The organism is Tanticharoenia sakaeratensis NBRC 103193 (assembly GCF_000963885.1).
In the GTDB taxonomy this organism is placed as follows: Bacteria; Pseudomonadota; Alphaproteobacteria; order Acetobacterales; family Acetobacteraceae; genus Tanticharoenia; species Tanticharoenia sakaeratensis.
In genome coordinates this window covers 1-55838 of sequence record NZ_BALE01000009.1, presented here as the reverse complement: position 1 = coordinate 55838, position 55838 = coordinate 1, and the positions used below count along the sequence as shown (strand labels likewise).

At 64.7% G+C, this 55838-nt stretch carries 57 protein-coding genes (1 of these 57 running past the window's edge); 22 read left to right on the top strand and 35 right to left on the bottom strand.

The genetic code is table 11. The features are described from left to right. The 3 genes in view from B8446_RS02920 to B8446_RS02910 are tightly spaced (each overlapping or abutting the next) and all read right to left on the bottom strand, a layout consistent with a single transcriptional unit that may run on beyond the window. Window positions 1-711, bottom strand: the 5' portion of a protein-coding gene (locus B8446_RS02920; protein WP_048847056.1) for a hypothetical protein. The gene continues 267 nt to the left of window position 1, outside the view; only the first 711 of its 978 coding nucleotides appear in the window; its start codon is at window positions 709-711; its stop codon lies off the left edge, out of view. Then, complete coding sequence (locus B8446_RS02915; protein ID WP_048847054.1) at window positions 708-1610, bottom strand: ABC transporter ATP-binding protein; 903 nt, start codon at window positions 1608-1610, stop codon at window positions 708-710. The genes B8446_RS02920 and B8446_RS02915 overlap by 4 nt, the downstream gene beginning before the upstream one ends. Beyond that, entirely contained in the window at window positions 1607-1969 is a 363-nt protein-coding gene (locus B8446_RS02910) for a GntR family transcriptional regulator (RefSeq protein ID WP_048847052.1), read from the bottom strand. The genes B8446_RS02915 and B8446_RS02910 overlap by 4 nt, the downstream gene beginning before the upstream one ends. 728 nt (window positions 1970-2697) lie before the next feature. On the opposite strand from B8446_RS02910, the gene B8446_RS02905 reads away from it, so the two are divergent. Continuing rightward, window positions 2698-2952, top strand: coding sequence for a putative hemolysin (locus B8446_RS02905; RefSeq protein ID WP_084712020.1), 255 nt, complete (start codon window positions 2698-2700; stop codon window positions 2950-2952). 134 nt (window positions 2953-3086) lie between these two features. Here the strand turns inward: B8446_RS02905 and aroC are convergent, their stop codons facing one another. Both aroC and fabI read right to left on the bottom strand, forming a co-directional pair. After that, window positions 3087-4184, bottom strand: coding sequence for a chorismate synthase (gene aroC / locus B8446_RS02900; RefSeq protein WP_048847050.1), 1098 nt, complete (start codon window positions 4182-4184; stop codon window positions 3087-3089). Between the two features lie 19 nt (window positions 4185-4203). Beyond that, window positions 4204-5046 (bottom strand): enoyl-ACP reductase FabI, encoded by an 843-nt coding sequence (fabI, locus tag B8446_RS02895; RefSeq protein WP_048847358.1) that lies wholly within the window; start codon window positions 5044-5046, stop codon window positions 4204-4206. Between the two features lie 191 nt (window positions 5047-5237). On the opposite strand from fabI, the gene pdxH reads away from it, so the two are divergent. The 6 genes from pdxH to B8446_RS02865 all read left to right on the top strand — a co-directional run bounded on the left by pdxH (window position 5238) and on the right by B8446_RS02865 (window position 11413). After that, window positions 5238-5849, top strand: coding sequence for a pyridoxamine 5'-phosphate oxidase (gene pdxH, locus B8446_RS02890; protein WP_048847047.1), 612 nt, complete (start codon window positions 5238-5240; stop codon window positions 5847-5849). A gap of 71 nt (window positions 5850-5920) precedes the next feature. Next, a complete protein-coding gene (locus tag B8446_RS02885) occupies window positions 5921-6799 on the top strand; it encodes a universal stress protein (protein ID WP_048847356.1) in 879 nt (292 codons plus the stop codon). A 55-nt stretch (window positions 6800-6854) separates the two neighbouring features. Continuing rightward, on the top strand, window positions 6855-8849 hold the full coding sequence (locus B8446_RS02880; protein WP_053053658.1) for a glycosyltransferase N-terminal domain-containing protein: 1995 nt from the start codon (window positions 6855-6857) through the stop codon (window positions 8847-8849). Further along, the gene (gene lpxK, locus B8446_RS02875) at window positions 8846-9823 is read left to right on the top strand and encodes a tetraacyldisaccharide 4'-kinase (RefSeq protein ID WP_053053656.1); all 978 of its coding nucleotides are present in this window, start codon (window positions 8846-8848) and stop codon (window positions 9821-9823) included. Before B8446_RS02880 ends, lpxK begins: the two co-directional genes overlap by 4 nt. Next, window positions 9820-10743: a lysophospholipid acyltransferase family protein gene (locus B8446_RS02870; protein ID WP_048847045.1), complete on the top strand. Its 924-nt coding sequence runs from the start codon at window positions 9820-9822 to the stop codon at window positions 10741-10743. Before lpxK ends, B8446_RS02870 begins: the two co-directional genes overlap by 4 nt. 286 nt (window positions 10744-11029) lie before the next feature. Further along, window positions 11030-11413, top strand: coding sequence for a hypothetical protein (locus B8446_RS02865; protein WP_048847043.1), 384 nt, complete (start codon window positions 11030-11032; stop codon window positions 11411-11413). 34 nt (window positions 11414-11447) lie between these two features. Here B8446_RS02865 and B8446_RS02860 read toward each other — a convergent pair whose 3' ends face one another. Beyond that, the gene (locus tag B8446_RS02860) at window positions 11448-12698 is read right to left on the bottom strand and encodes a penicillin-binding protein activator (protein ID WP_048847350.1); all 1251 of its coding nucleotides are present in this window, start codon (window positions 12696-12698) and stop codon (window positions 11448-11450) included. A gap of 164 nt (window positions 12699-12862) precedes the next feature. Between B8446_RS02860 and rsmI the strand changes: the two genes are divergently transcribed. Continuing rightward, on the top strand, window positions 12863-13720 hold the full coding sequence (rsmI, locus tag B8446_RS02855; RefSeq protein ID WP_048847041.1) for a 16S rRNA (cytidine(1402)-2'-O)-methyltransferase: 858 nt from the start codon (window positions 12863-12865) through the stop codon (window positions 13718-13720). A 6-nt stretch (window positions 13721-13726) separates the two neighbouring features. Here rsmI and B8446_RS02850 read toward each other — a convergent pair whose 3' ends face one another. The 4 genes from B8446_RS02850 to B8446_RS02835 are packed head-to-tail and all read right to left on the bottom strand — an operon-like array spanning window position 13727 to window position 17518. Beyond that, window positions 13727-14350: a LolA family protein gene (locus B8446_RS02850; RefSeq protein ID WP_048847039.1), complete on the bottom strand. Its 624-nt coding sequence runs from the start codon at window positions 14348-14350 to the stop codon at window positions 13727-13729. Window positions 14351-14363: 13 nt separating this feature from the next. After that, complete coding sequence (gene mbfA, locus B8446_RS02845) at window positions 14364-15320, bottom strand: iron exporter MbfA (protein WP_048847037.1); 957 nt, start codon at window positions 15318-15320, stop codon at window positions 14364-14366. A 1-nt stretch (window position 15321) separates the two neighbouring features. Then, window positions 15322-16713, bottom strand: a complete 1392-nt coding sequence (locus B8446_RS02840; protein WP_048847035.1) for a glutamate--cysteine ligase — start codon at window positions 16711-16713, stop codon at window positions 15322-15324. Further along, a complete protein-coding gene (locus tag B8446_RS02835; RefSeq protein ID WP_241767603.1) occupies window positions 16697-17518 on the bottom strand; it encodes a 16S rRNA (uracil(1498)-N(3))-methyltransferase in 822 nt (273 codons plus the stop codon). The genes B8446_RS02840 and B8446_RS02835 overlap by 17 nt, the downstream gene beginning before the upstream one ends. 104 nt (window positions 17519-17622) lie before the next feature. Between B8446_RS02835 and ubiA the strand changes: the two genes are divergently transcribed. Both ubiA and B8446_RS02825 read left to right on the top strand, forming a co-directional pair. Further along, the gene (gene ubiA / locus B8446_RS02830) at window positions 17623-18555 is read left to right on the top strand and encodes a 4-hydroxybenzoate octaprenyltransferase (RefSeq protein ID WP_048847346.1); all 933 of its coding nucleotides are present in this window, start codon (window positions 17623-17625) and stop codon (window positions 18553-18555) included. Between the two features lies 1 nt (window position 18556). Next, on the top strand, window positions 18557-19198 hold the full coding sequence (locus B8446_RS02825; RefSeq protein WP_048847033.1) for a class I SAM-dependent methyltransferase: 642 nt from the start codon (window positions 18557-18559) through the stop codon (window positions 19196-19198). Here the strand turns inward: B8446_RS02825 and B8446_RS02820 are convergent. The 3 genes from B8446_RS02820 to B8446_RS02810 are packed head-to-tail and all read right to left on the bottom strand — an operon-like array spanning window position 19177 to window position 22755. Continuing rightward, on the bottom strand, window positions 19177-20574 hold the full coding sequence (locus B8446_RS02820; RefSeq protein WP_053053654.1) for an MFS transporter: 1398 nt from the start codon (window positions 20572-20574) through the stop codon (window positions 19177-19179). The genes B8446_RS02825 and B8446_RS02820 overlap by 22 nt on opposite strands. Then, window positions 20574-21314, bottom strand: a complete 741-nt coding sequence (locus tag B8446_RS02815; protein ID WP_048847031.1) for a dienelactone hydrolase family protein — start codon at window positions 21312-21314, stop codon at window positions 20574-20576. The genes B8446_RS02820 and B8446_RS02815 overlap by 1 nt, the downstream gene beginning before the upstream one ends. A gap of 13 nt (window positions 21315-21327) precedes the next feature. After that, on the bottom strand, window positions 21328-22755 hold the full coding sequence (locus B8446_RS02810; protein WP_048847029.1) for a sugar porter family MFS transporter: 1428 nt from the start codon (window positions 22753-22755) through the stop codon (window positions 21328-21330). Window positions 22756-22968: 213 nt separating this feature from the next. Here B8446_RS02810 and B8446_RS02805 point away from each other — a divergent pair, with 213 nt between their 5' ends. From B8446_RS02805 to B8446_RS02790, 4 genes are all read left to right on the top strand, one after another. Then, window positions 22969-24312, top strand: a complete 1344-nt coding sequence (locus B8446_RS02805; RefSeq protein WP_048847027.1) for a GntT/GntP/DsdX family permease — start codon at window positions 22969-22971, stop codon at window positions 24310-24312. 83 nt (window positions 24313-24395) lie between these two features. Then, window positions 24396-24818 carry an alternative ribosome rescue aminoacyl-tRNA hydrolase ArfB gene (gene arfB, locus B8446_RS02800; RefSeq protein WP_048847025.1) on the top strand — a complete coding sequence of 141 codons (423 nt, stop codon included), beginning with the start codon at window positions 24396-24398 and terminating at the stop codon, window positions 24816-24818. 102 nt (window positions 24819-24920) lie between these two features. Beyond that, window positions 24921-25703, top strand: coding sequence for a meso-2,3-butanediol dehydrogenase (locus B8446_RS02795; protein ID WP_048847023.1), 783 nt, complete (start codon window positions 24921-24923; stop codon window positions 25701-25703). 34 nt (window positions 25704-25737) lie between these two features. Further along, window positions 25738-26277 carry an HdeD family acid-resistance protein gene (locus tag B8446_RS02790; protein WP_048847022.1) on the top strand — a complete coding sequence of 180 codons (540 nt, stop codon included), beginning with the start codon at window positions 25738-25740 and terminating at the stop codon, window positions 26275-26277. A gap of 540 nt (window positions 26278-26817) precedes the next feature. Here B8446_RS02790 and der read toward each other — a convergent pair. From der to B8446_RS02770, 4 genes are all read right to left on the bottom strand, one after another. After that, window positions 26818-28188: a ribosome biogenesis GTPase Der gene (gene der / locus B8446_RS02785; RefSeq protein WP_048847019.1), complete on the bottom strand. Its 1371-nt coding sequence runs from the start codon at window positions 28186-28188 to the stop codon at window positions 26818-26820. Continuing rightward, window positions 28185-29561, bottom strand: a complete 1377-nt coding sequence (locus B8446_RS02780) for a PQQ-binding-like beta-propeller repeat protein (protein ID WP_048847343.1) — start codon at window positions 29559-29561, stop codon at window positions 28185-28187. The genes der and B8446_RS02780 overlap by 4 nt, the downstream gene beginning before the upstream one ends. Window position 29562: 1 nt before the next feature. Further along, window positions 29563-30267 carry a hypothetical protein gene (locus B8446_RS02775; protein WP_148505821.1) on the bottom strand — a complete coding sequence of 235 codons (705 nt, stop codon included), beginning with the start codon at window positions 30265-30267 and terminating at the stop codon, window positions 29563-29565. A gap of 114 nt (window positions 30268-30381) precedes the next feature. Further along, the gene (locus tag B8446_RS02770; RefSeq protein ID WP_148505820.1) at window positions 30382-31371 is read right to left on the bottom strand and encodes a hypothetical protein; all 990 of its coding nucleotides are present in this window, start codon (window positions 31369-31371) and stop codon (window positions 30382-30384) included. 28 nt (window positions 31372-31399) lie between these two features. Between B8446_RS02770 and B8446_RS02765 the strand changes: the two genes are divergently transcribed. Beyond that, entirely contained in the window at window positions 31400-31708 is a 309-nt protein-coding gene (locus B8446_RS02765; protein ID WP_048847013.1) for a hypothetical protein, read from the top strand. 19 nt (window positions 31709-31727) lie between these two features. Here B8446_RS02765 and B8446_RS02760 read toward each other — a convergent pair whose 3' ends face one another. The 10 genes from B8446_RS02760 to B8446_RS16205 all read right to left on the bottom strand — a co-directional run bounded on the left by B8446_RS02760 (window position 31728) and on the right by B8446_RS16205 (window position 40882). Next, entirely contained in the window at window positions 31728-32093 is a 366-nt protein-coding gene (locus B8446_RS02760; protein ID WP_241767601.1) for a hypothetical protein, read from the bottom strand. A gap of 45 nt (window positions 32094-32138) precedes the next feature. Beyond that, window positions 32139-33458 (bottom strand): dihydroorotase, encoded by a 1320-nt coding sequence (locus tag B8446_RS02755; RefSeq protein WP_048847009.1) that lies wholly within the window; start codon window positions 33456-33458, stop codon window positions 32139-32141. Between the two features lie 18 nt (window positions 33459-33476). After that, window positions 33477-35240 carry an asparagine synthase (glutamine-hydrolyzing) gene (asnB, locus tag B8446_RS02750; protein ID WP_048847007.1) on the bottom strand — a complete coding sequence of 588 codons (1764 nt, stop codon included), beginning with the start codon at window positions 35238-35240 and terminating at the stop codon, window positions 33477-33479. Continuing rightward, entirely contained in the window at window positions 35241-36302 is a 1062-nt protein-coding gene (locus tag B8446_RS02745) for a glycosyltransferase (protein WP_053053652.1), read from the bottom strand. It abuts the gene before it with no gap. Between the two features lie 40 nt (window positions 36303-36342). Further along, window positions 36343-37233: a glycosyltransferase family 9 protein gene (locus tag B8446_RS02740; protein WP_048847003.1), complete on the bottom strand. Its 891-nt coding sequence runs from the start codon at window positions 37231-37233 to the stop codon at window positions 36343-36345. Between the two features lie 162 nt (window positions 37234-37395). Further along, window positions 37396-38073 carry a DNA polymerase III subunit epsilon gene (dnaQ, locus tag B8446_RS02735; RefSeq protein ID WP_048847001.1) on the bottom strand — a complete coding sequence of 226 codons (678 nt, stop codon included), beginning with the start codon at window positions 38071-38073 and terminating at the stop codon, window positions 37396-37398. Continuing rightward, window positions 38070-38666 (bottom strand): dephospho-CoA kinase, encoded by a 597-nt coding sequence (gene coaE / locus B8446_RS02730; protein WP_048846999.1) that lies wholly within the window; start codon window positions 38664-38666, stop codon window positions 38070-38072. Before coaE ends, dnaQ begins: the two co-directional genes overlap by 4 nt. 7 nt (window positions 38667-38673) lie before the next feature. Next, window positions 38674-39501 carry a shikimate dehydrogenase gene (locus B8446_RS02725; RefSeq protein ID WP_048847341.1) on the bottom strand — a complete coding sequence of 276 codons (828 nt, stop codon included), beginning with the start codon at window positions 39499-39501 and terminating at the stop codon, window positions 38674-38676. Further along, window positions 39501-40277 carry an N-formylglutamate amidohydrolase gene (locus B8446_RS02720; protein WP_048846997.1) on the bottom strand — a complete coding sequence of 259 codons (777 nt, stop codon included), beginning with the start codon at window positions 40275-40277 and terminating at the stop codon, window positions 39501-39503. Before B8446_RS02720 ends, B8446_RS02725 begins: the two co-directional genes overlap by 1 nt. After that, window positions 40274-40882, bottom strand: coding sequence for a TlpA family protein disulfide reductase (locus B8446_RS16205; protein WP_048846994.1), 609 nt, complete (start codon window positions 40880-40882; stop codon window positions 40274-40276). The genes B8446_RS02720 and B8446_RS16205 overlap by 4 nt, the downstream gene beginning before the upstream one ends. A gap of 449 nt (window positions 40883-41331) precedes the next feature. Between B8446_RS16205 and argH the strand changes: the two genes are divergently transcribed. Further along, window positions 41332-42774: an argininosuccinate lyase gene (gene argH, locus B8446_RS02710; RefSeq protein ID WP_048846992.1), complete on the top strand. Its 1443-nt coding sequence runs from the start codon at window positions 41332-41334 to the stop codon at window positions 42772-42774. Next, a complete protein-coding gene (locus B8446_RS16695; protein ID WP_264921733.1) occupies window positions 42771-42905 on the top strand; it encodes a hypothetical protein in 135 nt (44 codons plus the stop codon). Before argH ends, B8446_RS16695 begins: the two co-directional genes overlap by 4 nt. Here the strand turns inward: B8446_RS16695 and gluQRS are convergent. Continuing rightward, window positions 42878-43735, bottom strand: a complete 858-nt coding sequence (gluQRS, locus tag B8446_RS02705) for a tRNA glutamyl-Q(34) synthetase GluQRS (RefSeq protein ID WP_241767600.1) — start codon at window positions 43733-43735, stop codon at window positions 42878-42880. The two genes, B8446_RS16695 and gluQRS, sit on opposite strands and share 28 nt — an antisense overlap. A 131-nt stretch (window positions 43736-43866) precedes the next feature. Between gluQRS and B8446_RS02700 the strand changes: the two genes are divergently transcribed. Continuing rightward, window positions 43867-44430: an HNH endonuclease gene (locus tag B8446_RS02700; protein ID WP_241767599.1), complete on the top strand. Its 564-nt coding sequence runs from the start codon at window positions 43867-43869 to the stop codon at window positions 44428-44430. Between the two features lie 24 nt (window positions 44431-44454). Next, the gene (locus B8446_RS02695; RefSeq protein WP_048846986.1) at window positions 44455-44868 is read left to right on the top strand and encodes a CHRD domain-containing protein; all 414 of its coding nucleotides are present in this window, start codon (window positions 44455-44457) and stop codon (window positions 44866-44868) included. A 192-nt stretch (window positions 44869-45060) separates the two neighbouring features. Here the strand turns inward: B8446_RS02695 and B8446_RS02690 are convergent, their stop codons facing one another. Continuing rightward, on the bottom strand, window positions 45061-45423 hold the full coding sequence (locus tag B8446_RS02690) for an arsenate reductase (protein WP_048846984.1): 363 nt from the start codon (window positions 45421-45423) through the stop codon (window positions 45061-45063). A gap of 85 nt (window positions 45424-45508) precedes the next feature. Here B8446_RS02690 and B8446_RS02685 point away from each other — a divergent pair, with 85 nt between their 5' ends. Next, complete coding sequence (locus B8446_RS02685) at window positions 45509-47107, top strand: carboxylesterase/lipase family protein (RefSeq protein WP_048846982.1); 1599 nt, start codon at window positions 45509-45511, stop codon at window positions 47105-47107. A gap of 69 nt (window positions 47108-47176) precedes the next feature. On the opposite strand, the gene B8446_RS16690 is transcribed toward B8446_RS02685, so the two are convergent. Genes B8446_RS16690 through exbB form a run of 3 tightly spaced genes read right to left on the bottom strand, consistent with a single transcriptional unit; the run spans window position 47177 to window position 49204 of the window. Beyond that, on the bottom strand, window positions 47177-48004 hold the full coding sequence (locus tag B8446_RS16690) for an energy transducer TonB (protein WP_264921734.1): 828 nt from the start codon (window positions 48002-48004) through the stop codon (window positions 47177-47179). After that, the gene (gene exbD, locus B8446_RS02675) at window positions 48001-48435 is read right to left on the bottom strand and encodes a TonB system transport protein ExbD (RefSeq protein ID WP_048846980.1); all 435 of its coding nucleotides are present in this window, start codon (window positions 48433-48435) and stop codon (window positions 48001-48003) included. The genes B8446_RS16690 and exbD overlap by 4 nt, the downstream gene beginning before the upstream one ends. Window positions 48436-48442: 7 nt before the next feature. Next, window positions 48443-49204, bottom strand: coding sequence for a tonB-system energizer ExbB (gene exbB / locus B8446_RS02670; RefSeq protein ID WP_373277124.1), 762 nt, complete (start codon window positions 49202-49204; stop codon window positions 48443-48445). 169 nt (window positions 49205-49373) lie between these two features. Between exbB and B8446_RS02665 the strand changes: the two genes are divergently transcribed. Beyond that, window positions 49374-50057 (top strand): Fe2+-dependent dioxygenase, encoded by a 684-nt coding sequence (locus B8446_RS02665; RefSeq protein WP_048846978.1) that lies wholly within the window; start codon window positions 49374-49376, stop codon window positions 50055-50057. Between the two features lie 15 nt (window positions 50058-50072). On the opposite strand, the gene B8446_RS02660 is transcribed toward B8446_RS02665, so the two are convergent. The 3 genes from B8446_RS02660 to B8446_RS02650 form a co-directional block, all read right to left on the bottom strand. Then, a complete protein-coding gene (locus B8446_RS02660) occupies window positions 50073-50783 on the bottom strand; it encodes a tetratricopeptide repeat protein (RefSeq protein ID WP_048846969.1) in 711 nt (236 codons plus the stop codon). A gap of 21 nt (window positions 50784-50804) precedes the next feature. Next, window positions 50805-53108: a TonB-dependent receptor gene (locus B8446_RS02655; RefSeq protein WP_084712017.1), complete on the bottom strand. Its 2304-nt coding sequence runs from the start codon at window positions 53106-53108 to the stop codon at window positions 50805-50807. A 377-nt stretch (window positions 53109-53485) separates the two neighbouring features. Then, window positions 53486-54388 (bottom strand): LysR family transcriptional regulator, encoded by a 903-nt coding sequence (locus B8446_RS02650; RefSeq protein ID WP_048846967.1) that lies wholly within the window; start codon window positions 54386-54388, stop codon window positions 53486-53488. 152 nt (window positions 54389-54540) lie between these two features. On the opposite strand from B8446_RS02650, the gene B8446_RS02645 reads away from it, so the two are divergent. Then, window positions 54541-55838: MFS transporter (locus B8446_RS02645; protein ID WP_158507514.1), on the top strand; the 1298-nt coding region annotated here is incomplete at its 3' end.

The following is a 55838-nucleotide window of genomic DNA, read 5'->3' as shown; positions in this document are numbered from 1 at the left end:
CCGCTCGATCACCACGGCCGCGAACGGTATTCCAAATCCCCAGAGCGCCGGCGAGCGACGCGACGCGGAGGATACGGCAAGAAACCACCCAAAGATCGGCGCCATCGACAACGAGAAGATCAGTGCGTGATCTACCAGCATCCCCTTGGTCAGCAGCGTGACGAATCCCTGCGCAACCGGCACGTCGAACCAGGACCTGGCGCAGAGCAGGCCGATACCGAGTGCGATCTGGATCAGGATTTCAGCAGCGATGATGACGATCGGCAGAAGCGCCAGGGGTATGAATGCCTTGGCCATCACGGTCATGACATTGGAGACCGGGAGCGATTTCCAGAACAGGATTGTCCGGTCGCGGCGCTCGTTGTGGAGGGTGCCCAGACAATAAACGATGCCCGCAAACGCCGCGCAGATCAGAACGATCGCAATCCCCAAATCCAGTAGGGCATGCAGGATGATCCCGCTGGCGGCGGTCATCTCCCGACGCTCCTCGGCCGTGATCGACAGGTGGAATCCGTGAATGGCGCCCTGAATGGTTGCGAGCAAGAAACCCAGCAGCAGGATCGCGACACCGATCAGCGGCGATGCCGTCAGCCAGCGGTATTCCCAGATTTCGCGCCGAACCGACCACATGAACACGCGCGCCCGCGATATCGTGCGCTCGACAGGGAGCACCGCGCTCACGGCTTCGGCATCGTTCGTGAACGCGCTCATGCTGCTTCTCCTCGTGTCCGGTCGCCCTGCGTCTGGTTGCGCCGAAGCGCGTGATGCCGTCCCAGCAGTACGACGAACAGGTCGGCCACACTCGGCGTCCGCACATCCCCCAGTCCCGCCAAGCCCTCTGGGGCCACGGTATCGAACAGCATGATGCTTCGGCCCATGAGCAGATGCTCATGAACCGGCCCGAGCGACCGCGCCTCCTCGACATGCTCCGGACGCGGCATCAGTTCGACGAAGCGCTCGGCCACAGCGTCTATCGAACAGTCGAGAACGACGCGTCCCTGATCGATGAAGATGAGGTCGGTCAGAATATCCTGGATTTCCTCGACCTGATGCGTCGTGATCAGGATCGTCCGGTCATGGTCGAAGTAATCGTTCAGCAGCGAGATATAGAATTCCTTGCGATACAGGAGGTCGAGCCCCAGCGTCGGCTCGTCCAGCACCAGAAGCTTCGCGTCGATCGCCATGACCAGCGCCAGATGAAGCTGGGCGACCATGCCCTTGGACAACTCCCGCACGCGCGATTTCATCCGGATATCCGTTCGCGCCAGAAATTGTTCCGCTCGACGCCGATCAAAGCGGGGATGCACGCCTCCCACGTAGTCGAGCGTCTGCGAAACCCGCATCCAGCGCGGCAGCACGGCGACATCCGCAATGAAGCAGACCTCGCGCATCAGTGCCTCCCGCTCCCGCCAGGGATCAAGCCCCAGAACACGAAGTTCGCCTTCGAACGGGATGAGACCGAGAATGGCATTCAATGCCGTTGTCTTGCCCGCACCGTTGGGCCCGATCAGACCCACGATCCGACCCTTGCCGACACTCAGGTCGATCCTGTCCAGTGCGACCTTCGCACCGAAGCGCTTGCGGAGGCCTCGCGCCTCAATGACGTTCATGACGGCTCTCCCTTGTCACTGAGCAGATCCTCGGCTGTGAAGCCAAGACGCCGGATAGTCGCGCGGATTTCCGGCCATCGTTCATGGAGAAACACTTCGCGCTCGGTCCGCAGGAGAGCTTCGCGCGCGCCCTCGGCCACGAACATGCCAAGCCCACGGCGCTTTTCGACCAGTCCCTCGTCCGCCAGTTCCTGATACGCCTTGAGAACTGTCAGCGGGTTGATCTGCAATTCGGCTGAAACCTGCCGAACGGACGGCAGCGCCTCTCCCGGGCCCAGTTGTCCTTCGATGATCATCGCAATCACCCTGTCGCGCAGTTGCCGATAGATCGGCTGGTTTTCATTCCAAGATCGCTCCATGCGCCCCTCTCACGAGCCCTGAACGCGTGCTCTGGTGTTATAGGTAACTATATCACCGCATCACAGCAAGAGAATTTGCCGGTCTGCTTCAGGCCCCGCCGCCGGCTCGGCGCGGCAGGATGTGAAACAACCGAGGACGGATGCCCTCGCGAGGACACCGAGGCTTCCTGATCACATGCGTTGATTGGGGTGACGCCACTTGGGATATCGGGTCCAGTCGCTGACAATGTCTCGCCATCCAGCTTTCAGGATTTCGGCTCAGGAAGAGGAAGACGCCCCCTCCGCTGACCCGGATTTATTGCAGGGCAGTTCTTTGGGCATGCTGCGCCAACGGATCGTCGCGACACCACCGCGGTCGGGCGTGATGTGCGGCAGCCTGCGGCCTTCAGCGCTGCTCATCCGTTCGAGGCATTCCGTGGAGCAACATGCGGCTCCATCTGAGTGGGGAGACTCCGCGACTTTGCTTTCGGCAAGTATTTGCGGAAGGCGACCACGACTCCCATCAAAATCAGTCTTGTGACGCATTCAGGACGTTTCGCCAGCGACAAGATATTCCGGCGAGCCAGCAAGGTGATCTCAGACAACAGCTCTCGTGACAAAGCGGATTGAAGGCGGGAATCTGCTTGACGCGTCTGACACTGATCAAAAGACTTCGTGCTTGATTCGCCCGATATCCTGGCCGAACCGGCAAATGGATAGCAGTGTTTTTCACGGCCTGAAGGAAGCAGATGACTGACAAGAGACGGGCCTCAAGCCTGCTGACCGCCCCGTTGATGCTCGCCTGCACAGCACTTGCTGGCTGCGCGACATCGCCGGCTGCCGACAGATCGATCGGAATGCCCAACCCAGCGTCGGTCTACTGCCTCAAGCACGGCGGCACGCTGGAGCTTCGCAACGAACCCGGTGGACAGGTGGGCTACTGTCACTTGCCTGATGGAAGCGTGAAGGAAGAATGGCAATTCTTCCGCTCCTCGCGATCCTGACGGCCGTCACAACACGGCCCTAGGCAAGGCCCTGCTCAGCTTGCAGCGGGTTATCCGCAATGAACGATGCGGAGCTGGAAGAGGCCCGGATACATGCACGTCAACGCCGTTGATCGCCCAGCCGAGAGACAGTCTTAGAACGCGCCGATCTGTCCTCGATGGCGCAGTGCGTGATCCGCGAGCACACAGGCCATCATGGCTTCGGCAACCGGAACGGCCCGGATGCCGACACACGGGTCATGCCGCCCGCGCGTTGCGACCGCCACCGCGTTGCGTGCACGATCGACGGAGGCCACCTCCGTCAGGATCGAACTGGTCGGCTTGATCGCAAAGCGCGCCACGACCGGCTGCCCGGTAGAGATCCCGCCCAGTACGCCGCCTGCGTGATTGGCATCGAACGCGATGCCGCCGGGCGCCATGGGATCGGGTCGCATCGGGTCCGCGTTCTGCTCACCGCGCAGGCCGGCAACCTCGAACCCGTCGCCGATCTCGACACCTTTCACGCCATTGATGCCCATCAGAGCGAATGCCAGATCGGCGTCGAGCTTTCCATAGACCGGCGCGCCCAGCCCGGGGAGCACGCCCTCTGCCCTGACTTCAACGACGGCGCCGATGGATGATCCGGCCTTGCGTATCTCGCCCAGCAGCGTTTCCCACGCTGGCACCGTGCCGGCATCCGGACAGAACAGCGGATTGCGCCCGACCTCATCCCAGTTCCAAGCGGCAGGATCGATTCCGATGTCACCGATGCGCGTCAGGGCCGCACGGATCAGGACGGAATGCGGAAAGAGGGTGTCCAGCACGCGTCGCGCGACCGCGCCGGCCGCCACACGGCAGGCGGTCTCGCGGGCGGAGGAACGGCCGCCGCCGCGATAATCGCGATGACCGTATTTCAGGTCATACGTGACGTCGGCGTGGCCCGGGCGATAACGGGTTGCGATATCGCCATAGTCCTTCGAGCGCTGATCGGTATTCTCGATGAACAGCGATATCGGCGTGCCTGTCGTCATGCCTTCGAACACGCCTGACAGGATCCGCACCTGATCGGCTTCCCGCCGCTGGGTCGTGAACTTCGACTGCCCCGGCCGTCTGCGATCGAGGAACGGCTGGATATCCGCTTCACTCAGAGGAATGCGCGGCGGGCATCCGTCCACGACGCAGCCGATCGCGGGCCCGTGGCTTTCGCCCCAGGTCGTGACACGGAAGAGATGGCCGAAGCTGTTGTCCGACATGGCCCGCGCGCGTTTCGGATCAGTCGCCGGCGCCGGCGACCGCGATGTCAGGCGCGTTCGGGTTCTTCATGCCGACGATGTGGTAACCGCAATCAACGTGATGGGTCTCCCCCGTCACGCCCGAGGACAGGCTCGACAGGAAGTAGAGTCCCGACCCGCCGACGTCGTCCAGCGTCACATTGCGCTCCATCGGCGCATTGAGCTGGTTCCAGCGGAGAATGTAGCGGAAATCCCCGATGCCGTTGGCGGCCAGCGTCATGATCGGACCGGCCGAGATCGCGTTCACGCGGATATTGTCGGGCCCGAGATCGGCCGCCATGTAGCGCACCGATGCCTCCAGCGCCGCCTTGGCGACACCCATGACATTATAATGGGGCATCCAGCGCTCGCCGCCGAGATAGGTCAGCGTGAGCATCGACCCGCCCGGGTTCATCATCGCCGCCGCCCGCTTGGCCACCGCCGTGAAGGAGTAGCAGGAGATGTCCATCGCGGTCAGGAACGCGTCGCGCGGGGTGTCGACGTAACGCCCGCGCAGGAACTGCTTGTCCGCCCAGCCGATCGCATGGACGAGAAAGTCGATCTTGCCCCAGATGCGTTCGATCTCGGCGAAGGTCGCATCGATCGCGGCATCATCGCTGACGTCGCACGGCAGGACGATGTCCGAACCCACGCTTTCCGCAAGCGGACGCACGCGCTTGCCCAGTGCCTCACCCTGATAGGTGAAAGCCAGCTCGGCACCCTGGGCCGCGCAGGCATTGGCGATAGCCCAGGCAATCGAGCGGTCGTTGGCGACGCCCATCACCACGCCGCGCTTGCCGTGCATCAGCGTTCCGGTGGCTGGCGCAAGCGAGGCTTTTGACATGATGGCGGTTCCCGAATGAATGGCAAAAGGGCGCTGAACGCGCATTCGGCCCGGTGGTCGCACAGGCCGCACTGCCGAACAAGCCCTCAAAACCTCTGTGGGCGCCCATGCCCGCGCCATACCCCTGTCACGACCTTGGCTCAGAAAGCTGATATACCCGCGGTCATACCCTTTCGGAGAGACGCGATCCGATGACTGAAAACGCCTTCCCTCCGCTGCTCGACCCGGCAACGGCCCCCTTTCCCACCATTGCGGCGTGGATGAACGAGGCCGCGGAGCACGAGTTGAACGACCCGACGGCGGTGGCGCTCGCAACCGTTGATTCGCGCGGCCGACCGTCGGTCCGCATGGTGCTCGCCAAGGCGGTCGGACCGGACGGTGTCGTGTTCTTCACCAACCTCCAGAGCCGCAAGGGAACGGACCTTCACGGCAACCCGAATGCCGCGCTTCTGTGGCACTGGAAATCGCTGCGTCGGCAGGTGCGGATCGAAGGCCGTGCCCAGAAAGTCACGCCCGCTGAAGCGGACCGGTATTTCGCCAGCCGCCATCCCGAATCGCGGCGCGGCGCCCTGGCCTCGGATCAGTCCCGCCCCATGCCCGACCGCGAAGCCTTCGAGCGCCGCGTCGAGGAGTTGCGCGCACGCTACGGTGATGACGATATCCCCCGCCCCGGCTACTGGTCCGGCTTCCGGATCATGCCCGAAGCCGTGGAACTCTGGCAGGACCGACCGCATCGCCTGCACGACCGCGTGCGGTGGGAGAAGACCGAGGCGGGATGGAACGGAACGAGGCTGTTCCCCTGAGCGTTGGGTTGAACCAGCTTCGCGCCGGCTGTCAGTGATCCCGGCCACAAGTGATCATGGAGGCCAAGTTCATGGACATTCGTAACATTCTGGTTCCGCTCTATGACGGCGGCACCGATTCGGCCCTGACGACGGCGCTTTTGTTCGCCCGGAAGTTCGGTGCCCACATCTCGGCTCTGGTGGCGACAGGCGATGCGCGCGACGTCGCGCCCCTGGCGGGCGAAGGCCTGTCGGGTGCCATGGTCGAGGAGATGATGCAGGCGACGGAAGCGGAAGACCGCAAGCGCGTCCTGCAGATCAAGGCCAAGTTCGACGCCTTTACCCAGAAGCACGACCTTCGCCCGCAGCGGCCTCTGTCGTGGGATCGTTCGCCCGACGATACCGGCCTGAGCGCGAGCTTCGATATCGTCACCGGGTCAGCGCATGATGCCGTGGTCTGGCGCGCCCGCCTGGCCGACATGACGGTCGTGCCGCACATGTCCGAGACGGACAATGCGCGCGCGACCGAGACGCTGCATGCGATCCTTTTCGACAGCGGCCGGCCGCTGATCGTGGCGCCGCCGCGGATCCCCGCCGTCGTGGGCCGCAGGCTCTGCATCGCCTGGAACGGCACGGCCGAGGCATCCGCCGCCCTGCGCTCCACCCTCGCCGTGGCCCAGAGCGCCGATGCGGTCCGCGTTCTGGTCAGTCCGGATTATCACCGCATCGGTCCGGAGGGCGAACGCGTTATCGCCTACCTCAATCTGCACGGCGTTCATGCCGATCTGCACGAATTCCGGTCGATCGACCGCAGCGTGGGCGCGGGCATGCTGGCGGCCGCGCGGGCATTCGAGGCCGACATGCTCTCGTTGGGCGCGTATTCGCATTCGCGCCTGCGCCAGATGATCATCGGGGGCGTCACGCGGCATGTTCTGGAGAAGGCTGATCTGACGGTACTGATGAGCCGCTGATTTCCGCTCGACCGTGTTTTTGCCAAGGCGTTGCCGCCATGCTACCGCGACGCTCATGGATGCAGGCGACATCGGATCTCGCGCCGATACGGAAATTTCGCTGCCACGATCAGGGCCAGATGCGATCGCGGTCTGTGTCATTCGCCTGTATCTGGATTTCGCCCTGCGCACGACGCGCTGGCGGATCGAGGGTCATCCCGACGCCCGCGCTCTTCTGACACGTTCGCCCGCGCAGGCCGACGCGGGCGCCGTGGTGGCGTTCTGGCATCAGATCCTGCCACTGACACCAGCGCTCTGGAGCTGGGCGCGCGCGATCGAGCCCACCCTCTCCCTTCGTGTCCTAATCAGTCGCAATCGCGATGGCCGTCTCATCAGCGACATCGTGGCACCATGGGACATCATCGGCATTGCAGGCTCCACATCCCGGCGCGGCAAGGACAAGGGCGGCGCCCAGGCCCTGCGTCAGGCAACGCGTGCCCTGCAGGCCGGCATGCTGGTCGCCATCACCCCTGACGGGCCCCGTGGCCCCCTTCATCATGCACAACCCGGCACCCTTGCCTTGGCCCGGCTCGGCCATCGGAAAATCGTGCCGGTGGGTGGTGCTGCATCGGGGTGGCGGCTGGGATCGTGGGATCGCATGGTCCTCCCTCGCCCTTTCGGACGCGGCATCTTCGTCTGCGGCCAACCGCTCGATGACGGCTGCGAGCTGGCTGCACTCGAGACGGCCCTGAAGTCGACGAGCGAATCCGCGCTCCATCGTCACCGCGTGGCGACGCGTCGCCTTCAGGATCGGGCATGGGCGGCATTCGGCACCGTGGCGGCGCCGTTTCTGATTGCGCTGGTGCAGCGGCGGATTACCCGCGGGCGGGAAATTCGCAGCAGACGCCGCGAGCGCCTGGGCTTTGCTGCCTTCCCACGTCCTGACGGCCGGTTGATCTGGCTGCACGCCGCAAGCGTGGGCGAAGCCATCTCGCTTCGCCCGCTGCTGGATGCCCTCGTCGCCGCCGATCCCGCACGCACGATTCTGGTCACCACGGCGACCGTCACTGGTGCGGACATCATCGAGAGCCATGCACGCGCCCATGCAGGGTCCATTGTGCATCAGTTCATCCCGTTCGATGTGCCGCGCTGGATCGGCCGCTTTCTCGATCACTGGCGCCCGGCCGCCGCCATCCTTGCGGAGAGCGAAATCTGGCCGGGGCTGCTCGGCGAATGCAGGGCCCGCGGGATTCCGGTCGCGATCGTCAACGGGCGCATGTCCGAACGATCATGGTCACACTGGACACGCCTGGGGCGCATGACCTCGGCGTTCTTTGGCGATCTGGCCTGGGTTGCGGCACGCGGCCCGGAAGATGCCACCAGGTTCCGGGCCTTGGGTGCACGCGAGGTCCTTGAACTGGGGGATCTCAAAAAGGCAGCCCCCCCGCTTGCCGCCGACCCCGACGACCTCGCGGAGCTGCGCACCTTTCTGACAGACCGCCCCCTGTGGTTGTGCGCTGCGACCCATCCGGGCGAGGAAGCGGTCATCCGGAATGCCGCATTGCGCTTGCGGGATCGCTTCCCCGCTCTGCTGACGATCGTCGTGCCCCGTCATCCCCCGCGCGGCGCGGCAGTCTCGGCCATTCTTGATAATGCGCCGCGACGGAGCCTGGGTGAGACACCGTCTGAGGCGGATTTCTTCTGGGTCGCGGATACGCTGGGCGAACTCGGACTGTTCTATCGCCTCTGTCCGGTCGCATTTGTCGGCAACTCTCTGGAGGTCGCGCCTTCAGGCGGCGGACATAACCCCTACGAGCCCGCGAGGTTGGGAAGCGCCGTGATTTCGGGCCTGCGCATAGAAAATTTCAAGGATGCCTTCGCGGCTCTTGGCGATGCCGCCATCCTGACACGGGATGATTCGCTGGCAGACAGCGTGGCAGGATTGCTGGCAGACCCGAGTGCGGCTTCGGCAATGGGCGCCCGGGCACGGGAACGTGCGGGTGGGAATGATGCGACGATCGCATCGCTGGTCTCCAGGGTCGACACCATGACGCGGGAGTACGGCGCATGACCGTGCTCGGGCCGCCGTCGTTCTGGTACTCGCCTGCGGGTATGCGGGCGCGGGCACTCGAGCCCGTTTCCCGGATCACGGCGAAGATTGCACAGCGCAGGCTGAGCCGTGCGCCATTCGTCTGCGGCGTCCCCGTTCTGTGTTGCGGGAACGTCACCGTTGGCGGCACCGGAAAGACGATCGCCGCCCTCGATTTTGCCCGAAGGCTGATCCTGCGCGGTCGCACGCCTCATTTCCTGTCACGCGGATACGGCGGTCGACTGGCCGGACCCATCCGCGTCGATCCGGCGATCCACGATGCCGATGCGGTGGGAGACGAGCCGCTGCTGTTGGCCGCCGTGGCACCGACATGGATTGGCGCCAATCGTGCGGAGACAGCGCGGCGCGCCATCGCAAGTGGCGCCGATTGTCTCGTCATGGATGACGGCCTGCAGAACCATACGCTCGAACAGACATTCCGGCTGATCGTGGTCGATGGTGCCATGGGCTTCGGCAACGGTCGTCTGCTGCCGGCAGGGCCGCTCCGCGAGCCGCTGGACGACGCGCTGCTGCGAGCCGATGCGGCCCTCGTCATCGGCACCGAGCGCAGCCCGATCGTGTGGCCGCCGGGCCTGTGGCGGACGCAAGCCTGGATCGAACCTGACCTGTCGCTGCGCCGGCTGGCCGGCAAGCGCGTGACCGCATTCGCCGGAATAGGCAGGCCTGCGAAATTCTTCTCCTCTCTCATCGAGGCCGGCATCACGCCTGTCCGATGCCTGTCCTTCCCTGATCATCATCGCTATCGCGCCAAGGATGTCAGCCGGCTTCTGGCGCTTGCCGAGCGCGGCGACACGTTCCTTGCGACCACGGAGAAAGATGCTGTGAAACTGCCCGAAGAACTGCGCGACCGCGCGTTCGTCGTGCGTGTCGGCCTGCGCTGGGCCGATCGTCGTGCACCTGAAGCCATCCTGGACCGGTTACTCGCCACATCATGAGCGAATCAGCACCGAAAATCCGTCTTCAGCATCGTATCGAGGCGGGGCTCGCCAGCGGCGTGCTTGCCCTGCTGCGCAAGCTCGGGCCGGCGCGCGCCTCTGATTTCGGGGGGCGCGTGGCGCGTCTCGTCGGGCCTCGCCTTCCGGTGTCACGCATCGCCGCGCGGAACCTGACGCTTGCCATGCCATGGCTCGGCGGGCGCGCGCATCGCCGGATCATCCGGGACATGTGGGAAAACCTCGGCCGCACGGTCGGCGAGTTTCCGCATATCGCAGGTCTGGAGCGCGACACGGCGGCCGGGCCGGGATGGCGACTTCTGGGCGAAGAGATGCTGATCGATCAGGCGGCACGAGGTGGTGCTGCCCTGTTCGTGTCCGGGCATATCGGCAACTGGGAGGTCATGCCGCCGGTCTGCGCGCGCTATGGTCTGGCGTTCGCCCCCTTCTATCGTGCAGCCGACAATCCGCTGGTCGATCGCATGGTGCGCGATCTGCGACGCGAGGCCATGGGAATCGAGACGCCGCTTTTTCCCAAAGGGGCGAAGGGTGCCCGCGAGGCCCTGCTCCACATCGCGCGCGGCGGGCATCTCGGCGTCCTGTCGGATCAGAAAATGAACGACGGGATCGAGGCCCGGCTTTTCGGATATCCGGCGATGACGCCCAGCGCCGCTGCCGCGTTTTCCCTGAAGTATCGCGCGCCGATCGTGCTGGGACATGTGCGTCGCGACGGACCGGCGCGGTTCACCCTGACGGTCGATCGCGTGCTGACGCCGGAGCCGGGCCCTGATCGTAAGGCGGATATCCAGGCTCTGACCCAGACGATCAATGACCGGATGGAAGCCTGGATCCGCGAGGTGCCGGCAAGCTGGCTCTGGATGCACCGACGCTTCCCGAAGGCATTCTATCGCCCGGAAAAATGATGAATCCGCCACGAACGGGAGAAAGTCAGGGCCAGCGCACAAAAATTAGGCATCCATAATACGATTCACTGCCGCAACTATGGCGTTTGCGGAACTGATCATGGTTTTTTTGCCACATTGCCCGCTATTTGTGCGCCGGTTCCGCAATTGCGGAACATTTAAGATTGTGGACCAGGCAACTCGGTGAGTAACTTTTCATCACACGATCGCCCCGCAGTCGCGTGATGTTTCTCACGGCCGCAGCCTTCGCCCGATCCTCGTCCCCGCTTTTTGCAAGGACCCGTTCATGGCCCAGGCGTTTTCTAAACAAGAGTGCCCGTTCGACCGCGTTGAATCCGCTGTCATCAGTAATGTCGTTCCGCTCCGGCAGGACGTACTGCCCCGTCATCGCGAGTATCTCGCGCGCTGGCTGGATGCCGGGCTGCGGATGGGCCTGTGCGACGCGGACATCTACTCCGACAGCCGCCCCGGTTGCGGCGAAGTCGTCAATCACGTGCTGGTCTGGGTGCGCGAAAGCGCGGATCCGGCCTACCTGATTCGTCCCCAGGGCATGCGCTGGGTTCTGATCGACCAGATCCGCGAGAGCGATCTTGGTATCTACTCGAGCTTCGAGGCCGCGCTGAACGCGATCCGCCCCGTGCTTCCGATCCGCGATATCGCGGCCGCCTGAAAGCGGTGCGGCCGCCCGAAGGCGGCCCCGCGCTTCAGGAATGTGCGCTGGCAGGTGCAGGGATCGCGATCTGTGACCCGCCGCCCTTCTGAATTGCGAAAATAGCGAGAGATCGCGCCACATGCCCGTCAGGGGACAGCGCGAAGACGCCGTCCGTTCCGGAGAAGCCCTGCGACTGCGTCAGGCGCGCAGGATCGTACCCGGCATGCGCCATGATGCCCGCGATCGCGGCCGCATCGAATGCCAGATAGGCGACCGGCGTCGGCGTGATCTTGTAGTGCAGGCGGAAAGACCGAAGGAAACCCTGCCGGGCCGCCGGATCGGGCGCGGCATACCAGGCACCGCTCAGAGCCGACAACTTCGTTGCGAAGGCATCCCATAGGGCAGGCCCCATGATCTGTACCTTGTCTCCGGAGACCTGATCGGCCTGAAGCGCGCTGATCGTCTCACCCAGCTGCAGACCCGTATCGGCCAGCAGAAGCGCGTCGAACGGCGGTGGGGCAAGAGGTGCGGCTGGCTGATTGGCGGGCGGCGTCACCGGTGCAGGTGAAGGCGCTGCCGGTTGCCCGGCGCTTGTCGGATCGACAGCCGGATCGACAGGGCTCTGTGACGCCGGCGGCTGTGCCGGCGCTGTGCTGGCCTGTCGGCTGTCGAACGCCGACAGCGTGCGCAGGCTGCCGCGGATCGCATCGGCTGTCGGACCGTGATAAACGACATTCGGCGGCGCAAGCGCTTCATCCGCGCAGGCCTGAACCAGCGCCTGACCCATCGCATGGCCCAGTGCATTGTCCGGAAGGAATGCCGCGAAATGCTGGCGCCCGGCCGCCTTGGCAGCCGACACCATGCGCCTGACCTGCTGTTCCGGCGTCAGTCCCAAAGTCCAGACACCGGCCTGCGCGCGGTTCGTATCGCTGGTAAACGCCAGAACCGGTGTGTTCGCAGCGATTGCGAGCGGAGCGACCTTCGCTGTGTCGGACGCCGTCAGCGGCCCGAGCAGAAGCTTGTCGCCATGGCCAATCGCTTCCCGCGCGGCCGTATCGGCGCCGCCCGGTGCCGCAGTATCATGCGCATCGATCTCGGGCATGCTCGGGCCGCTCGGCAGCGCAAGATGCATCGCATCGAGCATCTCGTGCCCAAGTCCCGCCATCGGGCCGGACAGCGGCAGAAGAGCGCCGACGGATGCTGCCTGAGGCGTTGCAGGCGCTGGCGGAAGGCCGCCGACGCCGCCCGCGGGCGTGTTTTCGGAGCCCCCGCCTGCACAGGCCGCAAGCCCGAGGGCGAGCATGGTTGCCGATAGCAGCTTGCACCGTGCACCCGCGGGCTGTGAAAAGAATGAACCGTTCCGATCCGGAGGTCCGCTTGTCCGGCCATTCATCTCGACCCGATACTCCTGTCTCATCGTCCGGCACCCGCTCGGATGTCGAGGCCGATGCTTCTGTAGCGCAAACCATGGGCTCGCACAGCCCGGGCCTCACACTCGTCGCGACCCCGATCGGCAACCTCGGCGACCTGAGCGATCGGGCTGCGGCGGTTCTCGGCCAGGCCGATCTGATTCTGTGTGAGGATACCCGGGTCACGTCCCGTCTGTTGTCATCGCGCGGCATTGCAACACCCACTCGGGCGTTGCACGACCACAACGAGCAGAACCAGGTTTCGTTTCTGGTCGACAAGCTTCAATCCGGCGCACGCCTGGCGCTCGTCTCGGACGCCGGGACACCGTTGATGTCGGACCCCGGCTACCGGCTGGTGCTCGCCTGCATCGAGGCGCGCGTGCCCGTCAGTGCCGTGCCGGGGCCGAATGCCGCCATCATGGCGCTGACGCTCTCGGGACTTCCTCCGCATCCCTTTCTGTTCGTGGGATTTCCACCACCGCGCGCGCAGGCACGGCAGACCGCGTTCGCCCGGCTTCGGGCCGCCGAACAGGCTGGCCTGCACGCGACGCTGATCTGGCACGAAGCGCCGCACCGCTTATGCGAAACGCTCGAGGATCTGGCCCTGGTGTTCGGGCCGGACCGGCCGACGGCAGTAGCACGCGAACTGACCAAACGGTTCGAGGAGGTCGTGCGCGGGACGGTAAGCGAGGTCTCGGCCCACTTCGCCGAAACGGCTCCGCGCGGAGAAATCACCCTTCTGGTCGGGCCGCCGCCGGCCGACGACAATGGCGCGGCCTCACTGGACGAGCACCTGCGGCAGGCGTTGCGCGATCATTCCGTCAAGGATGCGGCGACCCTGGTTGCCGGGATCGTGCAGCTGCCCCGGCGGACCGTGTATGCGCGCGCGCTGGAACTCGCCCGCGAAGCGGAGTGATCCGCCTCAGTCCTGCTGCTTCGGCAGATCGAACAGGGATGCCGGAAGAGAGGCCGGCGTCCTGATGTCGAACAGGTCGATCTCGGTCTCGCGTCCTTGCGCGTCGTTGGCGACCCAGCCGTGAAGCGACAGCGGGTGGTCGTTCAGAAGCAGCGTCAGGCTTCCCTCGCCCGGCGTTGCCGTGCGCACCAGCGTCATCTGGATCTGGCCGTTCCGATGACTGAAGCCCGTGATGGTCACGGCACCCGACAGAGCGATCGTGGGCGCCAGCAGGAGCCCCAGTGGCGTCCGGTCGAGCGGAATCGTCGTCACCTGCCCGATATCGCGATCCTGATAGACGACCTGCCCCTGATTGGCGACGAGCAGGAGCGGGCTTGGCTTGTCGTAGTCGAACCGCATCCGCCCGGGGCGGGACATGGACGCCATGCCCGTGCTCCGGCGGCCATCGGGCGCGATCTGCTGAAACCGGGCCTGAAGTGTCGTGATCGTGCCGAGCTGATCCTGGATCCGGTCGATCCAGCCGCGATCGACAGGCGTCAGCGGCGCCGGCACGGCCTGCGCATGGGCCGCGCCCGGCATGCCGGACATGGCCGCTGCCAGAAGCGCGAGGACGAGAGAACGTCGAAACATTGGTCTTTTCCTGTCAGGACGCGCCGATGGCGACACCTGCCGCGAATACCAGGGCGCCACCCAGAACGATCTGGACGACGGCACTGCCGAACGGGGTGTCCTGATAGCGCCAGCGGATCCACGAGATCAGCATCAGCTCGAACAGCACCGCGATCATGGCGACCGCGAACGCCACCCGGAAATCGTGAATAAGGAACGGCAGCGTGTGAAGGATGCCACCGCTCGTGGTCATGAGCCCGCAGATGACGCCCCGGAGCAGAGGCGCGCCACGCCCCGAAAGGCGCCCGTCATCCGATAGCGCTTCGGCAAATCCCATCGAGATGCCGGCGCCCACGGATGCCGCAAGCCCGACGAGAAACGCCTCGTGCGGGTTGTGGGAAGCCAGGGCTGCGGCAAACACCGGAGCAAGCGTCGAGACCGAGCCGTCCATGAGGCCCACGAGGCCTGGCTGGACGACCTGCAGGACAAGCCGGCGTCGTGCCGCCTCGTCTTCGGTCTCACGCTTGTCGTCGGGCAGGTTCTCACGGGCGATCCGGTCCGCGGTCTGCGTGTGACGGTCTTCCTCCGCCGCAAGGTCGCCCAGCAGCAATCGTGCTTCGGCATCCGTGCAGCGTCCGGCGGCCTCGCGATAGAATCGGGCCGCGTCCTGTTCCATCTGACGCGCCTGATCGCGAATCGTGTCGATGCTGCGTGACTTGAGCTGCCAGGCCGGACGACGGGCCGGAAATCCGGCGATATCCTGACGACGGACCAGCGGTATGTGACTGCCGAACCGCTTCATGTAGAGGTCGATCAGATGACGCCTGTGGGCATCTTCCTCGGCCGCCATCTCGAAGAAGATCTGCGCGCTGTCGGGGTAGTCGTCCGCGATCAGCTGGCCGAGATCCGCATAGATCCGGCCGTCCTCCTCCTCGTTGGAAATCGCAAGCGCCAGAACCTGCTGCTCGGTCAGATCGACGAGCTTGGGCATGTCAGACGCGTGCTTCCGTAAAGATGGGCGTCACGTCGCCGCTCCAGACCGTGCGATAGCGCTCGAGCCAATGCTCCGCCTGTGTCGGCGCGCCATCCGCGATAGCCTCGAGCGGCGCGAGATACGGACGTTCGCCCAGGCCCCGTGCCAGAAGGCCGTCGGCTGCAATCGAGAGTACCCGGCGGGCGAACGGGCGCAGGCCGCCGGGGAATGCCGCGTTCATGGCATCTGTCGGAACAGCAGCCCGCAGGTCGGCATAGGCCGACCATGGATGCTCGCGCACCAGCTTCTCCGCCGCATGCAGGGCGGCGTCGTCATACAGCAGTCCGACCCAGAGGGCGGACTGCGCCAGCATCATCTCCGGCGAGCCGGCGTCCGCGCCGCGCATCTCGAGAAACTGCTTGAGGCGGACGTCCGGGAAAGCCGTCGTCAGATGATCTTCGAAGTCCCCCAGCGTCGGCTCGAGCCCTTCGAGTACAGGCGCCGGACGACCACCCATCCAGTCGCGGAACGAACATCCGGCGGCATCGATCATCCGGCCGTTGCGCATGACGAAATACATCGGCACGTCGAGCAGCCAGTCGACATAGGCATCGAAGCTGAAATCACCTTCGAAGAACTGCATCGGCATGCCGGAACGCGTATTGTCCGTATCGGTCCAGATCCGCGCGCGGTTCGAGAGGTAGCCGTTGGGCTTTCCGTCAACGAAGGGGGAGTTGGCCAGCAGGGCCGTCGCCAGAGGCTGGAGCGCCAGCGAGACCCGCATCTTGCGCGCCATGTCGGCTTCATCGGCGAAATCGAGATTGACCTGGACCGTGCAGGTCCGCGTCATCATGTCGAGGCCAAGCTTGCCCACGCGCGGCATGTGGCGTCGCATGATGGCGTAGCGGCCTTTCGGCATCCACGGCATCTGGTCGCGCGGAACGAGAGGCTGAAAACCGATCGGCGCGAAACCATAGCCGAGCGCTTCCGCCGGGCCGCGCACGGATTCGAAATGAGCCGCCATCTCGTCGCGCGTCTCATGCAGGGTCCGCAACGGACCGCCGGAAAGTTCGAACTGGCCGGCAGGCTCGAGCGAGATCGAGGATCCCTTCTCCGGCCCCTGTCCCTTGAGCCCGATCAATGCGCCGGCAGGCTCGATCGCGTCGTCCATGATCGGCGACCATGCGGCTTCGTCGCGTCCGATGGCCTGCAACAGCGCCTCGATCCCGTCGGGACGGAACGGCGGCGGCATGAACGCGGTACCGCCATGCCCCGGCAGGCGGAAGCCGAACTTCTCGTGCTCCGTGCCGATCCGCCAGTCCTCCCGCGGTTTACAGCCGCGCGCGAGGATCCCGATCAGTTCCGCCCGCTGGCGGATGGGCGTATCATTCTCTTCACCGGGATTGGACATGGGCGTTCGCGGAAAATCCTGCCTGAAGGCGTGCCAGGTCTGAATGCCCGGACGTGTCCCCCTCCGTGCCAGCCCGCGAGCGTGCTTGCAACAGTCCAAGCGTGACACAGGCCGCCGTATCGGCCCGAAGCACCAGCGGGCCAAGGGATATCGGGCGCACGAAGGCCGCGCGCTCGAGCCGGGCCGCCTCACCGGGTGAGAATCCTCCCTCCGGCCCGATCAGTGCCGCAAAACCCTGCGGCATTGCTGACAGATCCGTCTTCGGATCCGTCATGCGTTCCAAGGCCGCATACAGAGGAACATCCGATGGCCAGCCATCGAGTGCAGCTCCCAGCGTGATCAACGGATCGATCTGCGGGATATCGAGGCGTTCGCATTGTTCCGCGGCCTCGATGCAGATGGCGCGCCAGCGTTCGGGATTGATTCGATGCGTGTTGGTCCGCTCGGTCGTGACGGGTGCAAGCCGGCCCACGCCCAGCTCGGTCGCCATACGGATCACGAGATCGGTTGCATCACGCTTGAGCGGTGAGAAGACGAGTGTCGGACCGCCGGGCGGCGCGGGTTCGCGCAGACGGGACTGCAGATGCACCTGCCCGCGTCCCTTGCGGATGTGCCCGATCCGGCCGAGCCATTCACCGTCACGCGCATTGAAGGGGCGCACTTCGGCCCCTTCGGCAAGGCGAAGCACCACGCCGAGATAATGGGCATGCTCGGGCGACAGCGCGATATCCGCATCCGGCTGCCAGACCGTATCGCCCGGTTCGATGAACAGGCGGGGGCTGTCCTGCGCGATGGTGTCCTCCAATCCGCTATCTGGTCTATAAGAACGACGATGAAAATGAACCACAGCGAAGCGGACCGAAACCCCTCGCGGGGTCCGTGTCGGTGGATGTCCTGCCGGAGCCCGTCATGATCCCTGCGCGCCCGGCCGCCCATACCGATATCAAGTCCACCGGATGGGCCGCGCGCCTGCCCCCCCGCGCGCGCGCCTATGTGCTTCTGGCGCGGCTCGACCGGCCGGTCGGCACCTGGCTGCTTTTTCTGCCGGGGCTCTGGGGGCTCCTGCTGCCGCCGGGGGTATCCGTCTGGTCCCGGCTTCATCTGGCCATCCTGTTTGCGATCGGCTCGCTGGCCATGCGGTCGGCGGGCTGCGTCATCAACGATCTGTGGGATCGCGATATCGACGCGAAGGTCGCCCGCACGGCAGGGCGGCCGCTGGCCTGCGGTGCCCTGAGGCCACGCGACGCGCTCCTGTTTCTGGTCGCATGGCTGCTGATCGCGGTTCTCGTGCTTGCGCAGCTCCGACCGGCAGCCTGGGCTCTGGCGCCGCTCGGGCTCGTGCTGACCGCGCTGTATCCGCTGGCCAAGCGCGTGACGTGGTGGCCGCAGCTGGTGATGGGATTCACGTTCGGATTCGGCGCCCCCATGGGCGTCGTGGCGGCGACGCCGGGCGAGCTTTCGCCCATGATCGAGCCGCTTCTGGCGCTGTATGCCGGCGTGATCCTGTGGCAGCTGGGCTTCGATACGATCTACGGCTTCCAGGACATGGAGGACGATGCGCGGATCGGTGTGAAATCGACTTCGCGGCTGATGGCAGGCCGGGCGCGCATGTTCATCGGCGGTTGTTACGCCGCGGCACTCGTGCTGCTGGCGCTTTCGGCACGCGCGGCCGGGCTCGGATTGTGGTTCTGGCCCCCCTTCGCGCTTGGATGCGCGCTGCTCGGATGGCAGGTCGCGATACTCGATCCAGCCAATGGGCCGCGAGCCCTCAGGCTCTTCAAGGCAAACGTCCCGGCAGGCTGGATACTGGCGCTCGCGTTTGCCTGCGGACGTCTGCTCTGAAATGAACGAAATCGAATTCGTCACGCAGCAGACGGTCGCGGCCCACCCGCCGCTGGTGCCGGAAATCGCCCTGCATCTGGCGACCGAGATTACACCGTTGTGGCAGGCAACCGAGACACATCTGGCACGATCGGGCATCGAACCGCCGTTCTGGGCATTTGCCTGGCCCGGCAGTCAGCTCATCGCCCGGCATGTTCTGGACAATCCGGAGCTGGTTGCCGGACGCCGCGTTCTGGATTTCGCCTCCGGCTCCGGGCTTGCCGGCATCGCCTGCGCCATGGCGGGGGCTGCCTCGGTCCTGTGCAATGATATCGACCCAATGGCAGCCTTTGCCGTCGCCTTGAACGCAGGCCTCAATAACATAGCCGTCGAGACCGAGACCGCGGATCTCGTTGGCCGGGACTGCGCATGGGATCTGATCCTGTGCGGCGATATCTGCTACAACGCTCCGATGGCAGCCCACATCATGCCATGGCTGCAACGCTGCGCCCGAACGGCCGAAGTCTGGATCGCCGACCCGGGACGGGCCTATCGCCCGACGATGGGTCTGGCCGAGATCACGAGCCGGATCGTTCCGACGTCTGAAGAGCTTGAAGACCGCACCACACGCCGGACCACGCTTTATCGCGTGACGCCGGCCTGACGCCGTCTGCCGACGACCAGACGCGACCCGCTCAACAGACACGCAACGAGACCGGACAATGTCGCCAGCGCCAGACAGCGCTCTGGCGCCAGATCGGCGTGGATCGCAAAGACCCCTGCCACCAGAAGCGCGCCCAGCGTCTGGCCGCCGAGACGTGCGACCGACAGCAGACCGCTGGCCCCGCCTTCCCGGCCGCGCGGTGCGAGGATCATCATCATGCGATTGTTCGGCGGCTGGAAAGCGCCGAAGCCGCAGCCCGCCAGCGCCGTGCGCCACACGATATCGACATTCGATGCATCGGGCGGCAACAGACGCAGCAGCAGGAAGCCCAGCGCCGTCACCCCGATCCCGACGGTCGACAGAACGCCTGCCGGCAGTCGGTCCGCGACCTTGCCGATGGTATAGGACATGACCGCAACACCCACGGCCCATGGCGCAATGAGGAAGCCTGTGACCGAAGGACTGCGGTGCATCAGCGTCTCGAGTGTGAACGGCATCGAGATGATGAAGAAGTTGGACGCGATGAACGCGACCATGCCGACGAAGAACGCGACCGCGAATTCCGGATCGCGCAGCAGGTCGACCGGCACGATCGGATTGGCGCGCCCGCGCTGACGGCGCAGCAGCAACGCCCATGCGATGATGCCGACCACGAACATCACACCGCCCGAATCGGCGTGTCCGTGCACGATGTCGTCGAGTCCCAGCACCGTGAACACGAACGCCGCAAGCGTTGCCACGATACCCGCGACATCGACCGCCACGGTGGAGCGCGGCGTCTGCGGCAGCGCGGACCAGGCGAGCCCGAGTGCCGCCAGTGCCAGCGGGATATTGATCCAGAAGATCCATGGCCAGGTTGCAACCGACAGGACGATCGACCCGATCGTCGGCCCGAGGGCCACGCCGCTGCCGATGACGAGACCGTTCAGCGCGATACCGCGGCCGATCTGCTCGTGCGGATAGATGAAGCGGATCAGGGCGATGTTGACGCTCATGATGCAGGCGCCTCCGAACCCCTGCAGCGCACGCGCCAGCGTCAATTCCAGCAGGGTATGCGAAAGCGCGCAGAGCGCGGATGCGACCATGAACAGCATGATGCCGATGCGGCACATGCGGGCGAAACCGATTCGCGCGCCGATCGATGCCAGCGGCAGCAATGCGGCGAGCGATGCCAACTGGTAGGCGTTGATGACCCAGATCGACTGTGATGACGTCGCCTGCATATCTCGCGCGATCGTCGGCAGTGCTACGTTTGCGACCGCGTAGTCGAGAACCGACAGCAGGACGGAGAGAGCGACCGCCAGCATCGCCTGCCAGCGCAACGGCTGCGGCAGGCCGGTCGGCCCCTGTGTCGTCGAAATGCCGGGACTGCCCATTACCGGAGCGTGCGTGCGAACAACGCGTTGGTGTTGGCCATTGCCTGCAGGAAGAGCGCTGCATCGAAGCGCGGCGCGCCGTCGCGCAGGAACGCATGCTGGCCATCGACCTCATGCCATTCGAGCGCCGTGCCGGCCGCCTCAAGCGCATCGCGGATCTTGCGGCGTCCCTCATAAGGAACGTGCGGGTCCGATCGGCCCCATGTCATCATGAGTTCGCCGCGGATTTCGGACACGCGCGCAAGGCTGTCGTCCGAGCGGCCCGCACCGAGGGATGCCGTGTGCAGATCCGTCGCATAAAAACAGGCCGCGCCCAAAATGGCCGGATGCAGTGCTGCACGGAAGGCCAGGTGACCGCCCAGGCACACGCCGAACGAGCCGATTCGGCCCGTGCAGTCCGGGTGGCTTCTCAGCCAGTCGGTGAGCGCATCGAGATCTGTATCGTAGCCCGACACCGGCTTCTCGTATTTGAGCGCATTGCCCCGGTTCGTTCCCGGAACGTCATATTCCAGGACCGATCCCGCAGGTTCGTATTCGTGGTATACCTCGGGTGTCGCCACCAGATAGCCCTGCCCGGCGATCATCGCGGCAAGTCGCGCGACCGGTGCCGTGACTTGGTAGATTTCCGAATACAGCACGACGGCCGGAAACCGGCCCGCCTTGACCGGGCGCGATACATGCACGCGCATCGGACCTGTGGGGGTTGCGATGTCGCAGGTCTCGTCCGTCCTGATCAGCATGTCGCGTGTTCCTTCAGCGCGCGTTCGTCTGCCCGAGATCGCGCAGCCGCTTGCCCGCGAACAGGCGCGCCTCGATCGTTTCCAACGAGACGCCGCGTGTCTCTGGCACGAAAAGGACCGTCACGACGATGAACAAACCGTTGAGCAGGGCGAACAGAAGGAATGTATGCGCGGAGCCGAGAGCCGCCATCAGGGTCAGGAAGGTGTTGCTGACCAGCCAGTTCGCGGCCCAGTTCGTGACCGTCGAGCAGCCGATGCCGAAATCGCGGCCGCGCGTCGGCTGAACCTCGGAACACAGCGTCCACACCAGGGGGCCTTCACCGATCGCGAACCCGGCCACGAACAGCAGGACGAACCCCACGAGCGCAAGCTGTGTCGAAAAGCTCTGCGCGCCACTGAGCAGAAGCACGCCGACGCCCGCCATGCTGATCGCGGCGATGAGGCACGACAGGACCAGCAGGGGCCGGCGCCCCCAGCGATCCACGAAAACGATCGCAACGCCCGTCAGCGCCATGTTAGTCAGCCCGACCAGCGTGGTGGCCCAGACCGCTGCCGACGTTCCGAAATGCGCAGCCTGGAAAACGCGCGGGGCGTAGTACATCAGGACGTTGATGCCGGTGAGCTGCTGCATGACCTGCAGCACCATGCCGAGCAGGACCGACCGTCGGAAATTTCCGGACGACCGGAACAGGGCGAAGCCCTTGTGGCTGTCCTGATTGAGCCGGGCCTGAATCTCCTGCAGCTCGGATTCCGCCACGTCGTTGTCGGTCCGCAGCATCCGCAGGACCGAGCGCGCGCGTTCGGTGCGCCCCTGCATCATCAGCCAGCGCGGCGTATGCGGCAGGAACAGCACACCCAGCAGGAACAGCGTCGCGGGCACGGCCATCACGCCCAGCATCCAGCGCCAATGGCCGCCTGATGCCAGCAGGCTGTCCGACACGAAGGCCGCGAAAATGCCAAAGCTCACCATCAGCTGATAGAAGCTGATCATGGCGCCGCGCGCGGATTCCACCGTGATCTCGGAGATATAGAGCGGGGCCGCGAAGGCCGCGACGCCGACGGCGAGACCCAGGACGAGCCGACCGCCGATCAGGAAGGCAGGCGACGGCGCCAGCGCGCAGGCCGCCGTACCGGCGAGGAACAGCAAGGCCGAGCCGAGCATGGCACCTGTGCGCCCAAAGCGGGCCGAGATCGAACCTGCGACAAGCGAACCAAATGCGGCACCCGCCATCATGGACGAGACGATCCATTCCTCGGTCCGGGCCGGAATATGGAAATCGGTGGCGATGAACGGCAGCGCGCCGGCGACGACGCCTGTATCGAGCCCGAACATCAGACCCGCCAGCGCGGCCAGAATTCCGAGGCCGATCGCGCGTCCGGTGCTGGCCGACCCCATCGCCCCATCCGTACTTTCGGTCCGTGTTGCCGCCACTCCAACCATACGACGCGTATTCCCTTCCGAATCCCATGCACACGCGCGCACCGGATGTCGGCACCGGAACACGCGCTGGTCTTTATGGCGGCCCGAATGCGATGCGAACACCCCTGTGTTCAGAGGATCACATTCGTTGCGAGATAAATCAGCGGTGGACAATTTATCGTCATCCGCACCTCTGTTGACAGGATCCGGCGCATCCCGTCGTCATCCTTCGTCATGACACCCGTCTTCGCCATAGGTCTTGCGACCGCCGCAATCGCCGCGATCATCGTCCTGATCGCCTATTTCCGCCTCAACCCGTTCATCGTGTTGTTCACGGTGTCGCTGATCCTGGCGCTGGCGGCAGGCATGCCACCCGACAAGGTGGTGGCCTCGTTCGAAGCCGGCGCCGGACACGTGCTGGGCCACGTGGGCACCGTGATTGCGCTCGGCACGATGCTGGGCAAGATGCTGGCCGAATCGGGGGGTGCGGACCGCATCACGATCACGGTCTCCCAGGCGTTCGGCAAAAGCAAACTCGACTGGGCCATGATGCTGATCGGCCTGATCGTGGGTCTGCCGGTGTTTTTCGAAGTCGGGTTCGTGCTGCTGATCCCGCTGGCCTTCGTCATGGCCCAGCGACACAACACGCCCCTGTTGCGCCTCGCCCTTCCGCTGGGCGCCGCGCTGTCGGTCACCCATGCGATGGTGCCGCCGCATCCTGCGACCCTGCTCGCGCTCCAAGCCTATCACGCCAATACCGGCCGCACGATCTTCTGGGGCATCCTCGTCGGCATCCCGACGGCGATCCTGGCCGGTCCGATCTTTGCCCGCTTCGTCGCCCCGCGCATCAAGATCGAGGGCACGAACGCACTTGGCGAGCAGTTCACGAACCGTCAGGTGCCGGAGAAGCTTCCGTCCTTCACCATTACCGTCGTGACGGTCCTCTCGCCGGTCATCCTGATGCTCGTGGGCTCGATCGCCGACGTTGTGACAACGCCCAAGACGCAGGCCAACCAGCTGCTGCACTTCATCGGCAACACCGATATCGCGCTTGTCCTTGCGACCATCCTCTCGTTCTACGTCCTCGGTCTGGCCCGCGGCTTCTCGCGCGAGACCATTCTGCGCTTCACCAACGAGTGCCTTGGCCCGACGGCACTCATCATGCTGCTGGTCGGTGCCGGCGGCGGTTTCGGACGTGAGCTGGTGGACAGCGGTGTCTCCAAGACGATCACCGACGTCGCTCTGGGTGCGCATGTGCCGTTGCTGGTGCTGGCATGGCTTCTCGCCGTGGTCGTGCGCGTTGCCTGCGGATCGGCCACGGTCGCCATGAGCACGGCTTCCTCGATCGCCGGACCGATCCTGTTGAAGGCGCATGGTGTGTCGCCCGAGCTGATGGTTCTGGTGACCGGCGCCGGGTCGGTGGCATTCGGCCCCATGAACGATGCGGGCTTCTGGCAGATGAAGGAATATCTCGGCCTGACCGTCCCCCAGACGATCAAGACATGGTCGGCGGTCGAGACGCTGATTGCGTTCTTCGGCCTGGCGTTCTGCCTCCTGCTGGCCCAGTTCATCAGCTGATGGCGTGACGTCCGGGCGATGCGGAGGCCGGCGCGTGCACATCGCGGTGCGCGCCGGTTCCGTTTCGGTCTACATCTGGCGTCATGTCCCTACGCATCGGCCCGACCGTCCAGATCCCGGATGAAGAGATCGCAATCTCCTACATCCTCGCGTCCGGCCCCGGAGGCCAGAACGTCAACAAGCTGGCCACCGCGGCCCAGCTTCGTTTCGATGCGCGGCACTCCCCGTCCCTGCCGCCCCGCGTCCGGGCCCGGCTTCAGGCACTCGCGGGCGGACGGCTGACCAAGGACGGCGTCATCGTTCTGACGGCGCAGCGTTTCCGCAGTCAGACCCGCAACCGGGAGGACGCCCGGGAGCGATTGGCGGACCTGATTCGTGAAGCCCTGATCGCGCCGGTCCGACGGATCGCGACGCGTCCGTCACGTGGTGAAAAGCGTCGTCGGCTCGAAAGCAAACTCCATCGGGGCCAGATCAAGCAGGGCCGCAGCCGTCCGTCCGAGGATTGACGCGTCAGTCCATAGGGGAACCATTCGGTCCACCGAGGACTTTATTCGAAACACGACACCGAGGCGCATTTTGTCTCCTGTCATTTCGAGAAAGTCTTTTTCATGACTGATAATGTAAGCGGAACATTCGCCGACAAGGTTGTCGTCGTCACGGGTGCCGCGTCCGGCATCGGCAAGGCGACAGCGCTGAAGTTCCTGTCACAGGGCGCGTCGGTCGTCTGGTCCGATCAGGACGAGGATACGCTCAAGGACGCCATGGCCGGCGCGCCCGAGGACCGCAGCGTTGCGTGCATCGTCGATCAGAGCCAGGCGAGCGAAGCCGCACGCAGCATTGAGACGGCGCTGGAGCGTTTTGGACGGCTCGATGTGCTGGTCAACAACGCGGGGACGACAGTTCTCGGCACCATTCTCGACAATTCCGTCGAGGACTGGCATCGCGTTGTGGCCGTCAATATCGATGGGGCATTGTTCTCGTCCAAGGCAGCCTTGCCGCACCTGATCAAGAGCGGCGGATGCATCGTCAACACCGCCTCGGTCTCCGGCACGGGCGGGGACTGGAACACGACGCTCTACAACGTCTCCAAGGGCGCTGTCGTGAACATGACCCGTGCGCTGGCGCTGGCGCATGGTCCGGACGGCGTCCGGGTCAATGCGATCTGCCCGTCCGTCACGCATACCGGCATGACGGACGGCATGATGGACAACAAGGAATACCTCGACAAACTCGTCAGTGCGATTCCCCTGCGTCGCATCGGGCAGCCCGAGGACATGGCGTCTGCCATCGTGTTTCTGGCCAGCGACGCCGCAGGGTTCATCTCGGGTGCCATCCTGCCCGTCGATGGTGGTATCACTGCAGGCAACGGCCAGCCGCCGTTTCCGAGCTGAAGTCACCCTTTCCTTCCCCTGAACGAGGACCGCCATGGCCATCTATAATTCCGACCGCTGGACCTGGTTCGTAGGCCTTGGCGTTGCGAGCATCGTGCTCGGTGTCCTCGCCTGGATCGATGCGATGAGTGTATCGCTTGCCAGTGTCATGTTGCTTGGCATTGCGATCGTCGTGGCGGGCATCTTTCAGATTGCCCATGCGATCAGCGCGCGGGACTGGAGCGGCCGGCTGTTCGCCCTCGCCGGTGGGTGTCTTTACGTGCTCGGTGGCGTGCTGCTGATGGCCGAACCGGTGGCTGGCTCGATCTTCATCACCGCCGTGATCTCGATCTGCATGATGATCGCAGGCGTGGCGCGGCTGGCCATCGCGTTTTCCCATCGCGAAACCGGCGGCTGGCAGCTCATGGCGCTGGGAGGCGTGGTCACGCTGCTGATCGGCATCCTACTGTACACGAGCCTGCCGTGGTCCGGGCTGTGGCTGATCGGCACATTCGTGGCCGTCGAACTGATCATCGCAGGCGTGGCCTGGCTGCAGCTGGGTCTGGCGATGCGCCCTGCACGGTCTATCCGCTGACCACCCGAATCTGACTGTCCGACATTCGTGCCGGGCGGATCATATCCAGCCGTGCCTCGTGCACGGCTTTTTTATGGCTGTATCCCGCGAAACGCACCGTCGCAAGCGACTGTCTATGGCCGGATATCTTCCCGATCGCGCTCTGACGCCGAGATGACCACTTTGGAAGACCGCTGGCGTCGCGCCAGGAACCTATGAGATACAGGACACGCCCGTCCGTGCAGGCGCCGGAACAGAGAGACCCCTGTTCGAAACGACAATCGCCTCCGCTCAGTGACGATTACATATCATCGCACTTTGTCGGGCTGCTTAAATAGACCGCAAATTCTAAATGTTACGTTCCCACAATGACCGCCATCACGCATACGCTGTGGCTGATGCTCGAGACCCACGCAGACCACGACGGACCGCCCAGCCGGCCCAAGGCCTTCCAATAAGTAAACCGGCCTTGAGCCGATGTGCAGGTTCGGGCTGCCATCCCGTCGCGGCCCCAGGCAATACGGCGCGCGCGTGCGGCGCAGGCACGCGCGCCGCCATTGCTTACCGCTCGGTGTTCTCGGCGTAGGGGTTTTTTGTGCCGCGCAGCTGAATACGGATCGGCGTTCCGGGCAGATGGAACGTCTCGCGCAGGCCGTTCACCAGATAACGCTTGTAGGAATCCGGCAGCATTTCCGCGCGTGTGCCGAAAATGATGAATGTCGGGGGCCGGGACTTGGCCTGCGTCATGTATCGCAGCTTGAGGCGCCGTCCATCGACGAGCGGCGGCTGGTGCCGCTCGAGCGCGCCTTCGAACCAGCGGTTCAGTTCGCCTGTCGTCACACGGGCATTCCAGACCTCGTGGGCACGTCGCACTGCCGGCAGCAGATGCTTCACCCCGGCCCCCGTCATGGCCGAGAACGTGACCACGGGAATGCCGCGCATCTGCGCAAGCGACGTCTCGATGCGGTCGGCGATCGCCTGACGGGTCTTGGCGCGATCCTCGACAGCGTCCCACTTGTTCAGGGCGAGCACGCAGGCGCGCCCCTCGCGCTCGATCAGGCGGGCAATCTGCAAATCCTGCTCGTGAACACCCAAAGTCGCATCCAGCGTCAGGACCACGACCTCGGCCATCTTCAGCGCCTCGATCGAGGCCGAGACCGACATCCGCTCGAGCGACTGCTCGACGCGCGCACGTTTGCGCATGCCCGCCGTATCGACGATCTGGATCGGACCGCCGGGATCGTCCAGCACGACCGAAATCGCATCGCGCGTCAGGCCCGGCTCGGGGCCGGTGATCATGCGCTCCTCGCCCAGCAGACGGTTCAGGAGCGTCGACTTGCCCGCGTTTGGGCGGCCGACGATCGCCAGACGCAGCGGTCCTTCCGGACGGTCCTCGCTGTGCGGCGCCTGCGCGCGTGGCGCGTCCGGAAGACGGTCCGCGATCTCGCCCATCAGATCGGCGATGCCTTCGCCGTGCTCCGCCGAAAGCGCGAGCGGCGTGCCCAGCCCCAGCGAATAGGCTTCGAGCGCCGCGTCCGTCCCCGCCTGCCCTTCCGCCTTGTTGGCCAGGAGAAGCACAGGTCGATCCTGCCTGCGGAGCCATGCTGCGAAATGGGCGTCGGCCGGGGTAATGCCGGCGCGCGCGTCGATGCAGAACAGCACGAGGTCCGCCTGCGCCACGGCGGATTCCGACGATGCGCGCATCCGTCCGAACAGCGTATCGGGCGCCGCTTCCTCGAGGCCTGCGGTGTCGATCAGCCTAACCCGCCGACCGCGAAGCATCGCCTCGCCTTCCTTGCGGTCGCGCGTGACCCCCGGCATGTCGGATACCAGCGCCTGACGCCGTCCGACGAGCCGGTTGAACAGCGTGGACTTCCCGACATTGGGTCGGCCCGCGATCACGACGACCGGCAGGTTTTCAGAGGTGTTCATCCGTAGGCAGTCAGGTTGCCGTCCTCGCTGATGACGAGAACTTGCCCGTCACAGACGATCGGCGCGACGAGCGATGGTTTATGGGTGGGCACGATATCGGTGATCTTGCCGCTGACCGCATCGAGCACGGCCATGCCGTTCTTGTTCCAGGTCGAGATGCACACGAGCTTGCCGCCCGCGAGAACCGGGCCGAGCCATTCGATTGCATTCTTCTGCGCTTCCATGCGAACGAAACGGCGCAGCTGGCTGATCCAGCGCACATGGCCCGAAAGCTTGTCGACGCAGGCGACCTGTTCGTCCGCCGAAAGGACGTAGATCCAGTCCCCGGCGACGCACAACGCGTTCTGGCTGGCGACCTCGCGTTCCCACAGCCTGCGGCCGGAGCGCATGTCGATGGCCACCAGCACGCGCGACATGCTCACGGCATAGGCCGTGCCTTCGGAAATTACGGGGGCACCCCGCACGCAGGCGAAGTCCATCGTCTCGTCGCGGCCGTTCGAGCCACCGAGGCTGTCGCTCCACACCATCTCGCCGGTCACAGCACGCAGCGCCACGAGATCGCCCGAGCCAAATCCGGCCAGCACGATGCCGTCGACAACCGCGGGTGCCGGCTGCCCGAACATCACCGTATCGGCGGGTGTTGCGGAATAGGTCCAGATCTGTTTGCCGGTCTTGGCGTCGAGTGCGAACAGGCGCTCGTCGATCGTACCGAAGAAGACGCGCCCGTCGACGATCGTCGGTGCCGAGCGACCGGGCGTGCCGAGATCGGTGCGCCATTTCACATGGCCAGTCGCCGCATCGACCGCCAGGGTCTGCGCCACGCCATCGACGATGTAGAGCGTATCGCCGTCGAGACCGATCCCGCCGCCGATGTTGCTGGATTTCATCTTGCGCGGCGTCGGCGTGAGCGACCAGACCTGCGTCATGCCGGGCCAGTTCCATGCCCGCACGGTACCGATGCCGTCCACGGTATAGATACGGCCTCCGCCGACGACCGGCGGGGACTGGATCGCGCCGCGGCCGTTCGAGCCCAGCGCCGCGAACGACCAGAGGCTCGGCTCGGAGACGCCGTGGCCGATGGAATGCGTCCAGAGCTGCTTCGTCGTGCCCGGCCATGCGGCGTTGATCGCGACATGATCGGGATGGACGCCGGACTGGGGCCAGTTGTCGAGCGTCTGGACCGGCGGCAACGCGATCGGCGTGCTGTCGTCCTTGTCGACGGTCAGTCCCGCGCCGCTGGAGAGAACGTCCACGCGATGGCCCGCCAGAACCGGCTTCTTGTCCTCATCGCATCCGGACAGCATGGGCAACGCAATGACGCCGCCGAGCAGGGCGCGGCGCCCGAGGCGCGTCTGGTTGGTATTGTAAGTCATCTCAGCCGGCGCCTCCGGTTGCGTCGCCAAATGTCTGCAACATCATCTGCGCCCGTTCTCGCACGCCTTCCGGTGCGGCCGCATTCTGCGAAAGGCGCGTCAGGATTCTCTGTGCTTCCGCGCTCTGGGCTGCTGTAGCGCCGGGCGCGAGATCGAGACCCACGAGTTGTTCCTGGGCCAGAGCCTGCCATGGACCGGGCCGTTGGCTCAGGCTTGTAAAGCCCTCACGCAGCACTTTCGCATCCGCATGGCCTTCGGAGGCCTCAAGCGACAGAAGGGTCGCGAGCTGGCGCTGTGATTCCGGGACGTCGTTCGCGGCGGAAATCGTATGCCAGGCTTGCTGGGCCCCGGCGAGATCGCCGCTCTGCTGGCGGAGATTTGCCAGCTGGAACCCGGCATAGCCACGCATCGCGGCCGGCCCGTTTGCCTGCAGGTCGGCAAGGGTGGAACCCGCGCTTGCGACATTTGCCGGCAGCGGCGCTTTCAGGCCGTGTGCGGTCTGAACCGTGCGCGCGGCATCGAAATAGCGGGCCGACGCCGCATCATCGGTCTTGCCGTGGCGATACGCGGTATATTGCCACGCGCCGAGGCCCACCACGATGGCACATGCCGCAATGACCCCGCCTGCCGCGACGCGGCGCGCGAACGCGCGATTGCGCTCGGCGTGCCAGTCCGCCATGTCATGACTGAAAATATCGTCGGCCACGCGTGCCCTCTCTGCCGGATCCTGATCGCGGCGCGCATGCCCGCTGCGCACCTGCCATTCGGGCGCGGACCATACAGGCACCGCGCGGGCGGAGCAAACGTCCGCCGCCAAGTCTCAGAACGTCATTGCAAGGGCCGCCGTGCCCACGATCTGCTGCGTTGCGTCATGGCCATGCCCGGTGACGCCGACGCCGCCGACAAGCCCCAGTGTCGACGAGAAATTATATTCCACCGCTGGAACGAAGAACCAGTCGTTCCCTGCCGCCGTGTTGAACGTCGTGCCGCTGTTCTGCCCTGCACAGCGCCCGCTCACGCGGCTGCCGCTGGACCAGTCCCGAATGACGTCGAGCCCCAGGACCACATGGCGATCCAGCGCAAGCTCGATCGCGCCGCCCGCGCTGCCGAATGCCTCCGGTGCCACGTGCCCCGAAAACCCCGCGTGCGTTCCATAGACGCTCAGACCATGCAGCGGTGCCGTGGCGAGCGGCTGCCCGTTCAGGGCCCACAACCGCGTGCGAAACGGCGGCAGCCCCTGGAATTTGAAAGCCGTCTGATCGATCAGCCCGTAGCGGAATGCGTAGGCCCCTGAGCCGGTACCGTTCTGCCCGCGTGACAGACGATCATAGGCGCCGGTCGGAAAATCCATGCCGAGGTCGAGTGTGACGCTCGTATGCCATGTGCGTCCCTGCCGATCGAGAACATAGCCTTGCAGGATGACCGGAAGGTCGTTCAGGCGTGGCCCCGACGTCGTGCCTGCCGGTCCCCACCCGTAGGAGACTTCCGGCGTCGTGTAGATGGAGAGCCAGTGTGTCAGACCGTATTTGACGATGGTGAGGCTGCTGGCGGATGTCTCGGCATTCTCGACCGGGTGTTCGTCCCCCTCCGCATTGAAGACACCCGTTGGTGCGCCGAGATAAAGGTAGGGCTGGACATAGACGCCGCCCGCCTTCGTCAGAGGCACCGGCGGCGAATCGAGCGTTCCCGTATAGGCCTGATCGTCTCCAGGCATTGCCGCGGCGGCACCGCAGGCAAGCCGCAGCAGCACGGCCCCCGCAAAGAGGCGCCACCGTCGCGTATTAACCAAATCTTCGGACTTATACGGCATCCTGCGCGGACTCTTGGGGATGGCGTGAATGACGGGACCGTTTGTTTTGACGATGTTACGGGCGAGCGCGCTCTGCGTTCCCCTGGCAGGATGCGGCGCGGACTATCTCGCATCGGAAGTCACGGGTCGCGACTGCAATACCGCCTATCTTTATGATGGCGACAGTTTCTGCGCGCCGCCGAAGGGGCCGCCACCGCCCCAGCCCTACTGCACCCAAGGCTTCGAAGGCGTGGACTGCTGGGCCCGGCCGGATCTGATGCCCGGCGTGGCGCGGCAGGTGGCGGAAGGCCCGACCAGTCTCACGCCCGATCAGAATCGCGCACGCACCGGTCAATAAACCATGCGTGCCGCGTGTCTCAGTGGCCGCCGAGTTTGTGCGCGCCAGCACTCAGCTGCTGCGCGAGCGCCGCGAAATTGGCGCCGATTCGTTTCTGCACCGCCGTGCTGCCGGACTGGATACGGGCAATCTTCGTGCGCGCATCCTCGCTGATCGCGGTTTCTTCCTGCTGCGCATGCTGGTTCACGCAGGCATTGTAGATTCGGGCGGCGTGGTCATAGGCCTGAACCGCATCGACGCTCGCGTTGTACTGCGAGACGTTCGTGGTGCTGACGGTCGGCACCTTGGGCTCCGCGCCGCACTGCGCGGCCGTCCACGTGCTCTGGGCCATGGCCGGGGATATGGCCGTTGCGGCCATGAGAAGGACTGGAAGAATTCGGGTCACGGGACCATCGGCTCCTGGAAAAGGTCGCAGGCATGTGCCCCGAATTTACGGCGCAAATCGGGCAAGCCAACCGTCCGGCGCACCGATCATCGCGTTGTCGCGCATGATCGCGCGGCCGCGCACGATAGTCGCCATCGGCCAGCCCTTCACGCGCTGTCCGTCGAAAGGCGTCCATCCGCAAGGGCTTGCGATCCACGCGTTTTCGATCGTGCGCTCGGCTTTCATGTCCACAAGGGTGAAGTCCGCATCATACCCTGCGGCGATCCGGCCCTTGCCCTGCAAGCCGTAGACGCGCGCCGGTCCTGCCGCCATCAGGTCGACAAGGCGCGCAAGACTAAGCCGCCCGGCGTTCACATGATCCAGCATCAGGGGCACGATGGTCTGCGTGCCCGTCAGGCCGGCGGGGCAATCCGGCCATGGCCTACGCTTTGCCTCGAGCGGATGCGGGGCGTGGTCGGATGAGACGACGTCCACAGTGCCGTCGGCAATGGCCGCCCAACTCGCCGCGTAATGGCGCCGATCGCGCAGGGGCGGGTTCATGACCGCAAGCCCCTCCAGCCGCTCGTAACAGTCCGGGGCGATCTGGGTCAGGTGATTGACCAGCACCTCGACCGTCGAGACATCGCGATAACCTTGGAGATAAGACAGCTCTTCCGCGGTCGAGACATGAAGAATATGTGCCGGGCGGCCAGTTTTGCGGGCAAGCGCCATGATCCGCCGCGTGCCGAGAAAGGCACATTCGACGTCGCGCCACTCGCTGTGCGTCGCATAGGGCTGCCCGCTGTGAAACGAAGGCTTGCGTGCCTGGAGGCGGTATTCGTCTTCGGAATGAAAGGCGATCCGGCGGTGCCCGGACCGCATGACGGCCTCGATCCCGGCATCGTCCTCGATCATCAGGTTGCCGGTAGATGATCCGGCGAAGACCTTGATCGCACACACGCCGCGCATCTGCTCCAGCGCTGCGAGCTGCGGCGTGTTCTCACGCGTGGCGCCGACGAAGAAGGCAAAATCCGTCCAGGCGTGCCGCGGCACGTGCTCCTGCTTCCACGCGATCATGTCCCGATCCGTGATCGGAGGGTTCGTGTTCGGCATGTCGAACACCATCGTCACCCCGCCCAGGGCTGCGCCGCGCGTGCCGGTCTCGATCGTCTCCACGCCGGCATTGCCGGGTTCGCGCAGATGCACGTGGCTGTCGATCAGGCCGGGCAGGACATGGAGGCCGGACGCGTCGATGACTTCGTGGGCTTCGTCGTCCGCGCGCACGCCGAGGCTTGCGATGCGTCCATCGCGGACGCCGAGCGAGGTCTGCACCTCGCCCCACGGGAGAACGCACAGTCCGTTACGGATGATGAGATCGTAGCGCATGCGCGTTCTATGACTCGCTCAGGCGCCTTGCGCCAGAGTATCCATCACATCGCCGTCGGCATCCGCGCCGTCGATGTGAATGGCATGCCACAGGGTATAAAACAGGAGCGTCCATGCTCCGCGCCGCGCCTTGCGCCGACTGGCGTCGGCAAACAGCGCACGCACCCGTTCGGGATGGGCAATCTCTGCGATGCACGGGGCGCGTGCGACCAGTGCACCGATTTGCGCGCCATTCTGCATGATCCAGTCGGCGATCGGCACCGTGAACCCCTGCTTCGGCGCAAACGGGCGCGCCTGCGGCAGGGCGTCTGCCAGCCACCGGCGCAGCAGCCATTTCCCCTGCCCGCCCCTGATTTTCATCGAGTCCGGGAGACTTTGCGCGACGGCAGCCACGACCGGATCCAGCAACGGCGTGCGCCCCTCGACCGCATGGGCCATCAGGCAGCGATCGAGTTTGATCAACAGGTCGTTCGGCAGCCATTCGCCGATGTCCAGCGCCTGCGCACGCGCCAGCCGGCCGACATCCGACCAGCTGGCCAGAGCCGCCGCCATGCCACGTCTCCATGAGCGATCATCGCGGCGCAATACGCCCATGCCGGACAGGGCACCGCTGGTCCAGGGCGCTCGCCCACCGCGCCACCAGGGACGCATGGCCCGGCGATAACGGCCGTAACCCGCGAACAGCTCGTCGCCGCCTTCTCCGCTGAGCACGACCTTCACCTCCCGCGCCGCTTCCTGGGCGAGGAACCAGGTTGGAATCGTGGCATAATCGGCCACCGGATCATCAAGGCAGGCGACGATCTTCGGCAGGTCCCGCCATACCATGTCACGCGTGATGGTCATGACGCGATGATCCGCGCCCACGGCCTGCGCGAGCGCGCGTGCGTGAACACTCTCATCGGCGGAGCCAGGCACATCGAAGCGCGCGGTCCATGCGACCGGGCGGGCGTCGCCCACGCGCGCCATGGTGGCCAGCACGGCGGCGCTGTCGATCCCGCCGGAGAGAAACATGCCAACCGGCACGTCGGCACGCAGATGAGCGCGCACGCTGTCGGCCAGGGCGGCATCGAGCGCCGCGAGCGCCGGAGCCTCGGACGTGAAGACACCCGAGGCACGCGGCAAGACCGGGACGCGGCGCTGGCTTGCGATCCTGCCATCGACCAGATGGACCGTCTCGCCCGGATTTACGCGCCGGATTCCCGGAAAGATCGTATCCGAGCCTGTCGTGAACTGGAGTTGCAGAAGCTCGTCCCGTGCAGAATCGCGCGCTTCGCGGCGACCGATGCCTGCTGCAAGCAGGGCCTCGGGTTCGGATGCAAAGGCGATGCCCGAGGGACACTGCGCGAGATAGAGCGGCTTGATCCCGAAAGGGTCGCGCGCCAGCACGATCTCGTGGCCGCTTCCCCGCGTCTGCGCGACGGCAATCGCATACATGCCGCGCAACCGACCCGCGAAGCCGAGCCCTTCGTCGCGCCACAAATGGAGTGCGGGTTCGCAGTCGCTGCCGGTCGCGAACGCCGTATCCGGCATCGCCGCGCGCAATTCGGGATCGTTGTAGATCTCGCCATTGGCGATCAGGGCAGCGTCATCCGACAGGATCGGCTGCGCGCCGCCGTCGAGGTCGACGATCGACAACCTGCGGTGCACAAGTCCCGCACCGTTGCAGCAATATCGTCCGCCGCCGTCCGGGCCGCGATGCACCAGCGCCGCTTCCATCGCGTCCAGCATGGCGGCATCGGGCACAAGCCCCGGCCGGCACGAGATGCCTGCAATGCCGCACATCTATGCCTGCCCCACGGTTGCCAGAAACGCGCGCCATTGCGCCATCACCACCGGCTCGGCGAACTCCCGCTCGAAACGGGCCCGTCCATTTCGTGCCAGCATTTCCGCGAGGGCGCGATCCTCCAGAACCTCGGCGATCCTGAGCCCCAGCGACCGGGGATCCTCGACGTCCGCCAAGAGTCCGTCCTGTGTGCCCTCAAGGATTTCATGTGGTCCCTGAATGGCGGTTGCGACCACGGGAACAGCCGCCGACTGAGCCTCGATCACGACATTTCCGAGCGGCTCGATCCGAGACGAGCAAACCAGCACGTCGCAGGCCCGCAGCAGCGCGCCACTATCCTGCACCCAGCCCGGCATATGCACACGGTCAGCCACGCCTCCGCCTCGCGCGAGCGTTTCAAGGGCCGCACGCTCCGGGCCCTCGCCTGCGATGACCAGATGCGCGCCCGGCACGTGCACCATGGCGCGGATCAGCACATCGAACCCCTTGTTCGCATGGAGCCGGCCGAGTGCCAGCACGAACGGGGCGTCGGGCGGGAGAAAATCGGGGCGACGTGGCGCGACGGTGCCGAAATCGGTCGCGAAATTCGGCAGGTGATGCACCCGCGAGGCGGCCCAGCCCTGGGATACCATCCATTCCGCCAGACCTCTCGTATTGCCGATCAGGTGGTCGCAATGACGATAGGTCGAAAGATCGTAATAGCCGCCGAGCCGCCCGGCGAGCGTCCAGGGGCCGCGCGGCGTCATGCGGGCAGCTCGGCTCATCCAGGCAACGGTGACTGCAGGGGCAAACGCTTTGAGCAGGCGTCCGAGGCGCGGGCGCGTCAGCAGATCGAGCGCGCCGCCGAAAGCCAGCATCTTCGGGAAGACGTCTGCCCTGTTCAGCCGCGCGGCCCGGGCATCGTCCCGCCGGATGACACTGAGAAGCCTGCGTCCTTCACGCTGATGCGCGGCGCACAGACGCTCGTAGAACAGTTCCGCACCACCGGCCGGGCTGCCGGCCATGACATGGGCGACAGAAGGCAAGGCAGCCTGCGGGAGTGGGTCGATCGATCCGGACATCGCGGCTGCCCTTATCACGAAATGCAGTCGCCCTCAGCCTTCACATGCGGGCCGGGCACATCTCGTCGGCAGAGGCCAGAACGGTAGCGACGTCCAATCCCGCAATCGGCGCCTGTCCCTCCGGTCCGGGTGCGATGACGGCGCGCGCGCATATCCCGCTCGGTGCATATTCCGAGACGCGCGACGGGCCGAACAGGCCCAGCGTCGGCACGCCGGCCGCGGCTGCGAGATGCATCAGGCCCGAATCGTTGCCGACGAACAGCGCGCAGCGTCGCAGCAGGGCCGCCACCTCGCCCAGAGGCCGATCGCCGCCGAGGTCGATCGCATGTGGCAGGGCGGCGCGGACGGGCGACGCACGCCGCTCCTCGTCTGTCCCCGGGCCGTAGAACAGCACCGGGATGAGATCGGGCCGGGCGCGGGCAAGTTCTATGAAATGTTCTGCAGGCCAGATTTTGCCATCCCAGTTGGCGGTCGGCCCAAGTGCCAGATACCGGGCCACATCCGGCAATGCCTCGTGCGCAAGCTCGTCCTGTCCTGGTGTGGTCCAGACGACCGGAAGCGGCGGCGGATCGAGGTTCAGAACGGCACCCAGATGACCGATGCGCAGACCGTTCCGACGACCGCCACGCATGATCCTGCGACGCCGGGCCCACAGGAAGAAGCTGACGCCCGATCCGCGAAGGTCGATGACGAGGTCCCACCGTGTCCCGACGCATTCGCGCCAGAGCGACAGCCAGTGGGCGTCGTAGCGGCGCTTCTCGACCGTGATGACCCGTACGCAGCGCGGGTTCGGCGCAAACAGGCTGGCGGCGACCGGTCCGCAGGCGACCGTGAACCGGGCGCGAGGATATCGTCGGCCGAGCGCGTTGAGCAGCCCTGTGGAGAGCACCGCGTCACCCAGACGGTTCGCGGTGATGAAAAGGATGTTCATGCGCCGCGAGCAATATCGCGGGTGGTGGCTGCGTCCAAGGCGGAGCGCATCGGCCAGGTGTCTGTATCGATCGGCCCGCAATCGCATCGCATGATGCCCAAGGACGCCTCGGGTTGAAGGAAGCCCGGAGCGTTCCGGCTCACTGCGCGGGATATCACGCGATCAACGCTGCCAGATCGGCGACTTGATGCTGGAGAGAAAGGCCGCATGTGCGGCCAAGGTCGCCTCGTCCGGCTCGGGCATGGGGCGCGGTATACGACCGGATTGTATTTGGTAGGAGGCGACATTGCCGCCGGCCGCAGGTGTAGCCAGTCCGAGGCCGCGCTGCCGGCCGCCCATCAGTTCGAGATAGACCTCGGCCAGCAGCTTGCAGTCCAAGAGCGCGTTATGGGTCGTACGTTCCGACAGGTCGATGCTGAAACGGCGGCAGAGCGCATCGAGACTGTTCGGCAGTCCCGGGAAGCGCTTCTTGGCCAGAACCAGCGTGTCGACCATGCGCGCTCGATCGAGAGTCGGCCGCCCGCAGGCCGAGAGCTCTGCGTTCATGAAGCCGAAATCGAACGGTGCGTTGTGCGCGATCAGCACGTCTTCGCCCACGAATTCGAGGAACCCGTCCGCCACGGCCGCGAAGAGCGGCTTGCCCTCCAGATCGGCCAGCGTGAACCCATGGACGCGGCTGGCTTCAGGAGGGATATCGCGCTCGGGATTGATCAAAACATGGAAATTACGGCCCGTCGGCAGATCGTCGATCAGTTCCAGGGCAGCGATTTCAATGACCCGATCGCCGGTTGCGGGATCGAGGCCGGTGGTCTCGGTATCGAACAGGATCGAACGTTTCATGGCCTGAGTTTGTAGAGCCGATCGAGCAGGCGCGCCACCTGCACGGCGGCGACATGACGCGAAAGTCCTGTCGGGATCACGATATCGGCGCGCGCGAGACGGGCGCGGTCGGACATCTGGCGTGCGATGAGAGCATCCGCCGCCTCCATGGACACGCCGCGCCGTACCGCGATCCGCCTGCGTCGCGTGGCCAGAGGCGCATGTGCCACGACCACCAGATCGCAGTCCCGATCTGCGCCGACCTCGAACAGGAGCGGGATATCGAGTACGCAGAGCCATGCGCCGCGGCCGCGTGCCGTGCGCAGGAATTGGGCGCGCGCCTGTGCCACCAGTGGATGCATGATGGCCTCGAGCGCCCGCATCGCGTCAGGCGAGCGGGTTGCGAACGTTCTCAGCACGTCGCGCCTGATCCGCCCGTCCGCGACTGCCTGCGGGCAGAGAGTCGCGATCGGGGCGACGGCTGCACCATGGCGGCCCTGAAGCCGATGAACGGTCGCATCCGCGTCGAAGACCGGGATGTGTCGGAGACGGAACAGGCGGGCGATGGTGCTCTTGCCGGCCCCCATGCCCCCCGTCAGACCAAGCACCAGCACGCCTGCCTCAGAGATCCGCGTCGAGCAGCGCCATGGTGGCGGCATCCACGTCCGGACGGACGCCGAACCACGCCTCGAAACCGATGACGGCCTGATGCGCCAGCATGCCCAGACCGTTCACGCCGCGCAGACCCCGGGCCTCCGCCGCCGCCAGAAGCGGTGTCTGGCGCGGCACGTAGACGATATCGGCGACAGACAAGCCGGACGACGCCTGACCGAGATCGAACACGGCATTCCCGTGCCCGTCCATGCCAAGCGAGGTCGTGTTGACCAGAAGGTCGAAATCGCCGAGCGCCTCCGGCCAGGCATCCCATGGAAGCGTATCATGTGCATCCAGCGCTTCCCGCAATTCGATCGCGCGTGCCGCCGTGCGGTTCGTGATCGTCACTTCACAGCCGCGATCCAGCAGTGCTGCGACGACGGCCCGCGCCGCGCCGCCCGCCCCGAGCACGAGCACGCGGCCTTTGGGCGACACGCCATGCGCATCGAGATTGGCGACGAATCCGGTCCCATCCGAACAAAGCCCGACCGTCTCGCCATCCGCCGCGAAGACGACCGTGTTGACCGCCCCTGCCCGCTCCGCCGAACGGTCCATCCGGTCCATCAGGGACAGCGCTGCTTCCTTGTGCGGGATCGTCAGGTTCACGCCTGCGAAACCGGCCGCGCATAGGCCTTTCAGCGCGGTCCCGAGATCGTCCGGACGCACGGCCAGCGGCACGTAGGCCCCGTCGATCGCGTAATGTGCGCACCAGTGATTGTGCAGCAGCGGCGAGCGCGAATGTTTGACCGGCCAGCCGATGACACCGGCCAGCCGCGTCGTACCCCGGATCGGCATCAGGCGTGCGTCGCGCAGAAACGCGCCCAGGCGATCGGCAGCAGACGCGCGAGCCGGTCCGCCCATGCACATTGCCCGGCCTCGTCCGCGATCAGATCCTGCCGGATCTCGACCTCGAGATAGGGAAGGCCCCGCGCCTCGGCATGCAGCGGGACGGTGTAATCCGACGTATCGGTCAGGACGTAAGGCTCGTTGTCACCCACGCACAGATCGCCTTCCGCCCGCAGGAGTTCGAGCATGATGCTCGTCAGGCGACTGTCGCGGTTGTGCAGCAATCCGATCTGCCATGGACGCGCCACGCCGCCCATGACCGGCGTGAAGCTGTGCAGCGCGATCAGCGCGGTTGGTTCGCCTTCGCGCGCGTTGAGTTCCTCGGCGATCCGGCCGTGATACGGGTGCAGGATCTCGTGGGCCCGACGCGCATGACAGTCCGCCGGCGCCGATGCGTTCACCGGAACCGTCGTCCCGTCCGAGGAGATGACGACGGATGTCGGATGACCGGGTGCCCGGTTGCAGTCGATCACCAGCCGCGAATAGGTCTGCTCGATGAGGGTCGCGCCCAACCGGTCGCGCAGTTTGTGGCCGACGCCCGCGATGCCGATATCCCATGCGATGTGCCGGTCCCAGTCGTCGGCATGGACCCCGAGATCGCCCAGCGCCAGTGGCACGGCCCGCCCCGCGTGATCGCTGACCAGCACGAAAGGCGATGCATGTTTAGCGGGATGGGCCCTTACGGGATGCGGATCGCTCTCGGCGAGGAGGGAACGACTGCTCATGATGCCTTTCCTGTGGCGGTGGCGATCGCCTGACGCACGCCTGCCGCGCTCCACTGCATGTCACCAAAATGGTGAGCCACGATCTGTCCGTCCGCATTCAGGATGAAGGTTGCCGGCAATGTCTCGGACAGCCGGTCGCGAGCCGTCAGTTCGTTCACCAGCGCAGCCGGTGCATCGACGTAAAGCGGCAGGCTGTCGAGGCCGGTCTTCGCGTAGAATGCACGGACTTTCCCGGCATCGCCGCTCTGGACCGCGACGGGCACGATCAGCGGGCCCTCAGGAACCCGCTTCAGATCGGCCAGCGCGTGTTCGACCTGCGGCAGTTCGGTCCGGCACGGGCCGCACCATGTCGCCCAGAGATGCAGCACGACCGGCCGTCCGCGAAACTGCGCAAGCGACACGGTCTGTCCCTTCTCGTCCAGAAATGTGGCCGAAAGCGGCGGCAGCGGATTTGCCGCGTGCGTCATTCGGCCGATCGGGCGTTCGTCGTCAGGCTCTTCGACAGATGCCCCGGCCGCCAGTGCACCGGTACGCAGCATGCCCAGACCGACACAGACCGTCATCGTTCCTGCGAAAACCGCGCGGCGTGTGGGACTGGCGATCATAATTTCTCCTGCGTCGGCATGACGGGCCGAGGACATGGCGACCTCGTTGTGCGGGCGGCGCCCGCAATGATGGCGGTCTCCCCGAAACGGATGCGGGATCAGACTCTTTGCCCATTGTATATAGGGTGCCTCCACGGCGTATGTCGAACCCCTCGGGCGGGCCATTCGAGCGGCCTGTGCTGGTCTTATCGAAGGTGTCGGGGCGAGGCTGAACAGGCAAGGGTCTAGCTGATCCCCATCCTGGATCGCCCCTGTTGTGCGCTGCGACAACAAAGGTTCAACGCGCCGTTTCCGGACGAACCGGGACGCGACGATGCGCTCCCCTTGCCGAAAACGCGTTGTCCTCGCGGCAGACGCGTTGCGCGCGGCTCGGGCGGTGGATACGCTCGCGCCCCTGCGCCTGATCTCAGGTGCGCATGATACAACCAGATGGACCACATCCCACCCCCATGTCTGACCAATCGCGCCCGCCCTCCCTGGACCAGCTCTCATCCGTTCAGGGCAAGGGAAACCCGCAATGGGGAGGCCGTTTCGCCGGCGGGCCGTCCGCGATCATGGCCGAGATCAACGCGTCGATCGGCTTCGATCGCGCCCTGTGGCGTCAGGACATTCGCGGCTCGCTCGCCCATGCGAGGATGCTCAGCGCGCAAGGCATCATAACGCCCGACGATGAGGCTGCCATTCGGGCGGGGCTCGCGGATATCGCAGGCGAGATCGAGGCCGGACGCTTCGATTTCGATCCGGGCCTTGAAGACATTCACATGAACATCGAGGCGCGCCTGTCCGAACGGATCGGCGAGCCGGGCAAGCGCCTGCATACCGCGCGTTCGCGGAACGATCAGGTGGCAACCGATTTCAGGCTCTGGGTGCGTGATGCGATCGATGCGATCGACGCGCGGCTGGTCAGCCTCATGCGGGCGCTGAGCACGCGCGCGATGGAATTTCACGCGACCCCCATGCCGGGCTTCACGCATCTTCAGGTCGCCCAGCCGGTCACGTTCGGACACCATCTCCTTGCTTACGTCGAAATGCTGGCGCGCGATCGTGGACGCCTCTCGGACGCCCGCGCGCGCCTGAACGAGTGTCCGCTGGGTTCCGCCGCTCTTGCGGGCACGTCCTTTCCGATCGACCGCCATGCGACCGCGCAGGCATTGGGTTTCGACCGACCGACCGCCAACTCGCTCGATTCGGTCTCGGATCGGGATTTTGCGCTGGAGTATCTCTCGGCCCTGTCGATCCTGGGCATACATCTCTCGCGCTTTGCCGAGGAAATCGTGATCTGGTGCTCCGGGCCCTACGGGTTCGTGACGCTGTCCGATGCATTCACCACCGGCTCCTCGATCATGCCGCAGAAGCGCAATCCCGATGCCGCCGAACTGGTCCGCGCGAAGATCGGCCGGATTGCGGGGCACCTGATCGGGCTGATGACCGTCATGAAGGGCCTGCCGCTCGCCTATGCGAAGGACATGCAGGAGGACAAGGAGCCGGTGTTTGCCGCGACCGACGCGGCCATGCTGTCCATCGCGGCAACAGACGGCATGGTGCGGGATCTGGCGCCTAATGTCGAACGGCTTCGGCTTTTCGCGGGATCGGGTTTCGCGACGGCGACCGATCTTGCCGACTGGCTCGTGCGCGTCCTCAAGATGCCGTTCCGGAACGCCCATCATGTGACCGGCAAGCTGGTGGCTATGGCCGAAGCGCGAGGGTGTGATCTGTCCGGGCTATCGCTGGCGGACATGCAGAGCGTCGAACCCGCGATTACCGATGACGTGTTTTCCGTCCTGACCGTCGAGGCCTCCCTCGCCTCGCGCACGAGTCATGGCGGCACGGCACCATCCAATGTTGCCCGTGCGGCGCAGCTCTGGATCGACCGGCTGGGAGAAGACGCATGAGAGCGCTGCTTGTGGTGCTGATCGGCCTGGGACTTGCGACCGGCCTGTCCGGTTGTGGGAAGAAAGGCGCGCCCCATGCGCCCGGGCCCGCCGACAAGATCACTTACCCGTTGACGTATCCGCCGGAGTAAAGCGCCCGCGCGTCTGTCAGGATCGTTTGCGGGTCGACACCGGTTTCCCGCAGTGTCCGAATGCCAGCGGCGCCGTCCCTTTTCGAGAGTTTCCGCCCGTCCGCATCACAGACGAGCTGATGATGGGCGTAGGCAGGTTCCGGCCAGCCGCACAGGCGTTGCAGCACACGATGAACCGATGTGGCGGCAAACAGATCCATGCCGCGCGTGACAAGATCGATGCCCTGCTGCGCGTCGTCATGCGTGACGCACAGGTGATATGACACGCCGCTGTCCCGCCGCCCCAGCACGACATCGCCGAACGCGGCAGCGCGTGACGCAACGCGACCGCTTCCTTCCTCCAGCCAGCCCGGTTCACCGACGAGGTCGAGCGCGCGGCCCATGTCGAGCCGCCAGACCGGAGGCCGGTCCTCAACCCGATGGGCAGGATCGCGGCAGATCCCGGGATAGACCATGCTGCCATCCGGCGCGGTCTCGCATCCGTGGCGCATGACGTCCGTGCGCGTGCAGGTGCAGGGATAGACGAGCCCCCGTGCGCGCAGGGCATCGAGTGTCGCTCGGTAGTCGGCAAGGTGATCCGACTGGCGCCGGATGGGCAGACCGGTGCGAATGCCGAGCCAGTCGAGATCCTCCAGCGTTGCCTGCTCAAACGCCGGCCGGCAGCGCGTCCGATCGATGTCCTCGATCCGGATCAGGAACTCGCCCGCCGGGCCTGCCATATCGCGTGCATGGCAGGCCGAGACGACATGGCCGAGATGCAGGAAGCCGGTCGGGCTCGGTGCGAACCGTGTGCGGTGAGAGGGCTTCATGGCGACATCGGACTGTAACATGCCGCGTGCTTGCGGGTGGCGGCGAATCCTGAAATACTTTGCCTGAAGATATCGACGGCGCGCATCACCTGGCCCGTTACGAGTCGCCCGCCAGTTGCCGCCCACGCCGTCTCGACATGAGGATGGAAGCCGTGACTGTTGGCGGTCAGCATTACCCAGCCCTCGTTTTGAATGCGGATTTCAGGCCGCTTTCATATTTCCCGCTGTCGCTATGGTCGTGGCAGGAAGCGGTCAAGGCCGTTTGTCTCGATCGTGTGTCCGTTCTGAGCGAATACGACAGCGAAGTGCACTCTCCGAGCGTGTCGCTTCGCCTGCCCTCTGTCATCGCGCTGAAGGACTATGTGCCGACCGCGCGCAAGCCTGCGTTCACGCGGTTCAACGTCTTTCTGCGCGACAATTTTTCCTGCCAGTATTGTCATGACAGGCTTCAGACGCACGATCTGACGTTTGATCACGTCATTCCGCGTGCGCGCGGCGGCCGGACGACATGGGAAAATGTCGTGGCAGCCTGCAGTCCGTGCAATCTCCTGAAAGGCTCGAAGCTGCCGCACGAGATCGGGATGCATCCGAAACGAAGGCCTGCGCAGCCCAGCACCAGACTTCTTCAGGAAAACGGACGCAGCTTCCCGCCAAACTATCTTCATGAAAGTTGGCGGGATTATTTATATTGGGACACCGAGCTCGAGGCGAGCTGACGGGTCCATCACCGGAGTTCTTGCATGCGTTATCGTTCGATTACGGCCCTCGCTCTGGGCCTTGCCGTCTCGTTGCCGGCGTCAGCCGAAGTCCTGCATGTTCAGGGGCAGTTCAAGGTCGAGCACGGCGCGACCAATACAGTCGGCGGAGGCATCGGCGGCAAGCTCGATACCGTAAAGGATACGCTCACCTATCACCTGCATTATCGCGGCCTGACCGGGCCGATTAACGCCATCCACCTGCATGGCCCGGCTGATGACGGGCAAGATGCCGGCGTGCTGGTGCCCGTGCCGGGACCTTATACAACGAAGATGCACGGTGTGCTTCATCTGACCGCCGATCAGGTCAAGGACATCCAGGACGGCAAGACGTATTTCAATCTTCACACAGCGGCCCATGCCGACGGCGAGGCACGCGCTCAGCTGATGGCAAAATAAGCGCGCTCCGGCAGTTGCCGTCATTTGAATGACGGCAATTTCGGCCGCGCGTGATTGTCGGTTTATATATGCGGACCATTTCCGCACAAAACCCGCGCGTCATGGAAGTCGGGACTCAACGCCCGCTCCTGCGCGATCGAAATCAGCCACTCGTTGCCGGGCGTCTCGATCTGCCTTGGGTCACTTCGCAGGTCAGTCAGAGACATCGCAAAACGCGGCATATGTCTCGGGTGAAAATCCGATGAGGATCCGGCCGTTTCGAACAAGCACCGGCCTGCGGATCATCGACGGCTGGCGCAACATAAGGGTCTGGGCCCTGGCCGCGTCCAGATCGTGCTTGTCCGCCTCGTCGAGCTTGCGGAACGTGGTGCCGGACCTGTTCAGAAGCTTTTCCCATCCTGCCTTCGCGCACCAGGCGGAAAGCGTTTCAGCGTCGATCCCGGATTTCTTGTAGTCATGGAAAATCGCGTCCACGCCATGCGCGGCAAGCCACGCCTGCGCCTTCTGCATCGTGGAGCAGGCCTTGATCCCGTAGATCGTCGTGCAGTCGTTCATGTAGCCAAGATAGCACGAGGCACATCAAGCATGTAGTGTCGATTCCGCAATGGATTTCTCCGAGACAAGGCGGACGCGAGAGCGCATGAAAAAAACCTGCACCATCACAGCTCTTGCTTTCGTCCTCGCTTCCCTTTTCTGGGCCAAATCATCCCTCGCCGCGTCAGCGGTACCGACGGTCAGCACAACGGCCGGGCTTTTGCGCGGCGTATCCGAAGGTGGGGTCGACCGGTTCATGGGCGTGCCGTTCGCGATACCTCCAACAGGACCGCAACGCTGGATGCCCGCAGCGCCTCCCGACGCGTGGCACGGGATACGGGATGCGCGGATCGGCCACGAGGGCTGCGTCGCCGATCTCAGTGCCGACGGCCCTGCACGGGACAACGAGGACTGTCTCTATCTCAACGTCTGGCGCCCGGCCGGCGCCTTGGAAAACGCGCATCTGCCGGTCGTGGTGTTTTTTCACGGCGGCGGCAATACCAGCGGTGAGACCGATATCTATGACGGTGCGCGTATGGCCCGGGCGGCGCATGCCATCGTCGTCATGCCGGCCTATCGATATGGGATCATGGGCTTTCTCGCGCTGCCAGATGGCCCTGACGGCAGTCTCGCGCTTGGAGACCAGATCGCAGCATTGAAATGGGCTCAAGCGAATGCCGCACGTTTCGGCGGCGATCCCGCCCATGTGCTTCTGGCTGGAGAGTCAGCAGGGGCAGCCGATGTCTGTGACCTGCTGGTGTCGCCCGGGGCACGTGGGCTGTTTCAGGCCAGCATCATGCAAAGCACGTTCTGTCGGCCGCGACCGACGCTGGAGACGGCACAGGCGATGGGACGCATGGTTGCGCATGAGGTCGGCTGTGATGATCCGGGCACGGCTCTGCGCTGCCTGCGCAGCAAGCCGGTATCGGCGCTCAAGACCGCATGGGATCGTGTCTGGACAACCTCCGAGATCGCTCTCCCGGATAAAAGCCGTGTGCCTCGCCCTCTTTTTCCTGTGACGCCTGTCGGAAGCGCGCTTTTGCCGCGCGCACCGATGGCGGCGATTGCGGCCGGAGACATCGCACCCGGCCCGGTCGTGATCGGATATGACGAGGACGAGCTGCGCGGTTTTTTCGCAGGCATGTATCCGATGTCGTCCGATCGGTTCGCCGCGATCATCGCACGCGATTACGGGCCGATCCGACAGGATCTGGATCGCCTGTATCCCACGGCCGGGCGCGAGCCGCTTTACGTGCTCGCCGCGATCCGGTCTGACCAGATGATCATCTGCCCGAGCTATCAGTTTGCCGACGCAGTCTCGAAAATTCGGCCGACGGCAATGTACGAATTCGGTGACCGCAGAGCCCCGCCGTTTCGTTCGCTGGCCCTGAGCCTGCCTCGACCGCCCGGCTTTGACGGAGGTGCATCACACACGTCCGAGTTGCCCTATCTGTTCGGCTACCGTGCGCGCAGTCGCAATCTCACGCCCGAGCAGGATATCCTTGCGGACCGGATGGCACAGGTCTGGGTCTCGCTGGTGCACGAACCCGGTCGCTGGCCGCCTTACGATGCAAGAACGCACGCTGTCCTGTGGATCAGCCTGCCGGGTGACCACAGCATCGGACCGCGAACGACACGATATGCGGCCCATCACTGTGATTTCTGGGCGCAGCACACCGACATCCCCAACAGGCTGTTCCCATAGACCCACGCATGGAAATCAGGCGCATTATTACCATGGCTGCCCGATGTGCACTGACCTGCTCGCCCCTGATCAATGCTGCTCGAGATAGAACTCGATCGGCACGGTGAGGCTCAGATGCTCGCCCGGTACCGTGTCCGGCGGTGCCGGCAGGGGCTCGGCGCGCCGGATCAGCTCCAGTGTCTCACGGTCGAGCCGCTCATAGCCGGCGCCGTGCGTGAGACTGGCCGACAGGACATGGCCGCGCCGATCCATGACGAAATGCAGCATGGCCGTGCCCTCCTGATGGTCAGCCTGCGCTTCGGCCGGATAGCGCTTGAACCGCTCCAGACGCGCCAGAAGCGCCCCCTGCCAAGTAATCGGATCATGAGACGGCTGTGACGCGGGGCTGGCGTCAGCCGCGCTCGCCGACCGGGTGGCGGTCGTCGTTCCCAGGGGAGCGCTTGTCGCCGTGGCGGTGGCCGCCGGCAATGGCGGAACAGGCGGCGCGTGTGCCCTGATTTTCTGCGTAAGCTTTCGGGAATGCGTTGCCTTCGGAACCGGCACCGGCGGATGCGGCGCCGGAACGGGGGGCGCTTCCACACGCGGCGGCGCGTCCGGCTCGGGCGGCGGCGGCGCAGCGGTCTGCTGCGGTCCGGGGGCCACGTCCTGCGGCGGGGTCGGGGTCGGCTGGGGTACTGGCGCAAGATCGATACTGATCGCGGCGGGAGGCGGTGCACTAACTGCCGCCGGCAGTGGCAGCGCATGTCTGAAGGCCCACCAGCTGCCCAAGCCCGTGATCAGGCAGACCGCAAGGCCCGCGCTGCCCCAGAGCGTTGCAAGCCGCCGGTCATCGCTTCGAGACTGGGCCAGATGCCAGAGACGAAATGCAGATGGCGCTGCAAGGTCTTCCCCGATCACGGCGTATCCCCGGCCTTCTGACCTTGCAGGGTCACGAGCGCCACCTTGAGATACCCTGCCTGACGGAGGCGATCCATGACGTCCATCAACGTCCCGTAATCCACCGACTTGTCAGCGCGGAGGAAGATCCGCTCGTCCTTGTTGCCTTTTGTCGCCTTCTCGAGCGCGGCGCTCAAGTCGGATGCGGCGATATCGTCTTCTCCCAGCGCAAGATCGTGGCTCGCCTTCACCGTGAGGAAGACAGGCTCGTCGGGACGCGGGGCCGGCTGCTGCGTCGATGATGGAAGCTCAACCGGCACGTTCACCGTGGTCAGCGGCGCGGTCACCATGAAGATCACCAGCAGGACCAGCATGACGTCGATGAACGGCGTCACGTTGATCTCATACGCCTCGGACGCGCCTTCGTCGGCGTGGCGAATATGGATGGCCATGACGGCCCTACTCCGCGACGGAGACCGAGGCGCGGAGTTCGCGCTGGTTGAAGCGCAGCACCTCGGCGCTGCGCGACGCCGCGATCCGGGCGAGATCGCGCGACACCAGACGCATGACGAGCGATGTCAGATCCGCGATGCAGGCGCGGCATGCCGCGGTCTGACGCGCCAGATGGTTATAGATCACAACGGCGGGGATGGCGGCGACCAGACCGAGCGCCGTTGCGAGCAGTGCCTCGGCGATCCCGGGTGCCACGACGGCAAGGCTCGTCGCATGGGCTGCCGCGATTCCCGTAAAGGACGACATGATGCCCCACACCGTGCCGAACAGCCCGATGAACGGTGCCGTGGCCCCGATCGTCGCGAGCACACCGGTGCCCCGCATGAGGCGCCGTCCTTCCCCGGCTTCGAGCCGCTCCAGATGCAGAACGATCCGTTCTTTGACGCCCTCGCGGTCCTCCGGGAGGTCGTGAGAGCGGCGTCGCTCGGTCTCCGCCGCGCGGACCATCGCGTGCACGATGGTGGCACCATCCTGAATCCAGTCGGCCCCGGGTTTGAGCGTGTCGGTGTCTTCGAGCGTCTCTTCCGCGGATCGCAGGCGTGCTTTCAGGCGCGCGAGCTCGATGGTCTTCGCGATGAAGATCGTCCACGTGGCCAGAGCCGCCGCAATAAGGATGACCATCACGGAACGCACCACCAGGCCCACGCCCAGAAACATGTGCCATGGCGAAAACGACACGGGGATCGTCATGTCGGGCGGCGCGATCATGCGCACTCTCCTGTTCCGGATCAGATGTTTTTCATGTCGTCGGGCGCCGCGTCGGCGTCTCGCGCAGTTGCGCATGCACCCGAACCGTTCTAGGAGACGTTAATGAGAGTCATTCTCATGTGCAAGATTTAATCCATTCATTTTCCACTGTCCCGGGAACGCTCACGTCATGCTGGTCCATATTCCGAATGTCCTGTCGCAGGACGAAGTCCGTCATCTTCGTCAGCGACTGGAAACGGCAGAGTGGACGGACGGGCGCGTCACCGCCGGCGAACAGTCGGCAAAAGCGAAGCTCAACCTGCAGATCCCGCAGGATTCGCCGGAATGTCGGGAGCTGGGCGACATCATCCTGCGCGCTCTGGGCCGAAATCCCATATTCAACAGCGCCGCACTCCCGTTGCGGGTCTATCCGCCGCTTTTCAACCGATACGATACCGGCATGCATTTTCATGCCCATGTCGACAATGCCATTCGCCCCATTCCAGGCGCCGGGTTCCGCATCCGGACCGACGTGTCCTCCACATTGTTCCTGACCCCGGCTGAGGAGTACGACGGTGGCGAACTGGTCATTCAGGACACGTATGGAAACCAGACCGTAAAGCTGCCCGCGGGCGACATGGTGCTCTATCCGGCGACGAGCCTGCACAGCGTCAACCAGATCACGCGGGGGAGCCGCTGGGCGTCATTCTTCTGGACACAATCGATGGTCCGCGACGACACGAAGCGCGCGCTGCTCCATGAGTTCGACAACTCCATCATCGAGACCAGAAAAGTCATTCCGGATACGCATCCCGCCGTGCTGGGATTGACGGCCACCTACAACAATCTGCTCCGGCAATGGGCAGAGCTGTAACAGGACCTCATTGTCCTATCCGGGCGGTGTCATATTTGCACCTACCTCGACTGCGATCGATGACGATGCGGTCGAACACTCCGAATTTCCGGTAATGGTCCGCTGCTTCGCTTGACGCGCCAGTCTTCGGAGTTCGGGATCGGCATAGGGGCGCAGGCATGAGGCGAGCGCACGGAAGACATCCGGAAACCCCGTATCCAGGGCCTGTTCGAAACACGGCAGCGCGTTCGGACTATCACCGTCCTCAAGCCGCAGACGCCCCAGATTGAGCCATCCCCAACAGTCGCCGGCTTCCGCCGCCGCCTGAAAGAATTGCCGGGCGCTCTCCCTGTCCGGCTGGCCCGCGATGCCGTCCTCGTGCAGAAGCCCGATCATGTTGAGGGCCTTGGCATTGCCGCCCTGCGCTGCACGAACATACAGCCGGTAGGCCTCCAGTCGATCGAACGGTTCCTGCCGGCCCGACAGCAGCAGGTCGGCGAGATTGAACATCGCCCAGCTGTCACCTCCGTTCGCCGCGACCGCGAAACAGCGCGCGGCAAACCGGGGATCGCGCGAGACGCCCCAGCCGCGCTCGTAGGCGCGGCCCAGCATGTTCACCGCCACCGGATGACCGCTGCGTGCGGCAATCTCGAAATAGGCGAATGCATCCTTATCGCGTCCCTGATCCAGATGCAGCTGCCCCAGCAGCAGCTGCGCCTGAACCTGCCGGGGCAATTCGACGGGCATCGACCTGATCCTGCCGATCGATCAGAAGCTTATCCCGATATTGCCGAGGAACGTCCGGCCCGACAGCGGCACGGCGCGCGACGTGCTGAAGGCAGATGCGTAATTGAGGTTGTTGGTCAGGTTGTTGGCGTTGAATTGCACGCGATAGCGGCCGAACTGATACGAAACCATGCCATTGAGCGAGAAATTGTCGGGCATGCGCGCCGTGTTGGCTTCATCGGCCCAGTAGCCGGACGAATACTGCACGCCGCCGCCCGCCGTCAGCTTTCCGTGACCCGGCCGGAGCATCAGATCCGAAAGATTATAGGTGCTCCAGATCGACAGGTTGTTGTGCGGCAGCTGGGGCGCCTGATTGCCTTCGGTCGTGGTCGCATGGGTGATTTTGCCGCCCATGTAGGAATAGGCCGCATAGATTTCCCAGTCCCGCGTGATCTTGCCCGTCGCGCTCAACTCGACACCGCGAATGCGACGGCCAGTGCCTGCGTCCTGAAAGCCCGTCAAAATGTCGCCGTTTTCGTCATAGGTGTAGGAATTGTTCTGGTTGATCTGGAACAGTGCTGCCGTCACGCCAAGACGCTTCTGGAAGAAATCCGCCTTGCCGCCGACCTCGAACAGATCGCTGCGCTGCGGCTTGAGGTCACGGCCGTTGACCGCGACATCGCCGACGCTCGGCTGGTTGGTGATTTCGGACGACACGTCCGTTCCTACCGGCTTGTAGGACCGGGAAAACGTGAAATAGAAGGTCGTGTTGTCCAGCGGTTCATACATCAGGCTGGCCGACGGGCTGAACCGGTTGGAGCTCTGCTGCTGAACACCTGAGGATGCCGCGGCCGCACTGAAATACGTACTCTTGAAGCTGTCCCAGCGGAACGTGCCGAAGGCGGACAACCGCTTCGTGAACCAGACCTTGTCAGCCAGGAAAAGACCAAGATCGCGTGCATCGGCTGTCCGATAACCGGTCGCGGGCCAGGTCAGATACGTGCTGGGATAGTAATACTGGGGATCGCGGATGGTCTGGTTGTTCGTCCGGTTGACGAACGTTCCCATGTTCCGCTCGTCCTTCGTGTAATTGATATCCACCCCCGCACGCAGATCATGCCGCAGGAAGCCGGTGTTGAACCGCGCGCGCGCCATCGAGACATTCTGCACGCCCCAGCCGTTCTGCTGATAGGCCGCACCGCCGCCGGCGCCATATGTCAGGGCCGGATTTCCGCCTGCCAGAAAACTGGTCGTGCAGGCGCCCGAACAGGCAGACGGCGTCGTTGCGGTATAGTCGCGCTGATAATGCGTATAGCGCGTGTCATTCGTCAGGTTCAGCCAAGGCGCCACCCTGGCTGCGAATTTCGACGTGACCATATGAATGTTCGAGTGATCGAAATCGAAGTTTCGCGTGTAGCTCGTGTCGCGATCCAGACCATATTCGGTGATGGGTCGGGATATGCCGCCGACCTTGATCATCGGCACACCGTAATCCGGCGTGCCGCGACTGCCGAGCCACTGGTAGTTCAGGTGCCACGTCGTCCTGGTGCCAAGACCGAAACCCGCGTCGGCCGCCACGCCATAGCGATCGGTGCGCACGTTGCGGCGGTCGGCGACATCCTGCTTGTTGTACATCGCATTGACGCGAACTGCCGTGTGGGCGTTGATCTCGTAATTCGCATCCGCCGTGCCGCGATATTGCATGCCGCTGGCAAAGGCCTGGTCCACGTCGAGCTTGTTGCCCAGATGGGCTTTCTTGAGGGTCTGGTTGATCAGGCCGCCCATGTTGCCCGCGCCGAAATATTCCCCGGTCGGCCCCTTGATGACCTCGACACTTTCCGTGTTGAAGACATCGCGCACATAGGTTCCGAAATCACGCAGGCCATCTTCGTAGATGTCACCGCGCGCCTGCTGGCCGCGAATACGAAACTGGTCGCCATTCAGGCCGCCATTGCCCTCCCCTGTCGACATCGTGATGCCGGGCACGTTCGCCAGCGCCTGATCCAGCGTGAAAAGCCGTTGCTGCTCGATAAGGTCCTTCGGAACCACGCTGATCGTCTGAGGGGTTTCCCGCACCGTGTCCGGCATGCGGCCAATGTCGAGCGGGGTGTTGTTGGTGTTGCTGCTGTCGGCCGTCTGGCCATGCACTTTCACGGCCGGGAGATTGATCGAACTGTCCGTCGGTCCGGCTGCGCCGTCATCTGTCTGGGCATGGGCCTCCTGCGTCTCCACGAGCCCCAGACCGCTCCCTAATGCGAGGACGGCGAGCGCGTGTCGCGTATATGCCGACACAGCAGGCGCTGTTACCGGCGCATGAGGAGTGATGGTCTGATTCTTTGCGGGCATGTACCGACACCTGTTCAGTTCTGACGCGACACGACACCAGAAAAGTACCCTCCTCACTTCCGCGTGCGAATCATGCAGCATTAGTCTACAAATTTTTCGCAAAGGAGGCCGGAGAGACGGCCGCTGGCATCGCCCGTTCTCGGGCCGGCATCCAATACATGGCCGCCAGTTGCTATTGCAACTGATTCTCATTAGCGACTTCATGACGTTTGATGTCAGCGGATGTGTCCTGGACTTCGGATGGTCTGCCGTGCAGAAAAAGCCATGCAGGTCAGCTGGATTCCCGATGTCAGCAGCCACGCAGAGTTGCCCCGAATGAAACGAACGGTCCGGGACAAATCACGGTCGCCCACTCTCTCGAAGCGGGCGTTTCAGTTTCAGGCGATCGCCCGTTGAACAACGCCGCGCAGCCAGCGATGCACGGGATCGTTGCCGAAACGCGGATGCCAGGCCTGAAAGATATCGAACGGCGCCGTGGGCGCCGGTTCCGGCAGCAGAACGACGTTGTGGCTGTCGACCATCGGACTATCGAGCAGAAAATCGGGCAGGCCCAGTATCAGGTCGGTCGTCTGCACAATCGAAAGCGCCATGGCGTAGGTCGACACAACAAGCGTGATCCGTCGCTTCTGTGCGCTGTGTCGCGCAATCACGTCGTCGATCGGCTGTCGCATCGCGCCGTCGCGCGAAACCATGACATGACCGTATTCCATGATGCCCGCGATATCCGCCCGCCGGGACAACAGCGGATGGCCGACCCTGACGGCGCCGCGCGTGAATCCTGACCGGATCGTCTGCCGTCTGATTTCGGAACGCATCTCGCCAAATGCGCCGATATAGAGATCCACTTCGCCACGGCGCAGACGATCGTTTTCCAGCACCGGCACCTCATCAAGACAGTGAAGCCGTGCGTCCGGACATTCGCGCCAGATCGCCGCCGTCAGGGCCGCGCCATAGGCTTCCATCACGGCTTCGGCGATCACGACCGTAAAAAGCGGTGCGAGCCGCCGGAGGTCGGGCATCGGCGCGACGTCATAAAGGCCGCGTGCGGTTTCCAGGATGTCCCGCACCAGAGGCAGCAGATCGATTGCCCGTTGTGTCGGCGCCAGCCCCCGTCCCGATGGGACAAGGATCTCATCGCCGAAATCTCTCCGGATGCGCGCCAGGGCCCGGCTGATCGTGGCCGAGCTTGTATTCAGACGCCGCGCGGTTCGTGTGACGCTGCATTCGTCCAGGAGCACTTCCAGCGTCCGAAGCTGGTTGAGGTCGATCGGTCTCGGCATGGCGGATCCGTTTGCGGCGAAACGACTGTTTCACCACGTGAAACGCTCATGCTGCAACATTGGCACTTATCGCACCACCGATGCTCGTCCAGAACCGGCTCCTGTTCCGTCACCGATCCGGAGAGTTTCGACGTGAAGCGTGCAAGATCGACATGGCTCTGACGATGCAACGGGTGCGCCCGCTGATCGGCCTGGCCGGCATGATCGTGCTCGCGATGGGCAACGAACTGAACGAGACGGTCTCGGATGCAGCCATTGGCGACGTCTCCGGCGGACTTGGGTTCAGTCATGATCCCGGCACCTGGTATCAGAGCCTTTATACGTCGGCCGAAATCTGCGGCATGGCCTTCGCGCCGTGGTGCGAGGAGACATTCTCCATCTATCGCTTCGCCATGTTCGTGGCGGCGTTCGGTGTTCTGCCGGCCGTCTGCGTGCCGTTCACCCATATCCTGAGCCTGCTTTACATCGAGCGCTGGCTCCAGGGTCTGGACACCGGTTTCACGGTGCCCATGGTTATGGCGATCGCCCTGCGCACCCTGCCCCCGCCTATTCGGCTGTGGGGACTGGCCTGTTACGCCATGACAGCGACATTCTATCCGAACCTCAATTTCGCGTTCGCGGCCCTTTGGACCGATCTCGTCGGATGGCAGTTCGCCTTCTATCAGTCGGTGCCCTTCGCAGTCATTGCAGCGGTTCTGATGTGGTACGGCATGCCACGGGATCCGATGGAACTGCACCGGTTCAATGACTTCAACTGGGTCGGCGTGCTGCTGGTCGTAGTCGGGGTCTCCTCCGGTGCCACCGTCCTGGAACAGGGAGACCGGCTCGACTGGTTCAACAGTCCGTTGATCTGCGTTCTGTCCGTCCTGTCGGTCAGCGCATTGCCGCTCTTCATCATCAACGAAATCCTGCACCCGATGCCGCTGCTGGACTTTCGTCTGCTTCGGCGCCGCAATTTCGCTTACGGGGTGGTGACGCTCAATCTGTTCGTGATCGTGTCACAGTGCTCGACGACGCTGCCGATGCTTTATCTGCAGGGCGCCATGGGTTTCCGTCCCGAGCAGGCGCAGATCGTCGTGACCGAAATCGCCTGCCTGCAGTTCGTGTTCCTTCCCGTCATGGCGCTGGTGCTGAACCAGCCATGGGTTGATGCTCGTCTCGTGCTCGGAACGGGGATCTGCCTGGTCATTGCCGCGTGCATCGGTGAATCGTTCGTGACGGTGCATTGGTATCGGGATCAGTTCTATCTCTGGCAGGCCTTGCAGGGCATGGCGGAGGCAATGATCGTCGTGCCGCTCGTCATGATGGCGACGAACGACCTCACGCCGGCGGATGGGCCCTTCGCCTCCGGCCTGGTCAACGCGCCCCGCGCGACCGGGGCCGCCATCGGCGCCTGGCTGATTGATCTGGTCCATCGCTGGCGGGGCGGGCTGCATTCGAACCGGCTGGC

Coding starts and splice junctions, on each gene's coding strand:
- B8446_RS02820 (WP_053053654.1), bottom strand. CDS start 20,574: ATGGGCAGTCCCGGCATTTCGACGACACAGGGGCCGACCGGCCTGCCG.
- B8446_RS02810 (WP_048847029.1), bottom strand. CDS start 22,755: ATGGTTGGAGTGGCGGCAACACGGACCGAAAGTACGGATGGGGCGATG.
- B8446_RS02755 (WP_048847009.1), bottom strand. CDS start 33,458: ATGCGCTACGATCTCATCATCCGTAACGGACTGTGCGTTCTCCCGTGG.
- arfB (WP_048847025.1), top strand. CDS start 24,396: ATGTCCCTACGCATCGGCCCGACCGTCCAGATCCCGGATGAAGAGATC.
- B8446_RS02850 (WP_048847039.1), bottom strand. CDS start 14,350: ATGTTTCGACGTTCTCTCGTCCTCGCGCTTCTGGCAGCGGCCATGTCC.
- rsmI (WP_048847041.1), top strand. CDS start 12,863: ATGGGCTCGCACAGCCCGGGCCTCACACTCGTCGCGACCCCGATCGGC.
- B8446_RS02805 (WP_048847027.1), top strand. CDS start 22,969: ATGACACCCGTCTTCGCCATAGGTCTTGCGACCGCCGCAATCGCCGCG.
- B8446_RS02685 (WP_048846982.1), top strand. CDS start 45,509: ATGAAAAAAACCTGCACCATCACAGCTCTTGCTTTCGTCCTCGCTTCC.
- fabI (WP_048847358.1), bottom strand. CDS start 5,046: ATGTCAAAAGCCTCGCTTGCGCCAGCCACCGGAACGCTGATGCACGGC.
- pdxH (WP_048847047.1), top strand. CDS start 5,238: ATGACTGAAAACGCCTTCCCTCCGCTGCTCGACCCGGCAACGGCCCCC.
- der (WP_048847019.1), bottom strand. CDS start 28,188: ATGAACACCTCTGAAAACCTGCCGGTCGTCGTGATCGCGGGCCGACCC.
- B8446_RS02865 (WP_048847043.1), top strand. CDS start 11,030: ATGGCCCAGGCGTTTTCTAAACAAGAGTGCCCGTTCGACCGCGTTGAA.
- B8446_RS02860 (WP_048847350.1), bottom strand. CDS start 12,698: ATGCTCGCCCTCGGGCTTGCGGCCTGTGCAGGCGGGGGCTCCGAAAAC.
- B8446_RS02840 (WP_048847035.1), bottom strand. CDS start 16,713: ATGTCCAATCCCGGTGAAGAGAATGATACGCCCATCCGCCAGCGGGCG.
- B8446_RS02745 (WP_053053652.1), bottom strand. CDS start 36,302: ATGTCCGGATCGATCGACCCACTCCCGCAGGCTGCCTTGCCTTCTGTC.
- B8446_RS02660 (WP_048846969.1), bottom strand. CDS start 50,783: ATGCCCGTCGAATTGCCCCGGCAGGTTCAGGCGCAGCTGCTGCTGGGG.
- argH (WP_048846992.1), top strand. CDS start 41,332: ATGTCTGACCAATCGCGCCCGCCCTCCCTGGACCAGCTCTCATCCGTT.
- dnaQ (WP_048847001.1), bottom strand. CDS start 38,073: ATGAAACGTTCGATCCTGTTCGATACCGAGACCACCGGCCTCGATCCC.
- asnB (WP_048847007.1), bottom strand. CDS start 35,240: ATGTGCGGCATTGCAGGCATCTCGTGCCGGCCGGGGCTTGTGCCCGAT.
- B8446_RS02690 (WP_048846984.1), bottom strand. CDS start 45,423: ATGAACGACTGCACGACGATCTACGGGATCAAGGCCTGCTCCACGATG.
- B8446_RS02770 (WP_148505820.1), bottom strand. CDS start 31,371: ATGCCGTATAAGTCCGAAGATTTGGTTAATACGCGACGGTGGCGCCTC.
- B8446_RS02795 (WP_048847023.1), top strand. CDS start 24,921: ATGACTGATAATGTAAGCGGAACATTCGCCGACAAGGTTGTCGTCGTC.
- B8446_RS02665 (WP_048846978.1), top strand. CDS start 49,374: ATGCTGGTCCATATTCCGAATGTCCTGTCGCAGGACGAAGTCCGTCAT.
- B8446_RS02720 (WP_048846997.1), bottom strand. CDS start 40,277: ATGAGCAGTCGTTCCCTCCTCGCCGAGAGCGATCCGCATCCCGTAAGG.
- B8446_RS02650 (WP_048846967.1), bottom strand. CDS start 54,388: ATGCCGAGACCGATCGACCTCAACCAGCTTCGGACGCTGGAAGTGCTC.
- B8446_RS02825 (WP_048847033.1), top strand. CDS start 18,557: ATGAACGAAATCGAATTCGTCACGCAGCAGACGGTCGCGGCCCACCCG.
- mbfA (WP_048847037.1), bottom strand. CDS start 15,320: ATGCCCAAGCTCGTCGATCTGACCGAGCAGCAGGTTCTGGCGCTTGCG.
- B8446_RS02915 (WP_048847054.1), bottom strand. CDS start 1,610: ATGAACGTCATTGAGGCGCGAGGCCTCCGCAAGCGCTTCGGTGCGAAG.
- B8446_RS02765 (WP_048847013.1), top strand. CDS start 31,400: ATGACGGGACCGTTTGTTTTGACGATGTTACGGGCGAGCGCGCTCTGC.
- B8446_RS16695 (WP_264921733.1), top strand. CDS start 42,771: ATGAGAGCGCTGCTTGTGGTGCTGATCGGCCTGGGACTTGCGACCGGC.
- ubiA (WP_048847346.1), top strand. CDS start 17,623: ATGATCCCTGCGCGCCCGGCCGCCCATACCGATATCAAGTCCACCGGA.
- B8446_RS02725 (WP_048847341.1), bottom strand. CDS start 39,501: ATGCCGATCCGGGGTACGACGCGGCTGGCCGGTGTCATCGGCTGGCCG.
- exbD (WP_048846980.1), bottom strand. CDS start 48,435: ATGGCCATCCATATTCGCCACGCCGACGAAGGCGCGTCCGAGGCGTAT.
- B8446_RS02780 (WP_048847343.1), bottom strand. CDS start 29,561: ATGACTTACAATACCAACCAGACGCGCCTCGGGCGCCGCGCCCTGCTC.
- exbB (WP_373277124.1), bottom strand. CDS start 49,204: ATGATCGCGCCGCCCGACATGACGATCCCCGTGTCGTTTTCGCCATGG.
- B8446_RS02655 (WP_084712017.1), bottom strand. CDS start 53,108: ATGCCCGCAAAGAATCAGACCATCACTCCTCATGCGCCGGTAACAGCG.
- gluQRS (WP_241767600.1), bottom strand. CDS start 43,735: ATGTTACAGTCCGATGTCGCCATGAAGCCCTCTCACCGCACACGGTTC.
- lpxK (WP_053053656.1), top strand. CDS start 8,846: ATGACCGTGCTCGGGCCGCCGTCGTTCTGGTACTCGCCTGCGGGTATG.
- B8446_RS02885 (WP_048847356.1), top strand. CDS start 5,921: ATGGACATTCGTAACATTCTGGTTCCGCTCTATGACGGCGGCACCGAT.
- B8446_RS02880 (WP_053053658.1), top strand. CDS start 6,855: ATGGATGCAGGCGACATCGGATCTCGCGCCGATACGGAAATTTCGCTG.
- B8446_RS02910 (WP_048847052.1), bottom strand. CDS start 1,969: ATGGAGCGATCTTGGAATGAAAACCAGCCGATCTATCGGCAACTGCGC.
- B8446_RS02740 (WP_048847003.1), bottom strand. CDS start 37,233: ATGAACATCCTTTTCATCACCGCGAACCGTCTGGGTGACGCGGTGCTC.
- B8446_RS02695 (WP_048846986.1), top strand. CDS start 44,455: ATGCGTTATCGTTCGATTACGGCCCTCGCTCTGGGCCTTGCCGTCTCG.
- B8446_RS02870 (WP_048847045.1), top strand. CDS start 9,820: ATGAGCGAATCAGCACCGAAAATCCGTCTTCAGCATCGTATCGAGGCG.
- aroC (WP_048847050.1), bottom strand. CDS start 4,184: ATGTCGGACAACAGCTTCGGCCATCTCTTCCGTGTCACGACCTGGGGC.
- B8446_RS02790 (WP_048847022.1), top strand. CDS start 25,738: ATGGCCATCTATAATTCCGACCGCTGGACCTGGTTCGTAGGCCTTGGC.
- B8446_RS02815 (WP_048847031.1), bottom strand. CDS start 21,314: ATGCTGATCAGGACGGACGAGACCTGCGACATCGCAACCCCCACAGGT.
- B8446_RS02905 (WP_084712020.1), top strand. CDS start 2,698: ATGACTGACAAGAGACGGGCCTCAAGCCTGCTGACCGCCCCGTTGATG.
- B8446_RS16205 (WP_048846994.1), bottom strand. CDS start 40,882: ATGATCGCCAGTCCCACACGCCGCGCGGTTTTCGCAGGAACGATGACG.